The 56,736-nt window shown below is 72.3% G+C and carries 52 protein-coding genes (2 of these 52 running past the window's edge); 16 read left to right on the forward strand and 36 right to left on the reverse strand.

Annotated elements, in window-relative coordinates:
- Positions 1-690, reverse strand: partial view of a glycine--tRNA ligase gene (locus tag ACIPPS_RS22325; protein ID WP_401434805.1) — the 5' end (the start) only. It extends 693 nt beyond the left edge of the window; only the first 690 of its 1,383 coding nucleotides appear in the window; the start codon lies at positions 688-690; the stop codon falls past the left edge of the window.
- Positions 691-855: 165 nt separating this feature from the next.
- Between ACIPPS_RS22325 and ACIPPS_RS22330 the strand changes: the two genes are divergently transcribed.
- From ACIPPS_RS22330 to ACIPPS_RS22345, 4 genes are read left to right on the forward strand one after another with little or no spacing between them, the layout of a single operon-like run.
- On the forward strand, positions 856-1,896 hold the full coding sequence (locus tag ACIPPS_RS22330) for a metal ABC transporter substrate-binding protein (RefSeq protein WP_401434807.1): 1,041 nt from the start codon (positions 856-858) through the stop codon (positions 1,894-1,896).
- 23 nt (positions 1,897-1,919) lie between these two features.
- Positions 1,920-2,690 carry a metal ABC transporter ATP-binding protein gene (locus tag ACIPPS_RS22335; protein WP_401434809.1) on the forward strand — a complete coding sequence of 257 codons (771 nt, stop codon included), beginning with the start codon at positions 1,920-1,922 and terminating at the stop codon, positions 2,688-2,690.
- A gap of 10 nt (positions 2,691-2,700) precedes the next feature.
- Positions 2,701-3,597 (forward strand): metal ABC transporter permease, encoded by an 897-nt coding sequence (locus tag ACIPPS_RS22340; protein WP_401435793.1) that lies wholly within the window; start codon positions 2,701-2,703, stop codon positions 3,595-3,597.
- 48 nt (positions 3,598-3,645) lie between these two features.
- Entirely contained in the window at positions 3,646-4,056 is a 411-nt protein-coding gene (locus ACIPPS_RS22345) for a Fur family transcriptional regulator (RefSeq protein WP_401434811.1), read from the forward strand.
- Positions 4,057-4,146: 90 nt separating this feature from the next.
- On the opposite strand, the gene ACIPPS_RS22350 is transcribed toward ACIPPS_RS22345, so the two are convergent.
- The 9 genes from ACIPPS_RS22350 to ACIPPS_RS22390 form a co-directional block, all read right to left on the reverse strand.
- A complete protein-coding gene (locus tag ACIPPS_RS22350; RefSeq protein WP_401434813.1) occupies positions 4,147-4,695 on the reverse strand; it encodes a YcxB family protein in 549 nt (182 codons plus the stop codon).
- Between the two features lie 82 nt (positions 4,696-4,777).
- On the reverse strand, positions 4,778-5,623 hold the full coding sequence (locus ACIPPS_RS22355) for an isoprenyl transferase (RefSeq protein ID WP_401435796.1): 846 nt from the start codon (positions 5,621-5,623) through the stop codon (positions 4,778-4,780).
- Positions 5,624-5,642: 19 nt separating this feature from the next.
- Positions 5,643-6,392, reverse strand: coding sequence for a DNA repair protein RecO (gene recO, locus ACIPPS_RS22360; protein ID WP_401434815.1), 750 nt, complete (start codon positions 6,390-6,392; stop codon positions 5,643-5,645).
- A gap of 81 nt (positions 6,393-6,473) precedes the next feature.
- Complete coding sequence (locus ACIPPS_RS22365; RefSeq protein WP_401434817.1) at positions 6,474-6,689, reverse strand: hypothetical protein; 216 nt, start codon at positions 6,687-6,689, stop codon at positions 6,474-6,476.
- 223 nt (positions 6,690-6,912) lie between these two features.
- Positions 6,913-7,920: a 2,3-diaminopropionate biosynthesis protein SbnA gene (sbnA, locus tag ACIPPS_RS22370; protein ID WP_401435799.1), complete on the reverse strand. Its 1,008-nt coding sequence runs from the start codon at positions 7,918-7,920 to the stop codon at positions 6,913-6,915.
- A gap of 56 nt (positions 7,921-7,976) precedes the next feature.
- Positions 7,977-9,047, reverse strand: coding sequence for a 2,3-diaminopropionate biosynthesis protein SbnB (gene sbnB / locus ACIPPS_RS22375; protein ID WP_401434820.1), 1,071 nt, complete (start codon positions 9,045-9,047; stop codon positions 7,977-7,979).
- Complete coding sequence (locus ACIPPS_RS22380; RefSeq protein WP_401434822.1) at positions 9,044-10,045, reverse strand: TauD/TfdA family dioxygenase; 1,002 nt, start codon at positions 10,043-10,045, stop codon at positions 9,044-9,046. The genes sbnB and ACIPPS_RS22380 overlap by 4 nt, the downstream gene beginning before the upstream one ends.
- Entirely contained in the window at positions 10,042-13,149 is a 3,108-nt protein-coding gene (locus ACIPPS_RS22385) for an amino acid adenylation domain-containing protein (RefSeq protein WP_401434824.1), read from the reverse strand. Before ACIPPS_RS22385 ends, ACIPPS_RS22380 begins: the two co-directional genes overlap by 4 nt.
- Positions 13,146-15,764, reverse strand: coding sequence for a Pls/PosA family non-ribosomal peptide synthetase (locus tag ACIPPS_RS22390; protein WP_401434827.1), 2,619 nt, complete (start codon positions 15,762-15,764; stop codon positions 13,146-13,148). Before ACIPPS_RS22390 ends, ACIPPS_RS22385 begins: the two co-directional genes overlap by 4 nt.
- A 334-nt stretch (positions 15,765-16,098) precedes the next feature.
- On the opposite strand from ACIPPS_RS22390, the gene ACIPPS_RS22395 reads away from it, so the two are divergent.
- The 5 genes from ACIPPS_RS22395 to ACIPPS_RS22415 all read left to right on the forward strand — a co-directional run bounded on the left by ACIPPS_RS22395 (position 16,099) and on the right by ACIPPS_RS22415 (position 21,337).
- Complete coding sequence (locus ACIPPS_RS22395; RefSeq protein WP_401434829.1) at positions 16,099-17,607, forward strand: glutamate synthase subunit beta; 1,509 nt, start codon at positions 16,099-16,101, stop codon at positions 17,605-17,607.
- Positions 17,608-17,820: 213 nt separating this feature from the next.
- Entirely contained in the window at positions 17,821-18,261 is a 441-nt protein-coding gene (locus ACIPPS_RS22400; RefSeq protein WP_401434831.1) for an ATP-binding protein, read from the forward strand.
- Positions 18,262-18,422: 161 nt separating this feature from the next.
- Positions 18,423-18,989, forward strand: a complete 567-nt coding sequence (sigK, locus tag ACIPPS_RS22405) for an ECF RNA polymerase sigma factor SigK (protein ID WP_401434833.1) — start codon at positions 18,423-18,425, stop codon at positions 18,987-18,989.
- Positions 18,986-19,738, forward strand: coding sequence for an anti-sigma factor domain-containing protein (locus ACIPPS_RS22410; RefSeq protein ID WP_401434836.1), 753 nt, complete (start codon positions 18,986-18,988; stop codon positions 19,736-19,738). The genes sigK and ACIPPS_RS22410 overlap by 4 nt, the downstream gene beginning before the upstream one ends.
- Positions 19,739-19,963: 225 nt before the next feature.
- The gene (locus ACIPPS_RS22415) at positions 19,964-21,337 is read left to right on the forward strand and encodes an FAD-dependent oxidoreductase (RefSeq protein ID WP_401434839.1); all 1,374 of its coding nucleotides are present in this window, start codon (positions 19,964-19,966) and stop codon (positions 21,335-21,337) included.
- 145 nt (positions 21,338-21,482) lie between these two features.
- Here ACIPPS_RS22415 and ACIPPS_RS22420 read toward each other — a convergent pair whose 3' ends face one another.
- Both ACIPPS_RS22420 and leuA read right to left on the reverse strand, forming a co-directional pair.
- Complete coding sequence (locus tag ACIPPS_RS22420; protein WP_401434841.1) at positions 21,483-22,175, reverse strand: TerB family tellurite resistance protein; 693 nt, start codon at positions 22,173-22,175, stop codon at positions 21,483-21,485.
- Positions 22,176-22,446: 271 nt separating this feature from the next.
- Complete coding sequence (gene leuA / locus ACIPPS_RS22425) at positions 22,447-24,204, reverse strand: 2-isopropylmalate synthase (protein WP_401434843.1); 1,758 nt, start codon at positions 24,202-24,204, stop codon at positions 22,447-22,449.
- A 291-nt stretch (positions 24,205-24,495) separates the two neighbouring features.
- Here leuA and ACIPPS_RS22430 point away from each other — a divergent pair, with 291 nt between their 5' ends.
- The 3 genes from ACIPPS_RS22430 to ACIPPS_RS22440 are packed head-to-tail and all read left to right on the forward strand — an operon-like array spanning position 24,496 to position 27,798.
- A complete protein-coding gene (locus ACIPPS_RS22430; RefSeq protein ID WP_401434845.1) occupies positions 24,496-25,563 on the forward strand; it encodes a M4 family metallopeptidase in 1,068 nt (355 codons plus the stop codon).
- Between the two features lie 32 nt (positions 25,564-25,595).
- Positions 25,596-25,859 (forward strand): protealysin inhibitor emfourin, encoded by a 264-nt coding sequence (locus ACIPPS_RS22435; RefSeq protein ID WP_401434848.1) that lies wholly within the window; start codon positions 25,596-25,598, stop codon positions 25,857-25,859.
- 52 nt (positions 25,860-25,911) lie between these two features.
- The gene (locus ACIPPS_RS22440; RefSeq protein WP_401434850.1) at positions 25,912-27,798 is read left to right on the forward strand and encodes an exo-alpha-sialidase; all 1,887 of its coding nucleotides are present in this window, start codon (positions 25,912-25,914) and stop codon (positions 27,796-27,798) included.
- Between the two features lie 71 nt (positions 27,799-27,869).
- On the opposite strand, the gene era is transcribed toward ACIPPS_RS22440, so the two are convergent.
- The 7 genes from era to ACIPPS_RS22475 all read right to left on the reverse strand — a co-directional run bounded on the left by era (position 27,870) and on the right by ACIPPS_RS22475 (position 34,287).
- Entirely contained in the window at positions 27,870-28,820 is a 951-nt protein-coding gene (era, locus tag ACIPPS_RS22445) for a GTPase Era (protein ID WP_401434853.1), read from the reverse strand.
- Positions 28,821-28,883: 63 nt separating this feature from the next.
- Positions 28,884-29,840: a WxL protein peptidoglycan domain-containing protein gene (locus ACIPPS_RS22450; RefSeq protein ID WP_401434856.1), complete on the reverse strand. Its 957-nt coding sequence runs from the start codon at positions 29,838-29,840 to the stop codon at positions 28,884-28,886.
- Positions 29,841-29,935: 95 nt separating this feature from the next.
- Positions 29,936-31,279: a beta-xylosidase gene (locus tag ACIPPS_RS22455; RefSeq protein ID WP_401434858.1), complete on the reverse strand. Its 1,344-nt coding sequence runs from the start codon at positions 31,277-31,279 to the stop codon at positions 29,936-29,938.
- 194 nt (positions 31,280-31,473) lie between these two features.
- Entirely contained in the window at positions 31,474-31,956 is a 483-nt protein-coding gene (locus ACIPPS_RS22460; RefSeq protein ID WP_401434861.1) for a hypothetical protein, read from the reverse strand.
- 198 nt (positions 31,957-32,154) lie between these two features.
- Entirely contained in the window at positions 32,155-32,517 is a 363-nt protein-coding gene (locus tag ACIPPS_RS22465; RefSeq protein ID WP_401434864.1) for a cytidine deaminase, read from the reverse strand.
- A 27-nt stretch (positions 32,518-32,544) separates the two neighbouring features.
- Positions 32,545-33,270 carry a hypothetical protein gene (locus ACIPPS_RS22470; RefSeq protein ID WP_401434866.1) on the reverse strand — a complete coding sequence of 242 codons (726 nt, stop codon included), beginning with the start codon at positions 33,268-33,270 and terminating at the stop codon, positions 32,545-32,547.
- Positions 33,271-33,399: 129 nt separating this feature from the next.
- Entirely contained in the window at positions 33,400-34,287 is an 888-nt protein-coding gene (locus tag ACIPPS_RS22475) for a helix-turn-helix transcriptional regulator (protein ID WP_401434869.1), read from the reverse strand.
- Positions 34,288-34,380: 93 nt separating this feature from the next.
- Here ACIPPS_RS22475 and ACIPPS_RS22480 point away from each other — a divergent pair, with 93 nt between their 5' ends.
- Complete coding sequence (locus ACIPPS_RS22480) at positions 34,381-35,775, forward strand: MFS transporter (RefSeq protein WP_401434872.1); 1,395 nt, start codon at positions 34,381-34,383, stop codon at positions 35,773-35,775.
- 2 nt (positions 35,776-35,777) lie between these two features.
- Here ACIPPS_RS22480 and ACIPPS_RS22485 read toward each other — a convergent pair whose 3' ends face one another.
- The 5 genes from ACIPPS_RS22485 to ACIPPS_RS22505 all read right to left on the reverse strand — a co-directional run bounded on the left by ACIPPS_RS22485 (position 35,778) and on the right by ACIPPS_RS22505 (position 41,278).
- Positions 35,778-36,131 (reverse strand): MmcQ/YjbR family DNA-binding protein, encoded by a 354-nt coding sequence (locus ACIPPS_RS22485; RefSeq protein ID WP_401434875.1) that lies wholly within the window; start codon positions 36,129-36,131, stop codon positions 35,778-35,780.
- Complete coding sequence (locus ACIPPS_RS22490) at positions 36,121-37,428, reverse strand: hemolysin family protein (RefSeq protein ID WP_401434878.1); 1,308 nt, start codon at positions 37,426-37,428, stop codon at positions 36,121-36,123. The genes ACIPPS_RS22485 and ACIPPS_RS22490 overlap by 11 nt, the downstream gene beginning before the upstream one ends.
- Positions 37,429-37,447: 19 nt before the next feature.
- On the reverse strand, positions 37,448-37,951 hold the full coding sequence (ybeY, locus tag ACIPPS_RS22495) for an rRNA maturation RNase YbeY (RefSeq protein ID WP_401434881.1): 504 nt from the start codon (positions 37,949-37,951) through the stop codon (positions 37,448-37,450).
- A 12-nt stretch (positions 37,952-37,963) separates the two neighbouring features.
- Entirely contained in the window at positions 37,964-40,057 is a 2,094-nt protein-coding gene (locus ACIPPS_RS22500) for a PhoH family protein (protein ID WP_401434884.1), read from the reverse strand.
- A gap of 105 nt (positions 40,058-40,162) precedes the next feature.
- Complete coding sequence (locus ACIPPS_RS22505; RefSeq protein ID WP_401434887.1) at positions 40,163-41,278, reverse strand: PfkB family carbohydrate kinase; 1,116 nt, start codon at positions 41,276-41,278, stop codon at positions 40,163-40,165.
- A 262-nt stretch (positions 41,279-41,540) separates the two neighbouring features.
- On the opposite strand from ACIPPS_RS22505, the gene ACIPPS_RS22510 reads away from it, so the two are divergent.
- Positions 41,541-42,893: an MFS transporter gene (locus ACIPPS_RS22510; protein WP_401434890.1), complete on the forward strand. Its 1,353-nt coding sequence runs from the start codon at positions 41,541-41,543 to the stop codon at positions 42,891-42,893.
- 51 nt (positions 42,894-42,944) lie between these two features.
- Here the strand turns inward: ACIPPS_RS22510 and ACIPPS_RS22515 are convergent, their stop codons facing one another.
- From ACIPPS_RS22515 to hrcA, 10 genes are all read right to left on the reverse strand, one after another.
- Complete coding sequence (locus ACIPPS_RS22515) at positions 42,945-43,943, reverse strand: adenosine deaminase (RefSeq protein WP_401434893.1); 999 nt, start codon at positions 43,941-43,943, stop codon at positions 42,945-42,947.
- Between the two features lie 10 nt (positions 43,944-43,953).
- Positions 43,954-44,856 (reverse strand): ribonuclease Z, encoded by a 903-nt coding sequence (locus ACIPPS_RS22520; RefSeq protein ID WP_401434896.1) that lies wholly within the window; start codon positions 44,854-44,856, stop codon positions 43,954-43,956.
- Between the two features lie 64 nt (positions 44,857-44,920).
- Positions 44,921-45,280, reverse strand: a complete 360-nt coding sequence (locus ACIPPS_RS22525) for a histidine triad nucleotide-binding protein (RefSeq protein ID WP_401434899.1) — start codon at positions 45,278-45,280, stop codon at positions 44,921-44,923.
- A gap of 77 nt (positions 45,281-45,357) precedes the next feature.
- Positions 45,358-46,548 (reverse strand): tetratricopeptide repeat protein, encoded by a 1,191-nt coding sequence (locus ACIPPS_RS22530; RefSeq protein WP_401434902.1) that lies wholly within the window; start codon positions 46,546-46,548, stop codon positions 45,358-45,360.
- Positions 46,455-47,522, reverse strand: a complete 1,068-nt coding sequence (locus ACIPPS_RS22535) for a tetratricopeptide repeat protein (RefSeq protein ID WP_401434905.1) — start codon at positions 47,520-47,522, stop codon at positions 46,455-46,457. The genes ACIPPS_RS22530 and ACIPPS_RS22535 overlap by 94 nt, the downstream gene beginning before the upstream one ends.
- Entirely contained in the window at positions 47,519-48,928 is a 1,410-nt protein-coding gene (locus ACIPPS_RS22540) for an AAA family ATPase (RefSeq protein ID WP_401434908.1), read from the reverse strand. The genes ACIPPS_RS22535 and ACIPPS_RS22540 overlap by 4 nt, the downstream gene beginning before the upstream one ends.
- A 93-nt stretch (positions 48,929-49,021) precedes the next feature.
- On the reverse strand, positions 49,022-49,765 hold the full coding sequence (locus tag ACIPPS_RS22545) for a 16S rRNA (uracil(1498)-N(3))-methyltransferase (protein WP_401434911.1): 744 nt from the start codon (positions 49,763-49,765) through the stop codon (positions 49,022-49,024).
- Positions 49,762-50,841, reverse strand: coding sequence for a nitronate monooxygenase (locus ACIPPS_RS22550; protein ID WP_401434914.1), 1,080 nt, complete (start codon positions 50,839-50,841; stop codon positions 49,762-49,764). Before ACIPPS_RS22550 ends, ACIPPS_RS22545 begins: the two co-directional genes overlap by 4 nt.
- Before the next feature lie 191 nt (positions 50,842-51,032).
- Positions 51,033-52,172, reverse strand: a complete 1,140-nt coding sequence (gene dnaJ, locus ACIPPS_RS22555; RefSeq protein ID WP_401434916.1) for a molecular chaperone DnaJ — start codon at positions 52,170-52,172, stop codon at positions 51,033-51,035.
- Positions 52,173-53,192, reverse strand: a complete 1,020-nt coding sequence (hrcA, locus tag ACIPPS_RS22560; protein ID WP_361434985.1) for a heat-inducible transcriptional repressor HrcA — start codon at positions 53,190-53,192, stop codon at positions 52,173-52,175.
- A gap of 184 nt (positions 53,193-53,376) precedes the next feature.
- Here hrcA and ACIPPS_RS22565 point away from each other — a divergent pair, with 184 nt between their 5' ends.
- Positions 53,377-54,099 (forward strand): MBL fold metallo-hydrolase, encoded by a 723-nt coding sequence (locus ACIPPS_RS22565; protein WP_401434918.1) that lies wholly within the window; start codon positions 53,377-53,379, stop codon positions 54,097-54,099.
- Positions 54,100-54,109: 10 nt separating this feature from the next.
- On the forward strand, positions 54,110-54,910 hold the full coding sequence (locus ACIPPS_RS22570) for a DUF3097 domain-containing protein (RefSeq protein WP_401434921.1): 801 nt from the start codon (positions 54,110-54,112) through the stop codon (positions 54,908-54,910).
- 217 nt (positions 54,911-55,127) lie between these two features.
- Here the strand turns inward: ACIPPS_RS22570 and hemW are convergent, their stop codons facing one another.
- Positions 55,128-56,360, reverse strand: a complete 1,233-nt coding sequence (hemW, locus tag ACIPPS_RS22575) for a radical SAM family heme chaperone HemW (protein WP_401434923.1) — start codon at positions 56,358-56,360, stop codon at positions 55,128-55,130.
- An 80-nt stretch (positions 56,361-56,440) separates the two neighbouring features.
- Positions 56,441-56,736, reverse strand: the 3' end of a protein-coding gene (locus tag ACIPPS_RS22580; RefSeq protein WP_401434926.1) for an AMP-dependent synthetase/ligase. 1,579 nt of this gene lie beyond the right edge of the window; the window shows 296 of its 1,875 coding nt (coding positions 1,580-1,875); its start codon lies beyond the right edge, outside the window — the gene reads right to left on this strand; its stop codon occupies positions 56,441-56,443.

Consider the following 56,736-nt stretch of genomic DNA (forward strand, 5'->3'; position numbering starts at 1 on the left):
CCAGTACTCCTGCCACTGCTCGTCCTCGCCCGGCTTGACGAAGAACTCCATCTCCATCTGCTCGAACTCGCGGGTGCGGAAGATGAAGTTGCCCGGAGTGATCTCGTTCCGGAAGGACTTGCCCATCTGCGCGATGCCGAACGGCGGCTTCTTGCGCGAGGTCTGCAGCACCTGGCCGAAGTTGGTGAAGATGCCCTGCGCGGTCTCGGGGCGCAGGTACGCGACCGAGCCGGAGTCCTGCGTCGGGCCGAGGTGGGTGGAGAGCAGACCGGAGAACTGCTTGGGCTCGGTGAAGGTGCCCTTGTTGCCGCAGTTGGGGCAGTTCAGGTCGGTGAGGCCGTTCTCGGGGAGACGGCCGTGCTTCTCCTCGTACGCCTCCTCCAGGTGGTCGGCGCGGTAGCGCTTGTGGCAGGAGGTGCACTCGGTCAGCGGGTCGGTGAAGGTGGCGACGTGACCGGAGGCCTCCCAGACCTCGGTGGCCAGGATCACCGACGAGTCGATGCCGACGACGTCCTCGCGCGCGGTGACCATGTAACGCCACCACTGACGCTTGATGTTCTCCTTGAGTTCGACACCCAGCGGCCCGTAGTCCCAGGCGGCCTTCTGGCCGCCGTAGATCTCACTGCAGGGGTAGACGAAGCCACGGCGCTTGCTCAGGCTGACGATGGTGTCGATCTTGTCGGCGGCCACGGTGCTCTCTTCATTACGACGACGAAGTGCGAATGCTTCAGGTTACCGGCGCCCGCACCCCCCGTATCAAATCGGTCCGGGTACTGCGGCCGCATCCGCGCGCGTGGCCGGGAACACAAGAAGGACAATTGACAATCGTTTCCAACTTTGTTGAAAATGAGTGTCATGAACGTACGCCGACTGATACCCACCACCGCCGTCGCCGGAGCCGTCACCCTCGGTCTCGTGACACTCTCCGCCTGCGGCGGCGCGTCCGACGCGTCCGGCAGGTCCGCCGACGGCAAGCTCGCCGTGGTGGCGTCGTTCTACCCCATGCAGTACCTGGCCGAGCAGATAGGCGGCGACCACGTCTCCGTCGAGACGCTCACCGCGCCGGGCGTCGAGCCGCACGACCTGGAGCTCAAGCCGCGCCAGATCGGCGAGCTCGGCGACGCCGACTACATCCTCTACCTCAAGGGCCTCCAGCCCGCCGTCGACGAGGCGATCCAGCAGGCCGGCGTGGAGCACACCGTCGACGCCGCGACCCTCACGTCGCTGGAGGAGCACGGCACGACGGTCGGCCACGACCACGGCGCAGAGGACCCCGGTCACGGCGAGACGGGCCACGAGCACCAGGCCGACGAGCACGGGGCCGAGGAGGAGCACAAGGCCGAGGATGAGGGCCACGGCCACGCGTCCGAGGCCGGCGGCGACCCGCACATCTGGCTCGACCCGGTGAAGTACGCCGAGGTCGCCAAGGGCGTGGGGGCCTCCCTGGAGAAGGCCGACCCGGACAACGCCGCCGACTACAAGAAGAACACCGACGCCCTGGTCAAGAAGCTCGGCGCCCTGGACACGGCGTACGAGACCGGTCTGAGGAACTCCACCACCCGGACCTTCATCACCACCCACTCCGCCTTCGGCTACCTCGCCGAGCGGTACGGCCTGGACCAGGAGGGCATCACCGGCATCGACCCCGAGTCCGAGCCGAGCCCCGCCCGGATGCAGGAGCTCCAGACCGTCGCGAAGAAGGACAAGGTCTCCACCGTCTTCTTCGAGACCCTCGCCAGCGACAAGACCGCCAAGACCCTCGCGAAGGACACCGGCCTGCGGACCGACGTCCTGGACCCGCTGGAGGGAATCACGGACAGGTCCCAGGGCGATGACTACATCGAGGTCATGCAGTCCAACCTCGCCGCGCTGAAGAAGGCCCTCGGCGCGAAGTGACCCACCCACAGCAGGAGGCAACCGTGAGCGCGCCCGTCACGCCCGTCATATCCGTCGCCGGAGCCACGGCGTCGCTCGGCGCGCGCCCGGTCCTGCGCGGTGTCGACCTCACCGTGAACCCCGGCGAGGTGGTCGCCCTGCTCGGCGCCAACGGATCCGGCAAGTCGACCGCCGTCCGCGCCGTCATCGGCCAGGTACCCCTGACCGGCGGCTCCATCGCGCTCTTCGGCACCGAGCAGAAGCGTTTCCGTACGTGGGCCCGCGTCGGCTACGTCCCGCAGCGCACCACCGCCGCCAGCGGCGTCCCCGCCACGATCCGCGAGGTCGTCTCCTCCGGCCGGCTCTCCCGCCGGACGTTCGGCTGGCTGACCAAGGCCGACAAGGCCGCCGTCGACCGCGCCATCGAGCTGGTCGGTCTCACCGACCGCGCCAAGGACTCGGTGAGCGCCCTCTCCGGCGGCCAGCACCAGCGCGTCCTGATCGCCCGCGCGCTCGCCTCCGAGCCCGAGCTGCTGATCATGGACGAGCCGATGGCCGGCGTCGACCTCGCCAGCCAGGAGATCCTCGCCGGCACCCTGCGCGAGCAGGTCGCGGGCGGTACCAGCGTGCTGCTCGTCCTGCACGAGCTCGGCCCGCTGGAGCCGCTGATCGACCGGGCCGTGGTCCTGCGCGACGGCTGCGTCGTCCATGACGGCCCGCCGCCCAAGGCCGTGGGCCAGCACGCGCTGCCCGGCCACGACCACGTCCATCCGCACGCGGCCGACGAGCCGCTCCGCACGGGTCTGCTGACCTGAGGAAGCTGACCTGATCATGGAATTCCTCGAACCCGCGTTCATGCAGCGGGCGCTCCTCGCGGCCGTTCTCGTCGGCATCACCGCGCCCGCCGTCGGCATCTTCCTCGTCCAGCGCCGCCAGGCCCTGATGGGCGACGGGATCGGCCATGTCGCCATGACCGGCGTCGGCCTCGGCTTCCTGCTCAACAGCAGCCCCGTCTGGATGGCCACCCTCGTCGCCGTCGCCGGCGCGGTCCTGATGGAGCTGATCCGGACGTACGGCCGCACCCGCGGCGACCTCGCGCTCGCGCTGCTCTTCTACGGAGGCATGGCCGGCGGCGTCATGCTGATCCAGGTCGGCGGCGGCTCCAACGCCAACCTGCTCTCGTACCTCTTCGGCTCGCTGTCCACGGTCTCCGACGAGGACGTCACGGCGATCGCCGTCCTGGCCGCCTTCGTGGTCCTCGTCACCGTCGGCCTGCGCCGCCAGCTCTTCGCGGTGAGCCAGGACGAGGAGTTCGCCCGCGTCACCGGCCTCCCGGTCCGGGCCGTGAACCTGCTCGTCGCGGTGACCGCCGCCGTGACGGTCACCGTCGCGATGCGCGTCGTCGGCCTGCTCCTGGTCAGCGCGCTGATGGTGGTCCCGGTCGCGGCGGCGCAGCAGCTGACCCGGTCCTTCCGCGCGACGTTCGTCCTCTCGGTGGTCATCGGCACCGCCGTCACCCTGACCGGCACGATCACCACCTACTACCAGGACCTGCCGCCCGGCTCCCTCATCGTGCTGCTCGCGATCGGCGTCTTCATCGTCCTGACCGCGCTCTCGGCGCCCCTGGCCCGGCGCCGCGCACGGGCGGCGGAGGCGGCCTCGGCGGCCTGCGACGCGCAGGTCCCGCTCACGCGCCGTCCCGCGGACGACGTCACGGTCTGAACTGCCTGGCAGAATGGCGGGGGCAACGGAACGAACTAGGAGGCCCCTGTGGCGACGGCAGGACCCCCCGTACGCGGCCGCTCGACCAAACAGCGGGCCGCTGTCGCGGCGGCACTGAACGAAGTGGACGAGTTCCGCAGCGCCCAGGAGCTGCACGACATGCTCAAGCACCGCGGCGACTCCGTGGGCCTCACGACGGTCTACCGCACGCTCCAGTCCCTCGCGGACGCGGGCGAGGTGGACGCGCTGCGCACCAGCGACGGCGAGACCGTCTACCGCCGCTGCTCCTCCGGCGACCACCACCACCATCTCGTCTGCCGCGTCTGCGGCAAGGCGGTGGAGGTGGAGGGCCCGGCGGTGGAGCAGTGGGCCGAGACGATCGCGAGCCAGCACGGCTACGTGAACGTGGCGCACACGGTCGAGATCTTCGGCACGTGCGAGGAGTGCGCGGCGAAGTGACCGAGGTGTCGTCCCCGACATCGAGACCGACACGACCGAGGGCCCGCACCGGAGCGATCCGGTGCGGGCCCTCGTCGCGTACGAGGTGGTTCAGAGCCGGGTGATGTGCCGGTCCAGGATCGCGCGGAGCCGGTCGGCCTCCCCGGCGCCGGCCAGTCCCCGCTTGGGCAGCGTGCCGACCCCGACGCCGTTCTTGTCGCCGGAGAACAGGACGAACAGCTCGGCCGTCTCGGCGTACCGCGGGAACATCTCCCACCCGGACCTCACCTCGGTGTCCCGCGAGGTCCAGCGCACCCCGTGCTCGCCCACGACGGCCCGGAACTCGCCCTGCGAGGCGACCATCCGGTGGACCTGCCTCGCGGTGAGCGCCGGATAGAGCACGAGCAGGCCGAAGGAGAACACGACGAGGAAGAGGGCGCCGGCCGACGACGAGACGGGATCGTCCGTCGCCGGTCGCACGATGGACAGCACCAGCAGGCCGATGCCCGCGATCCCCAGGGTCAGCAGCAGGAGCCGCAGGCGGCGTCCGCCGGGCGTCCTGCGCATCCGTACCCGCAGCGCGTCGGCCACGTCGACATCGGTGGGCAGGTAGACCAGCTCCACGGTCTCCTGCGTCGGCGGACGCGCTTCCTCGGCCATGGCCCCTCCCCGGTGCCTCGACGACAGGCCGTGATCGTAACGGCCCGGTCGGGCGGCCGGACGGCTGGGGCGGCCGCTGCCCTCAGACGGCCGGGCCCTGCTGCGGGACCGTGCCCATGGCCTCCCGGTCCGCCGCCGGGATGGCGCCGAAGCGGCGGTCGCGCGAGGCGTACTCGACACAGGCCCGCCACAGGTCGCGCCGGTCGAAGTCCGGCCACAGCACGTCCTGGAAGACCATCTCGGCGTAGCTGCTCTGCCAGATCAGGTAGTTGGAGGTGCGCTGCTCGCCGCTGGGGCGGAGGAAGAGGTCGACGTCCGGCATGTCCGGGTAGTACAGGTACTTCTGGAAGGTCTTCTCGTTCACCTTCGCCGGGTCGAGCTTGCCGGCGGCCACGTCACGGGCGATGGCCTGGGCCGCGTCGGCGACCTCGGCCCGGCCGCCGTAGTTGACGCAGAAGTACAGGGTCATCGCGTCGTTGTCGACGGTCTGCTCCTGGGCGACCTGGAGCTCCTGGACGACCGACTTCCACATCTTCGGCATGCGGCCGACCCAGCGGATCCGGATCCCCAGCTCGTTCATCTCGTCGCGGCGGCGCCGGATCACGTCCCGGTTGAAGTTCATCAGGAAGCGGACCTCCTCGGGCGACCGCTTCCAGTTCTCGGTGGAGAAGGCGTAGAGCGAGAGGTTCTTGACCCCGACCTCCAGGCAGCCCTTCAGGACGTCCAGGACGACGCCCTCGCCGACCTTGTGCCCCTCGGTGCGCGGCAGCCCGCGCTCCTGGGCCCAGCGGCCGTTGCCGTCCATCACGCAGGCGACGTGGTTGGGCACCAGCTCGGCGGGAAGCTTCGGCGGGCGGGCGCCGGAGGGGTGCGGCTCCGGGGTCTTGTACTCCCGGATCTTCCGACCGAGGATTCCGCGTCGTGCGATGGCCATGCGATGGGTCTCCCTAGCTCTTCTCTACGTACCGCAGCGAGCGCAGGCCGCGCTCCAGGTGCCAGTGCAGATAGGCGGACACCAGCCCGCTGCCCTCCCTGACGTGACGCGGCTCACTCGCGTCCGCCGTCGCCCAGTCGCCGGTGAGCAGCGCGCTGAGCAGGCCGATGGCCTCCGGAGAGGGTACGACGCTGCCGGGCACCCGACAGTCGCCGCATATGACACCGCCCGCCGCGACCGAGAAGAACCTGTTCGGTCCGTGCAGGCCGCACTTCGCGCAGTCGTCGAAGCTCGGCGCGTAGCCGTTGACGGCGAGCGAGCGGAGGAGGAAGGCGTCGAGGATGAGGTGCGGCGCGTGCTCGCCCCGGGCGAGCGTGCGCAATCCGCCGACGAGGAGCAGGTACTGCTGCACGGCCGGCTCGCCCTCGTGGTCGGTGAACCGCTCCGCCGTCTCCAGCATCGCCGTGCCCGCGGTGTAGCGGGCGTAGTCGGTGACGATCCCGCCGCCGTACGGGGCGATCGTCTCGCTCTGCGTACAGAGCGGCAGCCCGCGCCCGACCAGCTCGCTCCCCCGGGCGAAGAACTGCACGTCGACATGCGAGAACGGTTCGAGCCTGGCCCCGAACTTCGACTTGGTCCGCCGCACCCCGCGCGCCACGGCGCGTACGCGCCCGTGACCGCGCGTGAGCAGCGTGATGATCCGGTCCGCCTCACCCAGCTTCTGGGTGCGCAGCACGATGCCGTCGTCGCGGAACAGACTCATGGGCCCATTCTCCCGTACCGGAGGGCGGGCCAGGGACTGACCCGGGCCGGGAGCACCTCACCGACGCCCTGCCGCGCGCCGTCATGGCACCTCGCCGCGGCTTCGCGCGTTGGCGTGCGCGGTCGCGGCGCTGAGCCGCTCCGCCGAGGTCGCCTCGCGGACCCCCTCCGGCTCGACGTCCCACTCCCGCCCGCCGCCGAGCGGCCGAAGCTGGATGTACGGGCCCACGTGCCCCATGACCGTGCCCACCCGCCCGGTGCGGATCTCGACGACGTACGACCCGATGGGCAGTTTCATGACCGGCCCCCTGCCTCGCGCAAATTCCGTCACCGTCTCGCTCGCTCATTCGACGGTCCCCGTGATCGAACCGCGTGCCTTGTTCCTTCACCCACGCATCCCTTTCCGAATCCATTTCTGGCTTACCGCACCCCGGGTGGGTGCGGATCTCTAGAATCGATAGATGCGCGGGTACTCCAACTGCGGGACAACGCTGCGGAGTTAATTCCTGGCCAAAGCCCCGTCACCTCGGCGGTCGACGGCGGACGGCGCTCCGCGCGGGTTCGGGCACGCGCGCGTCGCTGTGCAGAGCCTCGGCGCCGTAGAGGTCCTGCACCCAGTTCGACTGGTAGATCGTGTCGAGGTAGCGCTCGCCGAGGTCGGGCGAGATGGCCACGCACGTGAGGCCGTCCCCGCGGTGCGCGTCGAGCCAGCCCGTCGCACCGCTGACCACCGTCCCCGTGGACCCGCCGAAGACGAACCCCCGTGCGGCCATGGCGCGGCAGGTCCGGATCGTGTCGGATTCCGCGACCCGCACCACGTCGTCCACGTAGGCCCGGTCGAGCAGGGGTGGACGCATGCTCATGCCGAGGCCGGGGATCATCCGGCGCCCCGGCGGGTCGCCGAAGATCGCGGACCCGACGGTGTCCACGGCGACGATGCGCACGGGCCGGCTCCAGGTGTGGAAGTAGCGCGCGCAGCCCATCAGGGTGCCGGTGGTGCCGACGCCGACGAACAGGACGTCGATCTGGGGGAAGGCCTGGGCGATCGCGGGCGCGGTCCGGAAGTAGTGCGCCTTCCAGTTGTCGGGGTTGGAGTACTGGCTCAGCCATACGCAGCGGGGGTCGGAGGCACACAGGCCCCGTACGGCCGCGAGCCGGCCTGCCAGCAGGCTGCCCTCACTGACGTCTGACACGAGGTGCACGTGGGCTCCCAGCGCTTCCATCATCAGCCGGGTCGTGAGATTGCATCGCGAATCGGTGACGCAGACGAACTCGTAACCCTTGCTCGCCGCGATGATGCTGAGGGCCACGCCGAGGTTGCCGGACGACGATTCCACCAGGATCGAATCCGGGGTGAGAATGCCTCTGCGCTCGGCGGATTCGACCATCTCCGTCGCCGCCTTGAGCTTGATGGAACCGGCGAAATTGAAGCCCTCGCACTTGAGAAAGAGCGGCTGGCCGAGCGTCGGCATCAGGTCGACGTAGAGATCGTCTTCGTTGTAGGCGTGGGGGGCGGTGATGACGGGCACGGTGCTCTCCTCCTCGGGGGCTGCGGCCGGTCGGCGCGGGACGACGGGTTCGTCGCTCATCCGTACCGGCGCAGCTCGTCGAAGAAGTCTTCGACGATGGTCAGGTCACCGGCGCTCGCCAGCTGGTCGTAGACGTACTTGCCGACCGCCAGGTCGAGGACGCCGAGGCCGAACGGCGAGAAGATCGCGGTCCGTTCCGTCGGTACGGAGACCCGGCCGGACATGACGTCGGCGAGAGTGCCGTGGACGAAGTCCCTGTTCCCGGTCAGCTGCTCGGTGAGGTGGGGTGACGTCTGCGCCCGCAGGCAGTGGTCCGGGTCGTCGACGATGTTGGTGGCGGACAGCAGGGTCTGCGGACCGAGGTCGCGCAGGGAGACGTGGAGGACCACCGGATGGTGGTCGAACCACGCGGGTTCGGTGATGTGCGGGGTGCTGGCCACGGTGGCGAAGACCAGCAGGTCGCTGTTACGGATGAGTTGTTCGGGATCGGTGTGCACGGTGACGCGCCCGTCCGTGCCGGACTGCTCCAGGTAGAGCCGGAAGCCCGCGGCGCTCTCGGCGGAGCGGTCGTGGACGCCGATCTCGTCGAAGGACCAGCCGGTCCCGCGGAGGTACGTGTGGATGTGGCGCGCGATCAGGCCGGTCCCGACGAATCCGACCCGGGAGGCCCGCGGGCGGCCCCGACTGAGCCACTTCGCGGCGGAGGCGGCGGACGCCGCCGTCCTGACGGCGCTGATGACGGAGGCCTCCATACAGGCGAAGGGGTAGCCGGTCACCGGGTCGTTGAGGATGAGGACCGCCGAGGCCCGCGGAATCCCCGAGGTGACGTTCGCCGGGAAGCTGGAGATCCACTTGAGCCCGTCGACGTGCGCGTCGCCGGACAGGGAGGCGGGCAGGGCGATGATGCGCGAGGTGGGCCGGTCGGGGAAGCGCAGGAAGGTCGAGGCGGGGTTGACCGTTCGCCCTGCCGCGTGCAGGTGGTAGGCGGACTCCACCACGTCCGTCACGGTCGCCTCGCGGCCGTCGAGGACCTGCTTGATCTGGCGCCCCGGGACGACCGCGAACGGCGGGACCGTGATCTCCTCCGGGGACCGGGCGGGGCCGAACAGGGGCTGGGTGACGGTCATATCGCTGCGCTCCTCGTCTGCGCGACGGGCGAGGCCTGCCGCTTCGGGTCCGCCATCGCCACGACCACGTGCCGGGCTCCCTCGTAGGGCTCCCTGCTGTGGGCGGTGCGGATGTTGTCGACGAGCATCAGGTCGCCGGCCTGCCACGGCCTGCGGACGGTGTGGCTCTCGTAGGCCTTGTTGATCTGCTCCACCGTCCCGGCGGCGACGCTGTCGCCGTTGCCGTAGGACGTGTTGAACGGCAGCCCGCCGAGGCCGTACTCCTCGATCAGGAACGCACGCACCTCCGGGTCCATCGTCCACTGGTTCAGGAAGGCGATCTGGTTGAACCAGCAGCGCCTGCCGGTCCCCGGATGCCGGACGACCGCGCTGCGGTGCTGCCGGGTGCGCAGTGACCCGTCCGGCTGCCAGTCGGTGACGATGTCGTGGTCCCGGCAGTAGGCGTCGATGGCACGGCGGTCGGTGGTGCCGAAGGCCTGCGCGAGGCTGGTGCCGATCTCCTCGTGGTAGGCGCGGCTGAGCAGCCAGCCCTCCCGCTCGAACCGGTCCACGACCTCGGAGGGAAGGGCTTCCCGTACGGCGGCGGCGTCGGCCAGCGCGGTCGCTCCTCCCGCGGCGGGCGCCTCCAGGCAGGCGAACAGCAGGAGACCGGGGAACCGCCCCGCGTAACTCAGCTCGTGGTGCATGCACATCGGCTGCTGGGCGGGCCAGGCCACCGAGGAGTAGACGCCGTCGGCGTGCGGCGTGCGGGCGGCGAACCCCTCGGTCTCCCGAGCCGGACGGACTCCCAGCTGTCCGAAGACCGTCTCGACGTCGGACACCGTACGCAGGCCGAGACCGGTCACGACGGCCGCGCCGTGCTCGGCGACGACGGCGAGCACGCGGTCGCGGTGCTCGGCGGCCCAGGCCGCCGCTCCCGCGCTTCCCGTCGACGTCTCGATCTCCGGCAGGGCCGGCGGTGCCGACGGTTCCTGACGGCGGAACAGTGCGGTCCTCATGACGTTTCCCTCTTCTCTCCTGTCGTGTTCTGCGGTGTGGTCTGTCGCGTCGTGTTCTGCGGTGCGGTCGGGCGGGTCGGGGTACCGGTCGGACCGGTCGGACCGGTCGGACCGGTCGGACCGGTCGTTCCGGTGCGGGCGTCGACCAGCACGGCCAGCTCCGCCAGGACCGGACACGTCGTCAGGTCACGCGGCGTCACCACGCGGTCCAGGGCGACGGCGAGCCGTACGGCGGACAGGGACGTTCCCCCGAGGTCGAAGAAGCCGTCCCCCCGCCCGATCACGGAGGCCGGTACGTCGAGCACCGCGGCCCACGCCTCGGCCAGTCGCTTCTCGGTGGCGGTGCGCGGGGCGTGCCCATGGGCGTCGCCGCGGGCGAGTGCGTCGGCGAGCGCGCCGAGTGCTGTGCGGTCGATCTTCCCGTTGGGCGTCAGCGGGAGAGTGTCCTGCCAGTGGCAGGAGGACGGCACCATATAGGCGGGGAGCAGGGTGCCGAGCTGTGCGCGCAGGCGGTCGGAGCCGAGGCCCGGGTCACCGCTGTGGAAGGCGACCAGCTGGCTGGCGTGTCCTTCCGCCCCGGTGACCACGACCGCACCGTCGCTCACCCCCTCCACGCGGAGCAGCGCGCTCTCGACGTCGCCGATCTCGACGCGGAACCCCCGGATCTTGACCTGCGCGTCCCGGCGGCCCAGGAACTCCAGCTTCCCGTCGGGCAGCAGACGGCCGACGTCCCCGCCCTTGTAGAGGCGCTCACCGGCGCGGAGCGGATCGGCGCGGTAGCACTCGGCCGTGCGGTCCGCGTCGTTGACGTAACCGCGGCCCACGCAGACCCCGGAGAAGACGATGGAGCCGGGAGCTCCCAGCGGGACGGGCATCAGGTTGTCGTCCACCACGTAGGCGCGCACGTTGCGGATCGGCCGCCCCAGCGAGATCCGGTCGTCCGGGGGCGTGCCCCGAAGCACCTCGTGATGGGTGTCGTCGGACGTCTCGGTCAGTCCGTACGCGTTGACCAGGCGGCTCTCTGGACGGACGCGGAACCACCGCCGCACCAGCTCGGCGCGGAGGGCCTCGCCGGTCACCGAGACGCACCGCAGGTCCGGCAACCCACGGGGGGTGCGTTCCAGGGCCGAGACCAGGACGTCGAGGTAGGAGGGCACGACCTGGAGCACGCTCACCCGCTGCTCGGCGATCAGGTCGAGGAACCGGTGGACGTCCAGGACCGCCTCCTGCTCCACCAGCAGTGTCCGGCCGCCCACCAGGGGCCCGGCGAGCAGCTGCCACAGCGAGATGTCGAAGCACTGCGACGCCGTCTGGGCGACGATGGATCCGGCACCGATCCGCAGGTCTTCCGTCTTCGCCAGAAGGTGGTTGAGCAGGCCCGCGTGCTCGACCATCGCTCCCTTGGGCTCGCCGGTCGATCCCGACGTGAAGAAGACGTAGGCGAGGGCGTCGGCCGGTACGCGCAGGCCGAGGTCACGGCTGTCGCTCGCGCACTCCGCGACGGACGGGGCGTCGACCACGCACGGCGACGGCGCTCCGGTCGTCCGGTCGAGGTGCCCGGTGCTGCCCGGCTCGGTGAGGACGAAGCGGCAGGCGGCGCGCCCCAGCATCGTGCTGATGCGTTCGGACGGGTAGTCCGGGTCGACGGGCAGGTAGGCACCGCCCGCCTTGAGGACGGCCAGGACGCAGGCCATCCAGTACAGGTCCCGAGGGAGCACCACGCCGACGGTGTCCTCGCGGCGCAGCCCCTGGGCGCGCAGGGTCCGTGCGATGCGGTTGGCCCGGAGGTTCAGCTCCCGGTAGGTCCAGCGTCGGCCGCGATGCACCGCGACGACGGTGTCCGGATGCCGGCGCGCCCGCTCCTCGAACAGCTCGTGGAACCTCTGGTCGGGCAGCGGCCTGCGCGGTCCGGCGAGCCGGTCGACCTGGAAGCGGATCTCCGAGGCCGACAGCAGGCACTGGCGGTCGTGCCGGGAGTCCGGGTCGGCCAGGAGGGCGCGGAGCGCCGCGAGGTGGTAGCCGGCTGTCCGCGCGGCGGCGTCGTCGTCGAGCGTGTCCGCGCGGAAGCGGAGCCTCAGGACGTGCCGGCCGGCCTCTTCGCCCACCGTGACGCACAGGACCGCGTCGCCGGGGAGCACCGGCCCGTGCCCGTCCGGATCGAAGACGACCTCGGGGAGGGGGGCTTCGGGTGCGGGGGACCCGGGGGCGGGGGACCCGGGGGCGGAGGACCCGGGGGCGGGGGACCCGGGGGCGGGGGATCCGGGGGCGGGGGATCCGGGGGCGGAGGACCCGGGGGCGGAGGACCCGGGGGCGGGGGACCCGGGGGCGGAGGACCCGGGGGCGGAGGACCCGGGGGCGGAGGACCCGGGGGCGGAGGACCCGGGGGTGGGGGATCCGGGGGTGGGGGATCCGGAGGTGGGGGATCCGGGGGCGGAGGCCCCGGTGGTGGGGGCGTCGGGGGCGCAGGCCTCGGTGGCGGGGGCCTCGGGCTCGGCAGTGGCACGCTCCTCCGCCCGCGCGGCCTCACTGACGAGGTCGCGCCACGTTCCCGGACCGACGTGCATCCGGCAGGGCACCTGCCGCCCCGGTGACAGGACGCGGCCGGTGAGCACCGCCGGATCCCCGGAGAGCGCCGCGAGGACCTTGGCATGTGCGGCCAGGTGTACGGCCGACACGCGCACGCCCAGCTCCCGGGCGCGCTCGCGCAGCGCGCTCGTCATGCCGTCCGGGACGGCGACCGTGTGCTCGGCCGAGCCGGGCACGGCGGCCCTGGTCCAGCGGGGCACGGCGGTCTGCCCTGCGGCCTGGCCCGCGCGCTGCCCCGCGGCCTGCCCCGCGGCCTGCCCCGCGGCCTGCCCCGCGGCCTGCCCCGCGGCCTGCCCCGCGCGCTGCCCCGCGGCCTGCCCCGCGCGCTGCCCCGCGGCCTGCCCCGCGGCCTGCCCCGCGGCCTGCCCCGCGCGCTGCCCTGCGGCCTGCCCTGCGCGCTGCCCTGCGGCCTGCCCCGCGGCCTGCCCCGCGGCCTGTCCCGCGCGCTGCCCTGCGGCCTGGCCCACGGTGGCGGCCGGGCTGCCCCCGGTCGAGGGCGTCTCGTGTGCGACCGTCATCGGAATCCGCCTCCGTCGTCGTCGTCGTGGAGCTCTGCCGGCCGGGCGGGGTTCCCCACCCACCGGCCGTCGTCGGGGACCGTCTCGCCCTTCATCAGGAAGCAGTCGGCCGCCAGGAAGGCGCGCGCGCCGACCGCCACGCCGTAGTGGACGAAGGCGCCCACGCCGAGCGTGGCGCCCGCGCCCAGCCGGCTCGGCTCCGACTTGAACGCGCCGTCCTCCTGCGAGTGGCACTGGACGACGCTCCCCGCGTTGAGCGTGCAGCCGTCGCCGATCGTCACCATGGCCCGCTCGGGCAGGGAACAGCCGTCGTCGAAGACGCGCTTGCCGATCCGGACCCCCAGCAGCCGCCAGACCCCGTTCTTGAACGGCGTGCCGTTCAGCACCTGCAGATACGTCTCCGAGGGGACCTTCCAGTACCGCTCACGCCGCCAGAACCGTTCGTCGTAGATCGAGCAGAACAACGGCCCGAGCGGCGCGAACACGGTGACGACCCGCTCCACCAACACGTAGTAGAGGACCGTGAGCGGCAGCAGAACGGCGTTGGCCAGCGCGAACGCCCACAGCCCCGTCTGGGCGTACAGGTCAGTGGCTCCGGCGAAGAGCACGGTGACGAGGAAGAGGTAGAACCACGCGGTGGCCAGATGCCAGGCCATGGTCAGGGCGTTGTGCCGGTTCTTCGCCGCGAGGCGGTGCCGCAACTCCGCGCCGGTGCGGACGTCGTCGAAGGTGCTGTCACGGAAGACCGAGCGCGGAATCTCGAAGCTGGGCGACCCGAGCAGACCCACGTTCTCCCGGATCGGGCCGTCCACCGGAACCATGACCTTGGTGGCCAGGAGGCAGTTGTCCCCGGTCCTGCCACGCGCCGGATAGGCGATCTTGTTGCCGAGGAAGTTGCGGGCGCCGATCCGGGTGGGGGTGAGACGGAACGAGGTGCTGGAGTAGTCCGCGTTCATGAGGGAGAGGCCGTCGGCGACCATCGTCCCCCGGCCCACGGAGCTCATTCGGGGGCTCTCGTGCTTCACGACCGTGCCGAAGTTCGAGCCGGTCTGCTCCACGCGGGACAGGTCGTATCCGATCCAGCGCAGGTAGTGCACGACGGCCGTGCTGTCGCCGAAGAGCCGCATCAGGCTCCTGCGGTTGGTCAGCACCGTCGACAGACGGTGGAGCGTGTGGTGGAAGCCGTAGAGCGGATACACGCGGCCCGGCATCACGAACCGGCCCACCAGGCGGGACACCGTCGCCACGAGCAGCAGGGCGACCGGAATCCCGCCGAAGAACACCAGGGCGGTCCCCGCGAGCAGGTCCGTGTAGAAGCCCCAGCCCGTGAGGGCCGCCGGCCCGGGTTCCAGCACCTCCGCCAGCTGCGGGGCCTTGGAGAGCAGGACGTCCAGGCCTCCGGCGGCGAGCGGCGCGACGATCATCGCGGCGAACAGGACCTGCCCGACGCCGTGGAAGGCTCGCCTTGCGCTGCCGCAGCGCGCGGCCTCGACGCCTCGGAAGTCGCTGTCGGCGGGCTGCGCGGGCGAGCCGTGCCAGCGCTCCCCGGCGGGGACCGCCTGGCCGCTGTGGAGCGACGACGCGTGGCCGAGCTGGGCGCCGTCGCCCATCGACGTGCCGATGTCCACGACCGTCGACTCGCTGACGACGGCGCCGCGGCCGAGGGTGACGGGACCGGTCTCGATCACGGAGTCGCGGGCGCGGTAGCAGCTGATCAGTGCGTCCTTGCGGACGACCGTACGGTCGCCGACGGACAGCAGGTCGGTGCATACGGGCACGCTGCGGGAGAGGATGGTGACCCCCCGGCCCACGTGCGCACCGAGCGCGCGCAGATAGAGCGAGTAGAGCGGCGATCCCACCGTCAGCACCAGCGGGTTCGCCCGCACCAAGGTCTTGACCAGCCAGAACCGCACGTAGCCGAAACTCCAGACGCGGATCCGTCCTGGCTGCCAGCGTCCGATGAGCAGCCACTTCGCCGCGATGGGCAGGGTGCACAGGATCAGGAGCACGGCCGCGCCGAACGCCACGGACCTCAGGTAGTCGTCGAGCAGTCCGCTGCCCGCGGAGATCCACTCGTATCCCCGCGTGACGATGACGGCGACGAGGAGGACGTAGCCGAGGTAGCTCAGCAGTTGCAGCAGACCGCAGAGCACCGGATGCGGTCGGCCGAGGCCGGCGGGGGGCGCGACGGGCCGGTCGGGCGCGACGGCGGACGTCACGGGCGTCGCGGGCGTCGCCGCCCGGCCGCCGTCGGGCGGGCGCGTCGCGGTGGATTCCGCCAGGACGACGCTGAGGCCGCGGATCGTCGGATGCTGGTACACGTCCTTCATGGACAGCGACGGCAGCGCGGGCTGCTTCCGCACGCGCGCGCAGAAGTGCGCCATGAGCAGCGAGTCCGCCCCCAGGTCATGGAAGAAGTCGCTGTCCGGGGGGACGGACTCCCACCGCGCGACCTCGGAGAGCAGGCGGGTGAGAAGCTCCTCCACGGCTGCGGTGTCCATCGGACCGGTGTCCAGCGGATCGGTATCCATCGGACCGGTGTCCATCGGCTCGCTGCACGCCGGGGCGACGGAGACGGGGGTGGTCGCCGTCATGTCGAGCGGCTTGGCTCTCATCAGGTCTCCCTGGAAGGTGTGCGGTGTCGGTCGTCCCGCCTGCTGGGCGTGGGCCCTTCCTCTGTCGGCGGGGCCGACGGCAGGACGTCCATACAGGGGATTCGTTGCCGATGCCGGGTCGTATGTGGCGATATACCGACTTATCGATTTCCGGCCGCCCGATCCGGCCGCCCGATCCAGCCGCCCGATCCAGCCGCCCGATCCAGCCGCCTGATCCGTCCGCCCGATCCGTCCGCCGGTTTCCGGTCGGCGACGAGGGGCGGGTCGGCGCACCCCCGGACGTACGATGAGGGGCAGGAACACCGGTCTCCCGAACAGCCGTGCTGAGGGCACCATGACCGACCCCTTCGGCTTCCTCCACATCCCCCGGCGACCGCCACCCTCCCGACCCCCCGACGAACGCGTCGGCGACTGGGACGAGGTGCACGCGGGTCAGCCGCTGTTGCCGGTCGTCTCCGCACAGGCGCGGCGCTGCATGGACTGCGGTGTGCCCTTCTGCCACGGTGGCTGCCCGCTCGGGAACCTCATTCCGGAATGGAACGTGTACGCCGCCCACGGCGACTGGGCCATGGCCTCCGAGCGGCTCCACGCCACCAACAACTTCCCCGAGTTCACCGGCCGGCTCTGCCCCGCCCCCTGCGAGGACGCGTGTGTGCTCGCGCTCACCGGCGAGCCCGTGACGATCAAGAACGTCGAGCAGGCCATCGCCGACCAGGCGTGGGCGCGCGGCCATGTGCGCCCCTTGCGGCCGACACGGGCCTCGGGCCGCTCGGTCGCCGTCCTGGGATCCGGGCCGGCGGGGCTCGCGGCGGCCCAACAACTCACCCGCGCCGGGCACGCGGTCACGGTCTACGAACGGGCCGACCGGGTCGGCGGGCTCCTCCGCTACGGCATACCGGACTTCAAGATGTCCAAGGAGCGACTGGACGACAGGATCGGGCAGATGGAGGACGAAGGGACGCGGTTCCGCCCCGGCGTCGATGTCGGCCGTGACCTGGACGCGGCCGACGTGAAGGCCGCGCACGATGCCGTGATCGTCGCCACCGGAGCGACGGAACCACGCGACATGGACTGCCCAGGACGGGAGTTGGGCGGCATCCATCACGCCATGGAGTACCTCACGGCCGCCAACCGCGCCATCGGCCCCCGCCCCGTGCCCGCGGCCCTCTCCGCGCGGGGCAAGGACGTCGTGATCGTCGGCGGGGGCGACACGGGCTCCGACTGCCTCGGCACCGCCCTGCGCCAGGAGGCGGCCTCCGTCGTCCAGATGGACGTCAACCCCCTGCCGGGCCACGACCGTACGGTCGACGAACCATGGCCGCTCGTCCATCCGAAGCTCTACCGGTCGTCCCACGCCCACGAGGAGGCGTGCGCCCGCGACGGCGCCGACCCCAGGGCCTTCTCCTCCGTCACCGTTCGCTTCGACGGTGACGTGTCGGGACAGGTCCTGGCAGTGGTGCTGAGCGAGGTCGAACCCACGGCCCGGCGCCCGCTCCCCGACACGGCCCGCGTCCTTCCGGCCCAACTGGTGCTGCTCGCGCTCGGTTTCCGCGGCCCCTGCCACGATCCCGGCCTGGTCGGCCCCCTGGGCCTCGCGCCCGACGGTCGGGGCGCCTTCGCCCGTACCCCGGACTTCGCGGCCCTGTCGTCCCCCGCGGCGGCGGGTGGGGAGTCCGAGGCGGCGGCCGGGGTGTTCGTCGCGGGCGACGCCGGGCGTGGTCCGTCTCTCGTCGTGTGGGCCATCGCCGAGGGCCGAGCGGCCGCCGCGGCGGCGGACCGGTACCTGCGCGGGGCCACCGAGCTTCCGGCCCCCATCAGGGCCACGGACCGCCCGCTCGCGTGACGGCCGCCGAGGCCCTCGCGGCGCTCGAGGCCCTCGCGGCGCTCGCGGCAGTCGCGGCAGGCGGCCACGACGGTCGGGACTGATGTGGGCGCGGGGGCGCGCCGGCGGCCCCGGACACGCCGGGCCCGGCACCACCGCCGCCCGGTCCGGTCATCCGAGCCCGCCACGGCTCCGAATCCCTCACACAGGATGTTTCGTCTCCGAGGAGCGGTCATGATCGTCACCGCACCACCCCTGTCGCCTCCCCCACCCACCGTGACCCGCCATGCCGTGGCCCTGCCCTGCTGCCTGCGCAGCCCGGCCGTCGCCCGCCGCATCGCGGCACGATGGCTGGATGCGGCCGGATGCGCCCACCCGGCCGACGCGGTCCTGATCGTCTCCGAGCTCGTCACCAACGCCGTACGCCACACCCGCGGCCCCTGCGAGCTGACCCTGACGGTCCAGGGCACCACCCTGGACGTCGCCGTCACCGACCACAGCGAGGAGCTCCCCGACCTCCACCGCCGTACGGGCGACCAGCGCGGCGGATTCGGCCTGGAGATCGTGCGCCGCCTGGGCGGCGCCATCACGGTGGTCCCCCGCCTCGGCGGCAAGACCGTGCACGTCGCCCTGCGGCTCAGCGCCCCGGCGCTCGACCGACGGGGGCCACCGTGAGGGGCGCCGCCCGCCCACGCCGGAGTCACCCGGCCGGCGCGGCCGTGCGGCGTGACCGCCCCATCGGCGGCAGAGTCGGATGCGGCGGCCGACACGTGGCCGGGCCGCCCGCCCGCACCGACCCTGCGTCCGACGACAAGAGGCCCGATGGGGAGCCACCATTGCCGCACGCATCCGAACCGGACGCCCACGTCGACACGCTCCTGCTCCGCGCGGCCGACGGTGACCGGGACGCGTTCGCCGGCGTCTACGACGCACTGGTCCGGCCGGTGATGGGGCTGGTGTGCCGGATCCTGCGGGACGTCGCACAGGCCGAGGAGGTGACGCAGGACGTCATGCTCGAGGTCTGGCGGACGGCGGACCGGTTCCGCCCCGACCGGGGCACGGCCAAGGCGTGGGTGCTCACCCTCGCCCACCGGCGGGCCGTGGACCGGGTGCGGACCGTCCGGGCGAGTACGGACCGCGAACGGCGCGCCGGGATGCTCTCGGCGGACCGGGACTTCGACCAGGTCGCCGAGACGGTCGCGGGCCACGACGAGCAGCGCCGCGTCCACCGCTGCCTGGCGGCCCTGGCCCGCCTCCAACGGGTGCCGCTGGTACTCGCCTACTACCAGGGCATGACCTACCTGGAGGTGGCCCGCTCCCTCTCCACCCCCGAGGGCACGGTGAAGTCCCGCATGCGCAACGGCCTCAAGCAGCTGCGCCACTGCCTGGAGGCCGGCTCATGACCACGCCGGAAGACGATCCCCACCTCGACGCCGCCGCGTACGTGCTGCACGCCCTCCCGGCCGCCGAGGAAGCCGCCTTCGAGAACCATCTCGCCGGCTGCCCGGCCTGCCGCCGTGAGGTCGCGGAGTTCGAGAGGACCGCCGCCCTGCTCGCCTCGGCCGAGGACGTCCCGCCACCCGAGGAGCTGCGCGCCCGCGTCATGGAAGAGGTCGCCCTCACCCCTCAGGACCGGAGCCACCACAGGCACGCGCCCCGCGGCCGGCGCGTCTGGCGTCTCGCGCTCGCCGCGAGCGTCGCGGCGGCGGCCGCGCTGGGCGCGGTCGCGGTCTGGCAGCACTCGGAGGCCGAGGACGCGCGCGCCCGGGCCACCCAGGCCGAGGCGCAGGCCAGCTCCGCGGGCCGCGCCTTCACCGACGTCCTCACCGCCCCCGACGCGACCGTGCACACCGGAAAGCTGGCCGACGGAGCCGACGTGGCGATCGTCGTCTCCCGCGACCAGGCCCGGGCCGCGTTCACCGCCCGCGACCTGCCGGACCTGCCGAGTGACAAGGTGTACGAACTCTGGTACGCCGCCGAGGCGGGCGACCTGCGCCCCGCGGGCCTGCTGGACAGCGCGGGCGACCGAGCGGCGCGGGTCCTCGAAGGCCCCCTGGGCAACGCGGTCGCCGTCGGCATCACCGTCGAACCGGCGGGTGGCTCGAACCAGCCCACCACCGAGCCCCTCGGCATCATCCCCATCGAGGCCTGAACCCGCTCACCCCACCCGGGACGGCACGGCGCCCCACGCCCCAGGCCCCCGACCGCCCGGCCCCCGGCCCCCGACCCCCAGCCAAGGCTCGCCTATGGAACCCATAAGCCCGCCTTATGAGGTCATAGACCGGGGGCGGGTACCGCCGCGCTTCCGGCGTTAATTAGGGTGACCTAAGTGACGACACCCATCGGTCGTCACGTCGCTTGCGAAGGGAACCCTGACATGCCCCGCCCCCTCCGGGTCGCGATCGTCGGCGCCGGCCCCGCCGGAATCTACGCCGCTGACGCGCTGCTGAAGTCCGAGGCCGCCGCCGAGCCGGGCGTGTCGATCGACATCTTCGAGCGGATGCCGGCCCCCTTCGGCCTGATCCGGTACGGCGTCGCGCCGGACCACCCGCGCATCAAGGGCATCATCACCGCCCTGCACCAGGTGCTCGACAAGCCGCAGGTCCGCCTCTTCGGCAACGTCGACTACGGCACCGACCTGCACCTGGACGACCTGCGGTCGTTCTACGACGCCGTCGTCTTCTCCACCGGCGCCATGGCCGACCGTGAGCTGAAGATCCCCGGCGTGGAGCTCGACGGCTCCTTCGGCGCCGCCGACTTCGCCTCCTGGTACGACGGCCACCCGGACGTGCCGCGCACCTGGGAGCTCTCGGCCGAGAAGGTCGCCGTGCTCGGCGTCGGCAACGTGGCGCTCGACATCGCGCGCATCCTCGCCAAGACGGCGGAGGAGCTGCTGCCGACCGAGATCCCGCCCAACGTCCACGAGGGGCTCAAGGCCAACAAGGCCGTCGAGATCCACGTCTTCGGCCGCCGCGGCCCGGCGCAGGCGAAGTTCAGCCCCATGGAGCTGCGCGAGCTGGACCACTCGCCGAACATCGAGGTCATCGTCAACCCCGAGGACATCGACTACGACGAGGGCTCGATCGCCGAGCGTCGCAAGAACAAGCAGACCGACATGGTCGCCAAGACCCTGGAGAACTGGGCGATCCGCGACGTCGGCGACCGCCCGCACAAGCTCTTCCTGCACTTCTTCGAGTCCCCCGTCGAGATCCTCGGCGAGGACGGCCGGGTCGTCGGGCTGCGCACCGAGCGCACCGCGCTCGACGGCACCGGCAACGTCACCTCCACCGGCGCGACCACCGACTGGGACGTCCAGGCCGTCTACCGCGCCGTCGGCTACCTCTCCGACGAGCTGCCCAAGCTGCCCTGGGACACCGCCAGCGGCACCGTCCCGGACGAGGGCGGCCGGGTCGTCGAGGAGGGCGGCGCGCACCTGGCGTCGACGTACGTCACCGGCTGGATCCGGCGCGGTCCGGTCGGCCTCATCGGCCACACCAAGGGCGACGCCAACGAGACGGTCGCCAACCTGCTGGACGACTTCGCCCACGGCCGGCTGCTCACGCCGGAGAACCCGGAGACCGACGCGGTCGTCGCCTTCCTGGAGGGCAAGGGCGTCACGTACACGACGTGGGAGGGCTGGTACGCCCTCGACGCCGCCGAGAAGGCGCTGGGCGAGCCCCAGGGCCGCGAGCGCGTGAAGATCGTCGAGCGTGCGGACATGCTGCGCGCGAGCGGCGTCGAACTCGCCTGACCCGTACGGCCCTCCACATGGGGCCCGACCGTACGAACGTCCCCGTACGGCCCTCCCCGTACGACCCCGCACACGACCGGGCCCGACGCGTCCTCGACGCGTCGGGCCCGTCCCGTTCCGTTCCCCGGCCGAAGCGGCACGCTCCCTACAGCAGCGTCCGTGCCGTGGCGAGCAGGCGGGCCGTGTCGTCGGCGCAGAGCGCGAGGGCGTTGCCCACGGTGTTCAGGACATCGCGCTCCGCGGGGCTGTACGCCCCGTCCGCGAGCGCGATCCGCGCGCCCTGGAGCAGGATCGACTCCCGCCCGGAGGCGGCCAGGTGGGGGGCGAGCGGCTCCAGGGCCTCGTGCAGCTCGATGGCGAGGGCGGCGCCCCCGCAGTCCGCGTCCGGCAGGAACCGGCCGGTGTCGGCGGCGAGCGCCTCGACCAGGTCGGTGAGCTGGACGCCGGTGCACTCGTCGTACCCGGCGGCCCGGACCGCCGCGACGGCGGTGTCCACGGCCGTACAGGACGAGGTTCCGCCCGCCGCGAGGACCGCGAGGGCGACGGTGTGCACGGCGTCCCGCAGCATCGCGCCGAAGCGGCTCGTCGTGGGGTGGTCGAGGGCGTCGGTGCCGAAGTGCGTGTGGCAGGCGGCGCATTCGACGACCGGGCCCGCCTGGCCCCGGGGCAGCAGCGGCACTCCGAGCACGGCGAACCGCCGACGTCCCGTCCGGCGGCGGTAGTTGCGGTCTCCCCCGCACTCCTCGCAGAAGAACTCGCCGTCCCCGACGGTGTTCCAGGAGGTACGAATGCCGCACAGGGTTACTTTTCGTCCGCGTGACTCCCGGGCAGACAGCACGCCGCACCTCCCTTGACCAACCGGCGACTTTGCCGACGTGGGGAGTGATGTTAGCCACATCCTTGATGTGGCGTCAGCACCCCGTCAGCAGATCGCCTCCGACTTGGCCGAGACGCGACACCGGAAGGCGGGCCCGCCCCGGTGGGCGGACCCGCCTTCCGGAGCGGATCGCTCAGTTTGACCTGAACGGGTGACGGGCGGTGCGAGGCCGCTCGTCGCCCGGTCAGCGCGCCGCGCGGTCAGAACGCCACGCGGTCAGAACGCCACGCGGTCAGCGCGCCGCGCGGTTGACCGCCGAGATGACGGCCTTCAGGGAGGCGCGGGTGGTGTTGGCGTCGATGCCGATGCCCCACAGGACCTGACCGTCGATGGCGCACTCGATGTACGAGGCGGCCTGCGCGGAGGCGCCCTCGCTCATCGTGTGCTCCTGGTAGTCCAGCAGTCGGGCGTCCACGCCGATCGCCTGCAGCGCGGCGAAGAAGGCGGAGATCGGACCGTTGCCGCTGCCGGTCAGGACGGTCTCGGCGCCGTCCACGACCGCCTCGACGGTCAGGGTGTCGGTGCCGTCGGTGTCCGAGGTGGTCTGGCCGGAGCGCAGCTGGATACGGCCCCAGGCGTTCTCCGGGTTCGGCAGGTACTCGTCCTGGAAGACCGACCAGATCGCGGCCGGGGTGACCTCGCCGCCCTCGGTGTCCGTCTTCTGCTGGATGATCTTCGAGAACTCGATCTGCATCCGGCGCGGCAGGTCCAGCTTGTGGTCGTTCTTCAGGACGTACGCGATACCGCCCTTGCCGGACTGCGAGTTGACCCGGATGACGGCCTCGTAGGAGCGGCCGACGTCCTTCGGGTCGATGGGCAGGTACGGCACCGCCCACTCGATCTCGTCCACGGTCTTGCCGGCGGCGGCCGCGTCGGCCTCCATGGCGTCGAAGCCCTTCTTGATGGCGTCCTGGTGGGAGCCGGAGAAGGCGGTGTAGACCAGGTCGCCCGCGTAGGGGTGGCGCGGGTGGACCTCCATCTGGTTGCAGTACTCGCTGGTGCGACGGATCTCGTCGATCTGCGAGAAGTCGATCTGCGGGTCGACGCCCTGCGAGAACAGGTTCATGCCCAGCGTCACCAGGTCGACGTTGCCGGTCCGCTCGCCCTGCCCGAACAGACAGCCCTCGATCCGGTCGGCACCGGCCATGATGGCCAGCTCGGCCGCCGCCACCGCCGTACCGCGGTCGTTGTGCGGGTGGACCGACAGGCAGATGTACGGGCGGCGGGTCAGGTTCCGGGACATCCACTCGAACCGGTCCGCGTGAGTGGACGGCGTCGAACGCTCCACGGTGGCGGGCAGGTTGAGGATGATCTCGCGGCCCTCCTCGGGCTGCCAGACGTCACAGACCGCCTCGCAGACCTCCAGGGCGAAGTCCAGCTCGGTGTCGGTGAAGATCTCCGGGCTGTACTGGTAGCCGAAGACCGTCTCGTCGCCCAGCAGCTTGTCCGCGTACTCCATGACCAGCCGGGTGCCGTCGACGGCGATCTGCTTGATGTCCTCCTTCGAGCCGCGGAAGACGACCCGGCGGAAGGTGGGCGCGGTGGCGTTGTACAGGTGGACGGTGGCGCGCTTGGCGCCGACCAGGGACTCCACGGTCCGCTCGATCAGGTCCTCGCGGGCCTGGGTCAGTACGGAGATGGTGACGTCGTCCGGGATCGCGCCCTCTTCGATGATGGAGCGCACGAAGTTGAAGTCGGTGTCACCGGAGGACGGGAAGCCGACCTCGATCTCCTTGTAGCCCATGCGCACCAGCAGGTCGAACATCTCGCGCTTGCGGGCGGGGCTCATCGGGTCGATCAGCGCCTGGTTGCCGTCGCGCAGATCGGTCGACAGCCAGCGGGGGGCCTGGGTGATGCGCTGCTCGGGCCAGCTGCGGTCGGGGATGTGCACGGCCTCGTAGCGGCCGTACTTGTGGACCGGCATCCCGGACGGCTTCTGCATCTGGGTGGCGTTGGTGATGGGCGTCGGGCGGCCAACGGGCTGGGACATTGCGTAGGGCTCCTCGGGTCCAACAAGGGGACGGCCGACTGTCGAACGCAACACCAGGTCCCGCGGGGAGGGGGTCGGCCTACGACTACAGGCCCTCGCCGCGGCAGCTAAGGAGAAGCAGCCCGAAACGCATGATGGCCGCAGCCTAGCTCAGGTCCGCGCAGCGCGGACATCTCGTTCCAGTATGCGGGACGGGCAGGGCGATCATAGGAAAGGGTGACGAATCACTCCATTTCGCGGATCCCGGTCGCCGCTAGTGACAGCTCGATGACGCAGTGCCACATTGCCGTCATGACCTCCCCTGCGTACGAACCCGCCCACCCGGTCTTCTGCACGATCGTGCCGCCGTACCTGCTGGAGCACCTGGCCCAGTCCGACAACCCGGCCGTCGCGGCCGCGGCCCGCCGCACCCTGGTCGCCGACGCCGCCAACCGGACCGGCCGCGCGCTGTCCCGGTCGGCCACGCCGTCGGCCGCGCGGCCGGCCGGGCCCGCCCGCCCCCGGCGCACGATCCACGACGCCCAGGGCGCCACGGCGCTGCCCGGCGTCACGGTCCGCGAGGAGGGCCAGGAGGCGACCGGGGACGCCACCGTCAACCGCGCGTACGCGGGGCTCGGCGCCACCTTCGACCTCCTCCTCAAGGCCTTCGGCCGGGACTCGATCGACGGCGCGGGGCTGCCCCTGATCGCGACCGTCCACTACGACCGGAACTACGGCAACGCCTTCTGGAACGGCGAGCAGATGGTGTTCGGCGACGGGGACGACGAGATCTTCCTCGACTTCACCCTGCCGGTGGACGTGATCGGCCACGAGCTGACGCACGGCTTCACGCAGTACACGGCGAACCTGGAGTACTTCAGCCAGTCCGGCGCGCTCAACGAGTCCGTCTCGGACGTCTTCGGCTCGCTGGTGAAGCAGTACACGCGCGGCCAGAGCGCCGACCAGGCCGACTGGCTGATCGGCGAGGGCCTGTTCCATCCGAACGTGGAGGGGACGGCGCTGCGCTCGATGAAGGCGCCGGGCACGGCCTACGACGACGACGTCCTCGGCAAGGACCCGCAGCCGGGCCACATGGACGACTACGTCCGCACGAGCCGGGACAACGGCGGGGTCCACATCAACTCCGGCATCCCGAACCACGCCTTCTACCTCGCGGCGACGGAGCTGGGCGGCCGGGCGTGGGAGCGGCCCGGGCAGATCTGGTACGACGTGATGACCGGTGGCGCGCTCACCCCCGAGACCCGGTTCTCCGAGTTCGCGGCGGCCACGGTGGCGGCGGCGAAGGCGCGGTACGGGGACGGGCCGGAGATCCAGGCCGTCCTGAAGGCGTGGGCGGCCGTCGGCGTACCGACCGACTGACCGGCGGACGGCGCGGCTGGTAGACCTGGGCCATGCGTATTCGAGTGCGGCGCACCGGCGGCTTCGCGGGCATCGAGCGGACGGCCGAGGTCGACACCTCGGCCGTCCCGGACGCCGGGGAGTGGCACACCCTGGCCGGCATGGTCCTGGAGGAGGGGGAGAGCGGCGGCCGGGGCGTGCCGGACGGCTTCTCGTACGAGATCACGATCGGCGACGCGACCGTCCGGTGTGCCGACCCGCGCCTGACGGACGCGCAACGCGCGCTGATCACGAGGGTGTTGAAGGAAGGGGCGTAGCGACCCGCCGATCTCCCTCGGCGGTCCGGGTGTCCGTGCGAGCATCCGAACCGTGAACCTTGATCATTCCTCTCTGCGGGGCTCGCGCTGGGGGTGGCTGGGGGCGTGCCTGCTCGCCGTCCTGGCCGCCTTCGCGCTCGTGCCCACCGCCTCCACCGCCGAGGCCGCGCCCATCGATCCCGAACTGTCCACCCCGTTCGCCGTCCGCACCGAGGGCTACACCTGCTTCCGGATCCCCGCGCTGGTGACGACCCGGTCGGGCGACCTCCTCGCCTTCGCCGAGGGCCGGGTCTCCGACTGCCAGGACGCCACGCACATCGACATCGTCATGAAGCGGTCCCGGGACGGCGGCGCGCACTGGGAGCCGCTGACCGTGATCGCCGGAGCGTCGGACACGCTCGCCAACGGCAACCCCGTACCGGTCGTGGACGCCGTCACCGGCCGCGTCTCGGTCATGTACGCCGCCAGCACCTGGACGCCCGCCACGCCGAAGAACAAGCGCGGCAAGCGCACTCTGCACGTCCTGAACAGCGTGGACGGCGGCGCCACCTGGACCGGCGGCGCGGCCCTCCCCCACCTGGTGGACCCGGACTGGACATGGACCTCGATCGGCCCCGGGCACGGCATCCAGCTCGGCCGGGGCCAGCGGCACGGCCGGCTCGTCATCCCGGGGGAGCACGAGAACGCCGAGCGCGCCGGCGCCCAGCTGTACGTGAGCGACGACGGCGGACTGACCTGGAGCACCGGCGCCTTCCACGACGCGACGACCGCCGTCCCGTTCCCGAGGGAGCTGTCGGTCGTCGAGCGGACCGACGGGACGCTGTACGTGAACGCGCGGAGCAGTGCCGAGTGCGGCTTCAACGAGCGGCGGCTCTCGGCGGTGGTCACGGACGGCGGCGCGAGCTTCACGGCCGCGGGCTTCACGCCGGTCGCCGGACTCGACTCACCGCCGGTCTACGGTTCGCTGCTGCGGCTGAGCGCCACGGACACGGGCGGCGCCGACGACCGGATCCTCTTCTCCGCTCCCCTCCGCTCCGGCGGCTCGACCGTCGAGGACCGTCGGGACCTCACCCTCCGCTCGGTGGACGAGAAGGGCGCCTGGTCGGCCAACGGCACGGTCGTCGTACCCGGGCTCGCGGGCTACTCCGACCTGACGCTGACGGCGCCGAAGACGGTCGGCATGCTCTACGAGACGGCCCAGTCGACCCCGCACGGGTCCATCCGCTTCACCGCCTTCACGGCGGACGACCTGGACGAGAACCAGACCCCGGTCCGCAGGCAGCGCACCCCTGACAGCGCGGGCGACCACACCGACTCGCCCACCGTCGTCGGCGCCCCCGTCCTCACCCCGCGCTCCACCGGCACGGCGCTCGCGTTCGACGGCACGGCCGACGCGCTGCGGACCACGAGCTGCTCCCCCGACCTCGCGGTCGGCTCCGGCGACTTCACCGTCACGGCGTGGTTCCGGTACACCGCGACCGGCGGCAACCACCCGATCCTGTGGGCGTACGGCATGGGCGACGACGCCCCGCAGTTCTGGCTGCGCGCGGAGCCTGGCGCCGACAAGATCCACGCGGTCGTGGACACCGGGACCGCGGCGGCCGCCGGGGTCTCCGTGGCCGGCGCCCACAACGACGGCCGGTGGCACTCGGTCGTCCTCACCCGGAAGGGGGCCCAGCTGAGGCTGTCGGTGGACGACGGCCCCGCGGCGACGAACGGGACGGCGGGCGGCGCGATCACCCCGCTGGGCGGCGCGCCGGCCACCACCCTCCACATCGGGGCGCGGCCGGACGGCCTCCAGCACTTCCAGGGCGCCCTCGGCGACCTCCGGCTCTTCGCGACCGCCCTGGACGCCGACCAGGCCGCCCAGGCCCGGGAGGGCGCCACGGTCACCGGCGCGGCGGAACGCGTCAGGCTCCGGATGGAGACCCTCGGCTAGGAAGTGTCCGCGTCGCGAGCCAGGCCGGACGTTCCGGACACGACCTAGGGGTGTCTTCTGGATCAGGCCGGTCAGAAGCCGAGCTTGCGGAGCTGCTTGGGGTCCCGCTGCCAGTCCTTCGCGACCTTCACGTGGAGGTCGAGGAAGACCGGGGTCCCGAGCAGCGCCTCGATGTGCTTGCGGGACTTCATCCCGACCTCCTTCAGGCGGCTGCCCTTGGGGCCGATGATGATCCCCTTCTGGCTGGGGCGCTCGATGTAGACGTTGGCGTGGATGTCGAGCAGCGGCTTGTCCGCCGGACGGTCCTCGCGCGGGATCATCTCCTCGACCACCACGGCGATCGAGTGCGGCAGCTCGTCCCGGACGCCTTCCAGCGCGGCCTCGCGGATCAGCTCCGCGACCATGACCATCTCCGGCTCGTCCGTGAGGTCGCCCTCCGGGTAGAGCGGCGGGGACTCCGGCAGCAGCGGGATCAACAGGTCCGCCACCAGCTGCACCTGCTTGTCGCCGACGGCCGAGACCGGCACGATCTCCTGCCACTCGAAGCCCAGCTCCTTGCCGAGCTGGTCGACGGCGATGAGCTGCTCGGCGAGCGTCTTGGAGTCGACCAGGTCGGTCTTGGTGATGATCGCGACCTTCGGGGTCTTCTTGATCCCGGCCAGCTCCTTGGCGATGAAGCGGTCGCCGGGGCCGAGCTTCTGGTCGGCGGGCAGACAGAAGCCGATCACGTCGACCTCGGCCCACGTCGTGCGCACGATGTCGTTCAGCCGCTCGCCGAGGAGCGTGCGCGGCTTGTGGAGGCCTGGCGTGTCCACCAGGATCAGCTGCGCGTCCGGCCGGTGCACGATGCCGCGCACGGTGTGCCGGGTGGTCTGGGGCCGGTTGGAGGTGATCGCCACCTTCTGGCCGACCAGAGCGTTCGTGAGGGTGGACTTGCCCGCGTTGGGGCGGCCGACGAAGCAGGCGAAGCCGGCCCGGTGGACGGCTTCGGATTCTTGGTTACGAGCGCTCATGGGGGCCATTCTCCCCGATGCGCGCCCCCCTCACGTACTCAGTGCCCCGCGAAGCCCGCGCGGCCCGTCCGGTCAGTCCCCCGCGAAGCCCGCGCGGCCCGCCCGTACCCGCCTCACCTGCAGCCCGATCAGCCCCGACGCCGCCCCTGCGAGCACCACCCCGGCGGCCAGCCAGGGCAGGGCGAGGAAAGAGGCGCGCCCGGACTCCCGTACGTCCTTGGCGGTGGCCGTGAGCGTCACCTCGCCCCAGTCGAACTGCGGGGCGCCGGTCCACCGCTCCGTCAGCCGGATCTTCTGCCGGGGCAGCAGCTCGGAGGGGATCCTCGCCAGGTCGCGGGCGAGCAGGGTGCGGCCGAAGACACCCTCGGCGCGCAGGGCGACCTTGGGATTGAGGGTGACGTTCCCCCGGTTGTGGAGGGTGTACGAGACGACGGCGGTGGACGGGCCCGCGCCGGGGACGAGCGGCCGGTCCTGGTCGAGGGTGACGTCCTCGACGGCCAGGGCGGGGACGGTGGGGCCGTTGACCCGGAGGTAGACCCGGGCGCCGACGGCACGCTGGACGCCGACGGCGACCGAGCCGCCGCCGGCCTCGATCCGCTCGTCGAGGGCGACGACGGCGCCGGGGTGGTCGCCCGGCTCGGCGCCCTCGGGGACGGTGAGGGTGTACGGCACGGTGACGGCGGAGCGGGGCGGGACGGTCACACGGGTGCGCTCGGGTGTGATCCACGCTCCGGCGCCGGTCTGCTTCTCCTGGCTGGTGCGGACGGCGAAGCCGCCGTCGCGCTCGGTGTTGTAGGCGTCGGCGCCGTAGAGCCGGAAGGTCAGCGGGGCCCCGGTCTTGTTGGCGACGGTGACCTGGTCCTTCACGGTCGTGCCGGGGTCGGCGGAGAGGTAGAAGTACGGGCGGCTGCCGAGCTCGGACGCGGCCGGGTAGACGGCCCACTCGCCGTTCTCGGCGGCCTGCGCGCCGGGCGCTCCGATCAGCACGAGCGCGGCCGCGAGGAGGGTGGCGTACAGCTTGCTGCGCACGGTGCGGGGCCTCCGGGGTTCGGAGCGGGCCGACCGGGTGCGCGCCCGGCCCGCTGGGGTGCTTGCTGCTGCTCAGCCGGCGTCGCCCGACGCGGTCAGCTGAGGGTGAGCGTCAGGACGCCCGCGTACGCACCGGGCGCGGTGAACGCCGGGACGTCGAGCGAGACCGCGGCGTCGACGGTGAACTCACCGCCGGTGAGCGTGCCGTTCGGGGTCGAGGCGAGGGTCGCCCCGGCCCCGCCGACCGGGCCCGCCGAGCCGGGTGCGCAGGTGCTGGGGCTACCGGCCTTGGTGGTGCAGGCCGGGGTCCAGCTGAGCGCGCCGGCGCCGATGGAGCCGCCGGGGCCGGTGAAGTCGGTGACCTTGCCGGTCAGGGACCAGCCCGCGGGGCCGCCGCGGAAGTCCTTGACCGTTACCGTCCGCAGATCGCCGGTCGCCGCGCCGCCCTGACCGAAGTCGACGGACGACAGCTGGACGGCGTCACCGGCCTGGGTCATCGACAGTTCGCCCGCCGTGACCGAGACGTTGAGCTTCTGGCTGTTCGGCGGCTGCGGGGTGTCGTCGACGACGGTGTACGCGGCCGGTCCGGCGCCCTTCTCCGGGTCCCAGGCCGCCCCCTCGTACGCCACGATCCCGGTGGTCGCCTTGTCGTTGACCTTCAGGCGGGCGGCGAACCCGCCCTCGCTGTCGGTCGTGACGGTCATCCTGTCGGCGGTCTCCGCCGCGCCGGCCCGGCCGACGACGGTGACCTCGGCGAGCGGGGTGAACCTGGCGCCGGTCACGGTGACCCGGACGCCGGGTGCGCCGGAGGCCGCGTCGAGCGAGACGCTCCGCTCGTTGGCGCCGGGCTGCGCGCTCGCGACGACCGTCTGGGAGACGGGGGCGGGCGGGTTGAGGACCGTGCAGGGGGTGTCCAGCTCCATGATGTAGCTGGTGTGGATGTTGTAGTCACCGGGCGAGAGGCTGATCGAGCCGGGCGCGGTGACCGTGAAGGTGCCGGTCATCGAGAACGACGGGAAGGCGCCCTTGCCCGGCACGGGCGGGTTCTTCTTCTGCCCGGTGACGGTGACCGCGCCGGTCTGGGCGCCGCCGAGGGTGACCTTGCCGGTCGGGGTCATGATGTCGGCGGGCAGGGCCAGGTCGACGGGGTTCGAGGCGGCCGGCTTGGTGACGGTGTACGTCACCGCCACGGTGTCGCCGACCTTGGGCGTGGGGTTGTCGACCGTGATCCGGGCCTTCGTGGTGCCCTCGATGGGCGGGATGCCGGCGATCGGCGGCGGGACGCAGCGGGTGGGGAACTCCACCTCCTGCGACGCGGTCCCCAACGCGCCGGCCGGGGCCGCCAGTGCGCCGCCCGCGGCGAGCACGAGGGCGGTGGCGCCGAGGGCGGCGGTCCAGCGCCGTCTTCGGGTCCGGGTCCGGGTGGGCGAAAGTGCCATGTGTGCCCCCTCCTGAGGGATGAGAGGGCGCCATTGACGGCCGCGCGCCAGGAGAAGTCAATGGAATCGAAATGCGCCGACTGATGTACCGTCAGGTACTGTCAAGATCGGCGTTCTTGCTGGTCAGGCGCGTGCGCAGCACAGGTACCGGCGCCGCCTGAGGCGACGCCGGCGAAGGTGCGTACGAGATCGAGCTAGAAGACGAACGGGCCGGGCGACTGCGAGGTGACCGCGTCACAGTTCACGGTCACACCGAAGATCGTCATCTTGAGCGCGACGCCCGCGAAGTACGAGTTGAGACTGTCGCCGGCGGCCACCGTCCCGTTCATCGGGCCGATGGTGACGGACTGGTTCGCCGCCAGGGCCGGGTTCTTCTGGCCGCTGAACAGGCGGGTCCCGCCGCCGCCCTTGGCCATCGTCAGCTGGGCGTTGATGGTGTCGGCCCCGACCGCGACCGGCGTCTTGACGGCCGAGGTGAGGGTGATCGTCGCGGCGGTGCCGCTCTGCGTGGCCTGGAGGGTGGCGAGCCCGCCGCCCCAGATCCCGCAGTCGTACGTGGCGGTGGCGGTGCCCGGCGTCACGGCGCCGACCGCCGGAGCGAAGGCGAGTCCGGTCACGGCGAGCGCGCCCGCGAGGACCGCACCGACTCCTAATCTTCCCCTGTTGCTGCCTCTCATGAGGTCGTACCCCTTCCCGATGAAGCACGCAGGGGTGCGGACGCTGCGTGAAGGCGTGGATCTGACGGTCCGTCGGACCGGCCGCTGTCATTGACGCGCAACGAGCCGGGGAAGACAAGAGACGTTCCGTTGATTCTTCACAAGCGCGCAAAGGGGGCCCGGCGCGCTGCCGGGCCCCCTTCATGCGTGCGTCGGGCCTCAGCCCGCCGTGACCGCCGCGCGCAGCTGCCCGTCCGGTCCGGCGAGCAGCACCGGGGTCTCGGGGCCGCCGAGGTCGCGCACCGCCGCGCGGTCCGCGTCCGAGGCGGCCTCCGCGTTCGAGACGACGGCCGCCGCCTCCAGGGACCGGGCCCCGCTGGCCACGGCCATCGCGACCGCGGTCTGGAGCGCGCTCAGCTTGAGCGACTCCAGGGCCACGGTCCCGGCCACATAGGTGCGGCCGGTCTCGTCCCGTACCGCGGCCCCCTCGGGCACACCGTTACGGGCGCGGGCGCTGCGCGCCAGCGTGATGATCTTGAGGTCCTCGGCGCCGAGGTCGCCGTGGTCGGGCTGCATCGTCATGGACCGAGGATAGGTCGGGGCCGGGCGTCAGCTCTGGGCGCCCTTGACGAACTTGTCGGTGGCGGTCTTGGCGAGCGCGTCGAAGTCCTTCTTCCCGGCGGCGTCGGCGAGGTGCAGGAAGCGCATGACGCCGGTGCCCTGGCGGACCACGATGAGGTTCGGCTCGATCTTCATGCCGGGCCCGATCTCGATCGAGAGCCGGAAGGCGAGCGCCTCCTCGGCCCCCTGCGGGGCGGTGATCTTCTTCACCTCGGTCTTCATCTTGTTGCCTTCGGCATCGGCGGTGAAGGTCGGGCAGGCGTCCAGTGCGGCGCCGAGCTTCTTGACGTAGTCCGCCGCTCCGGTGCCGTCGAAGGTGACGACCTCTTCGGTGATCTCGGAGTCGTTGTTGCCCACCGCGAAGTCGGCGGTCGCGCCCTTGGTCGCGCCGGCGATGTCGCCGCCCAGCATGGGGGCGAGCACGTCGCACTCAGCCTTGTCGATCTTGTAGACGGCCGAGGAGTCCTCGTGCTTGGTGGTCTTCCAACCCGACGGCAGGTCCTTCAGCTCCAGGACGCCGGCCTTCATCTGCGCGGCCGTCAGCGGCGTGGCGGGCGCCGGGGCGGCCGACGTGGTCTGCGCGGCGGACGGCTTGTCGGCGGCCTTGTCCTTGCCGGAGTCCTTCGCGCCGTCCGAGCCGCCGCACGCGGCGACGAGGGAGAGCGTGGAGACGGTGAGAGCGGCCGCCAGGCCGTGGCGGAAGCGAGTGCGCATGGTGCGAAATCCCCTTGTGGGTGCGAGCGTCGTGTGGCGACCTCAACCGGTGGGGGGAGAGCGGACGGGTCCTCAGGAGGATACGGCAGCGGTCGGACGCCCGTCCGCAGGGACCACCATCCGGGCCGCTCAGCCCGCGATCGGGTACATCGCCCCGCGCCGCCCCTCCGGGGAGACCAGCCAGGTCAGCTTCGCCTCGGTGTCCGCGACCGGCAGCGGGGCGTGCAGGACGATGGTCAGGTCGGGCCGGGCGGGCACCCTCAACTGCGTCGCCTCCAGATGGAGTTCGCCGACGACCGGATGCCCGATCTCCTTGCGGACCTGACCGCCCGGGGCGATGTCCCGGCGCGCCCACAGCGCCGCGAACTCCTCGCTCGCCGCCTTCGCCTCCTCCACCACCGCACGGAAGCCGTCGTCGTCCGGGCAGTCCGAGCAGGCGGCCCGGAACTGGGCGACGACCTGCGGGGCGAGGCGCTCCCAGTCGGCGATGCGGGAGCGGTAGAGCGGGTCGGTGAAGAAGGAGATGAGGCAGTTCTGCGAGGTCTCGGGCCGCATGCCGAGGACGAGCGACGCCGACTCGTTGTACATGACCGCGTTCCAGTACACGTCCATGATGTGCGCCGGGAAGGGCATCCACGCGTCGATCAGCCGACGCAGCCCCGCACACATGTCACGCGCCGCCGGATCGACCTCGGGCGCGGGCGGGTTGAGGGCGGCCAGGACGTACAGATGGCGCCGTTCGGCCGGGCTGAGCCGCAGCACGCGGGCGACCGCGTCGAGGACCTGCGGGGAGACCGTGATGTCCCGGCCCTGCTCCAGCCACTGGTACCAGGAGACGCCGACGCCCGCGAGGACGGCGACCTCCTCACGGCGCAGGCCGGGCGTACGCCGGCGGGCCCCGCCGTCCGGGAGCCCCGCCTCGACCGGGGTGACCCGGGCCCGACGGCTCATCAGGAACGCGCGCAGTTCGCCCAGCCGATGCGACTTGGCGGCATCGCTCTCGACCGCTGTGGCCACGGTGTGCGTCCTCCCCCTGGATGCCTGGTGGTACGACCAACAGGATAAGTTCCCGCTCCCCACGGATGTTCCCGCCCGCCGAGGGTGGTGGCCATGGCAACGACCCTCACTCCCCCGGCCACCGCCCCGGCCCCGCCGGCCCTGACCGGCCGCTCCCGGCTCGTCCTCTTCGTGCTGTGCGCCGCCCAGTTCATGGTGGCGCTCGACTTCTCCGTCCTGAACGTGGCGCTGCCCGTGCTCGGCGCCGACCTCGGGCTGAGCCGGTCCGCGCTCCAGTGGGCGGTGACCGCCTTCGCGCTGCCGTCCGGCGGATTCCTGCTGCTCTTCGGCCGGATCGGCGACCTGTACGGGCGCAAGAAGCTGTTCCTCGCCGGCCTGGCCCTCTTCGGCGCGGCGTCGCTGCTCGCCACGTTCGCCTGGGACCCGGCCTCGTTCCTGACCGCGCGGGCCCTGCAGGGCCTCGGCGCGGCGGCGATCGTGCCGACCGGCATGTCCCTGCTGACCACGACCTTCCCCGAGGGCCCGCAGCGGGCCCGGGCCCTGGGCATCTCCGGGACGCTGATGTCCCTGGGCTTCACCGTCGGCATGGTGCTCGGCGGGGTCATGACCGACACCCTCGGCTGGCGCTCGACGATGGGGCTGCTCGCCCTGTTCTCCCTGATCGTGCTGCCGCTCGCGCCCGGTGTGCTGCGCGAGTCGCGGACCGCCGACCGGCCGCGCCTGGACGTGCCGGGCGCGGTGACGGTGACCGGCGGGCTGCTCGCCGTGATCTACGCCCTGACGACGGCGGCCGAGCGCGGCTTCGGCGGCGCGGACGTCCTGGTCGCCCTGGTGGGCGGGGTGGTGCTGCTCGCGGCCTTCGTGGCGGTGGAGTCCCGGCACGAGTCGCCGCTGGTCTCGCTGCCGATGCTGCGCCGGCGGACGGTGGCCTTCGGCAACCTGGGCGGGCTCGTCACCTTCTCGATGATGTCCACGGTCGTCTTCGTGCTGACTCTGTACCTCCAGGAGACCCTGGGCCTGTCGGCCTTCGGCACCGGCCTGGTCTTCGGCGTGCAGGGCGTCCTGTCGGTGCTCGCCGGGTCGATGGCGTCGAAGCTCATCGGCCGGTTCGGCGCCCAGCGCACGCTGGCGGTCTCCCTGCTCGGCCAGGGCCTGTTCGTGGCGACGCTGCTGGGCCTCGGCACGGAGTCGGGCGCGGTGTTCGCGACGGTCGGCGTCTCACTGGCGAGCATGTGCCACCTGGCCGCGATCATCTCGTACGGCGTGACCGTCACCTCCGGCGTCCCCGACGAGGAGCAGGGCCTGGCGACCGGCCTGGTGACGACGACCCAGCAGGTCGGCCTCACCGTCGGCATCCCGCTCCTCGGCGTCCTCGCGACGACCGGCCCGAGCCTGTACGACGGGGTGCGCACGGTCCTCGCCGTGGACGCGGCGATCGTGGTGGCGGCCGCCCTGGTGGTCGGGCTCGGGCTGCGGCGGAGGGCCTGAGGCTACGGCCGGTCGAGGCGGAGCCGTACCGCCTTCGGCAGGCCCGCGACCACCAGGTCGTACGAGTCCTCGACGAGCTCCCGGACCATGCGCTCCGGGAGCTCACCGACCGTCACGGTGTTCCAGTGGCGCTTGTTCATGTGGTAGCCGGGGACGATCGCCGGGTGCTCCTCGCGGAGCCGGACGGCGTCGTCCGGGTCGCACTTGAGGTTGACCCGCAGCGGCCGGCCGTCGAGCGAGGACAACGCGAACAGCTTCCCCGCGACCTTGAAGACGGAGGTGTCAGGACCGAAGGGGAACTCCTCCGTCGCGTCGTTGAACTCCAGACAGAAGGCCCGCAGCTGCTCAGGCGTCATCGGCCGTCCTCTCCGCGTCGACCCGTACCGGCTCCACGAGCACCGTGACGATCTTGTTCCGGCGGCCTGCCGGGGACTCGGCGGTCAGCCGCAGCGAGCGCCCGTCGGGCAGCTCCACGGCCGCCTTCGCGCCCGCGATCGGCACCCGGCCGAGCGCCTTGGCGAGGAGACCGCCGACGGTCTCCACGTCCTCGTCGTCGTACTCGTCGGGGCCGAAGCCGTAGAGCTCGCCGAGGTCGCCGATGTCGAGGCGGGCGGTGACCCGGTAGCTGTCGTCGCCCAGCTCCTGGACCGGCGGCAGCTCGCGATCGTACTCGTCGGTGATCTCCCCGACGATCTCCTCCAGGATGTCCTCGATGGTGACGATCCCGGCCGTGCCGCCGTACTCGTCGATGACGACGGCCACGTGGTTGCGCTCCTGCTGCATCTCCCGCAGCAGGTCGCCGGCGTTCTTGGTGTCCGGCACGAAGGCGGCCGGCCGCATCGCCGTCGACACCAGGTCTGACTCGGCGTCGCGGTTGATGTGCGTCTTGCGGACCAGGTCCTTCAGATACACGATGCCGACGATGTCGTCCTCGTTCTCGCCCGTCACCGGGATCCGGGAGAAGCCGGAGCGCAGCGCGAGAGTGAGGGCCTGGCGGACCGTCTTGTACCGCTCGATGGCGACGAGGTCGGTGCGCGGCACCATGACCTCCCGTACGAGCGTGTCACCGAGCTCGAAGACGGAGTGCACCATCCGGCGCTCGTCGTCCTCGATCAGCGACTCCTGCTCGGCGAGGTCGACCATCGCCCGCAGCTCGGCCTCGGAGGCGAAGGGGCCCTTGCGGAAGCCCTTGCCGGGGGTGAGCGCGTTGCCGATCAGGATGAGCAGCTGCGGGATCGGGCCCATGATCCGGGCCAGCGGCAGCAGGACGTACGCGGCGGCGGTCGCGGTGTTCAGCGGGTGCTGCCGGCCGATGGTGCGCGGCGAGACGCCGACGGCGACATAGCTGACGAGCACCATCACGGCCATGGCGACGAGGAGCGCCTCCCAGGTCTCGGGGAACTCCTCCAGGCACGCGTACGTGACGAGGACGCCGGCCGCCATCTCGCAGGCGACGCGGACGAGCAGCGCCACGTTGAGGTAGCGGGTGGGGTCGGAGGCGACCTGGGCGAGCTTCTCGGCACCGCGCCGCCCGGACCGTACGGCCTCGGCGGCGCGGAAGCTGGAGACGCGGGCGATACCGGCCTCGGCGCAGGCGGCGAGCCAGGCGACGATCACCAGCGCGACCGCTCCGAGGATGAGCGATGCGTTCATCGGGGGCCCGATCCCCGGGTCAGGAGACGGTGGGCGCCGGGGACGGGCCGGTGAGGCCCTTCTCCGCGCGCCAGCCGTCGACGATGGCCGCCTGGAGCCCGAACATCTCCGCCTTCTCGTCCGGCTCCTCGTGGTCGTAGCCGAGCAGATGCAGCACTCCGTGGACGGTGAGGAGCTGGAGCTCCTCGTCCATGGAGTGCTGCGTCGGCGCGTCCTTGCCCTGCTGGGTGGCGACCTCGGGGCAGAGCACGATGTCGCCGAGGAGCCCCTGCGGGGGCTCCGCGTTGTCGTCGTCCTTCGACGGCGGACGCAGCTCGTCCATCGGGAAGGACATGACGTCCGTCGGGCCCGGGAGGTCCATCCACTGGATGTGGAGCTGCTCCATCGCCTCCGCGTCGATGACGATGATCGAGAGCTCGGAGAGCGGGTGGATGCGCATCCGCGCGAGCGCGTAGCGGGCGACGTCGAGGATCGCCTGCTCGTCGACCTCGGTTCCGGACTCGTTGTTGACGTCGATCGACATGGTGCTTCTCTGCTACTTCCCGTTGCGGCTGTCGTACTGCTCGTACGCGTCGACGATACGGCCGACGAGCTTGTGCCGGACGACATCCTGGGAGGTGAGCATCGAGAAATGGACGTCCGGGACGCCGTCCAGGATGTCCCTGACCTCGCGGAGACCGCTCTTGGTGCCGCCGGGCAGGTCGACCTGGGTGACGTCACCGGTGATGACGATCTTGGATTCGAAGCCGAGACGGGTGAGGAACATCTTCATCTGCTCGGGATTCGTGTTCTGCGCCTCGTCGAGGATGATGAACGCGTCGTTGAGCGTGTTGTGCGTCAGCAGATAGTCCTGCGTGACGTACAGAGAGTCCTCGGCCGCGACCTGGATGCAGACTGCCTCCTCGCGCCCTGCGGGCTCGATGGAATCGATGAATCGCATCGGTCGGCCACCGCCGCCGGCGGCGTCGTAGGCGTTCCGCTTACGGTCGAGACGGAAGGGCTCGATGCCCTCGGGAAGCCGGATGTCGACGACATGGGCGTCGTATCGGTGCTTGCCCCCGGCGGTGCCCCGAGGGCGCCCCTCGGCCGGACGGCGTCGGGTGGAGGCGACACCGCCGAGCGACTGGACCAGTGCGATCACGTCGTCGCGAAGCACGGTCGAGGCGGTCGAGTACTGGATCCGGCAGGTGCGGTCGGCTTGCGTCACCGGACCACCGTCGGAGTCCAGAAGCCCCTGGAGGACCGCCAGGCGGACCTCCGCCGAGTTGAACAGGTAGTCGTCGGGGACGAACGTGGAGTGCGACCGCGTTCCCAGCAGGTCGAGCTGCCGGAGCATCCCCGTGACGGGATTCTCCAGCGTGACGACGTCTCCGGGGGACGCGACCCGGTTCAGGACGTGGTCGGGGCCGCCCTTCGCGCGCACGGCGACTCCCGGCAGCGCCGCCGCGAGAGCATCGACCAGCTCGAGGTCCTCGCTGGAGAACGACGGCGTGGTCGAGCCCGTCAGGCAGCCGTCCCCAAGGAGCAGCCCCAGAGCGTACGGGTCCATGGGGACCTCACGAGCGGGCAGGGCCACGGGCGCGGTCAGCAGCGGCAGCTCGTACCGGCGGGCGTGCGCGGCCCGCAGGTTGCCGATCATCTCCTGGGTCTCCAGGACCCGCCACGGCTTGTCGCGGCGCTTGTCCGAGGCCGTACGGACCGTCCACAGGTGCTCGCCGCAGCACAACGTCCAGGAACCGTCCTGGGCGGAGACCCGGTACATGTCCTTCTCGCCCTGTGGATACACACCCAGGACCGGCGTCGGCTCACCGCTCGAGCCGATGACCAGGTCCCCGACCTGGAGGTCGCCGATGGGACGCCAGCCGTCCGGGGTCAGAACGTTCGTGAAGACGGGTTGGGCTCGGCCCCTCATGTACGCCAGTGGGGCGACCTCGATCGTGCCGGCCGCCATCAGCTTCGGGATCGAGTCGGGGTCGAGCATGTCGTGCAGCGCGTCGTACAGCGGCCGCAGGTAGGGGTCGATCTTCTCGTAGAGCGTGCCGGGCAGGAAGCCCAGCCGCTCGCCCGCCTCGACGGCGGGCCGGGTCAGGATGATCCGGGTGACCTGCTTGGACTGCAGGGCCTGGACCGCCTTGGCCATGGCCAGATACGTCTTGCCGGTGCCCGCGGGGCCGATGCCGAAGACGATCGTGTGCTTGTCGATCGCGTCGACGTACCGCTTCTGGTTGAGGGTCTTGGGGCGGATGGTGCGGCCGCGGCTGGAGAGGATGTTCTGCGTGAGCACCTCGGCCGGGGTCTCCTGGCCTGCCTCCGCGCTGCCGTTCTCGCTCGCCCTGAGCATGGCGATCGAGCGTTCCACTGCGTCCTCCGTCATCGGCTGTCCGGTGCGGAGCACCAGCATCATCTCGTCGAAAAGGCGCTGGATGAGAGCGACTTCGCTCGCCTCTCCGGCAGCGCTGACCTGGTTGCCCCGGACATGGATGTCGGCCTTCGGGAACGCCTTCTCGATCACGCGCAGCAGCGCGTCACCGGAACCGAGAACGGTCACCATCGGATGCTTGGCGGGGACGGTGAAGTGGGCGCGGGCCTCGCCCGGCGCGCCGTTGGGGGCTGTGGGTGTCTGAGTCATGGGCCGGCACTGTGGCCTGCACATACCTCCCGTTGCAGGGTTCTCGCTGCTCGACAACCTCTGGATACCCAGCCTACGACTTGCCACCGACAGGACCGAGGGCTTTTACGAGGGGGCGGCACGGAACCCGATGGTCGGGACGGCGCGGCGCAGCGGCCAGGGGCGGGTGGCGGCCGGCAGGAGCCGCTCCAGGAAGGCGTAGCGGGCCCGCAGGGCCGCCGGGTCCTGGCAGACGTGCTCCTGGACGTGCTCCCACCAGGCGGCGACCTCGCCCCAGCCGGGGGCGGAGAGCGAACCGCCGAACTCCTGGACCGAGAGCGCGGCGATCAGTCCGGCGAAGGCGAGGCGGTCGGCGAGCGGCCAGTCCGCGAGCGTCCCGGTGACGAACCCGGCCACGAAGACGTCCCCGGCGCCGGTCGGGTCGAGGGCGGAGACCGCGATGGCCGGCACCTCGGCGGTCTCCCCGGTGGCGCCGTCGACCGCGTACGCGCCCTCGGCGCCCAGGGTGACCACCGCGTACCGGACCTTGTCGGCGAGCGCCCTTGCGGCGGCCCTGGGGCAGTCGGTGCGGGTGTAGCGCATGGCCTCCTGGGCGTTCGGCAGGAACGCCTCGCAGTGGGCCAGGTCGGTCAGCCCGTTCAGGTCCCAGCGGCCGGTGTCGTCCCAGCCCACGTCGGCGAAGACCTTCGCGCCGGCCCGCGCGGCCTGGGCGACCCACTCCTCGGCCCGGCCTGGCACCAGCGAGGCCACGGCGGCCCGGGCGTGGGGCGGGTAGGCGGGCAGGGCGTCGTCCAGGGGCGGGGCCTCGTGGCCGTGGGAGACCATCGTGCGCTCGCCCTCGTACGCCATGGAGACGGTGACCGGGGAGTGCCAGCCGGGCACGGTCCGGGAGAGCGAGAGGTCGATACCCTCGCCCTGCTCCAGGGCGTCCCAGCAGTACTCCCCGTAGTGGTCGTCGCCGAAGGCGGCGGCGAGCGAGGTGCGCAGGCCGAGGCGGGCGAGGGCGGTGGCCATGTTGGCGACGCCGCCGGGGCTGGACCCCATGCCGCGGGCCCAGGACTCGGTGCCGCGCACGGGGGCGCTGTCGAGGCCGGTGAAGATGATGTCGAGGAAGACCGTGCCGGTGAGGAAGACGTCACAGGCCGGGTCGGTGGGCTCCCGCAGGCGCACCAACGGATCGACGCCCGCGTCGTGTTGCTGGTCTCCTCGTGCTGTGGTCACGGCTTGCTCCCGTCCGTGGTGTTGATCAGGCCAGTGTGCCTGATGGGGCGGGGGCGAAAGGGGTGACGCCGAGCGGAAAAACGGCCACGTCTACCCGGCCCTTCAGCCCCCAAACCCCATAGTGACCCAGATCACAAATGGAATGGGGGCTTTCCTGCCTCTTCGGGCTTCTCCGGGCCCTCGATCGCTTGATACAACATGTCCCGCGATCCCGTGCAACACCGGGCGCTCCTCCCCCCTTTCCTCCGTTCCTGGAACGCCCATGTCGTCGCGCCCGCGCGCCCTGGGGCCCCTCGTGGCCCTGTTCACGGCCGGTTACCTCGCCCCGTACCTCCTCCCCACCGTCGTCGGGAGACTCTCCGCCGGGCTCGGCCTCTCCCCGGCCCAGGCGGGTCTGGTCGGCTCGGTCCTGCTGCTCGCCTCCGCCTCGGCCGGCTTCACGCTGGCGGCCCGGGTGGAACGGATCGGCCCGCGCCGGGCGGCCCGGCTCGGGCTCGGCGCGATGTGCCTGGGTTACGGCTCGGCTGCCCTGACCACGAGCGTTCCGCTGGTGGTCGGCGGCGCGGTCGTGGGCGGCTTCGGCTCCGGTACGGCGCTGGCGGTGGCCGCCGCCGGGATCGCGGCCCAGCGGGACCCGCACCGGGCCTCGACGCTCGGCCTGCTCACGGTCTCCGCGACGGCCGGCGCGCTCTACCTCACGCTCCCGCACCTCGGCGGCGGCCACGAGCTGCCGTTCGCGTCGATCGCCCTGGCGGCCGCGCTGGTCTGGCCCCTGACGGGCGGGCTCGCGCACGGCGGCGGGCGCGGCGGCGGGCGGACGGGCTCGGGCGCGGCGGTCAGGACCGAGGGGACGCCCGCAGGCTCCCCGCTCCCCCACCGGCGCTCGGGCCTCGTGCTCGCCGCCGCGATCCTGTGCTGGTCCCTGGCCCAGAACGCCCTCTGGGGCGTGAGCGGCCGGATCGGACTGACTCAGGCCGGGCTGAGCGAGGTCACCGTCGGCGCGGTCTTCGCGGTGGCGCTGGGCGCCGGGCTCGCGGGCGTCTCGGCGGCCGGGGCGCTCGGCTCACGGCTCGGCCGGGCCGCGCCGATCGGTGCGGGCACCGCGATCATCGCCGTCTGCGTGCTGGTGAGCTCCGGCGCGCAGAGCCTGCCGGCGTTCGCGGTCGGCGAGGTCCTCTGGAACGTCTTCTACCCGGTCGTCCTGTCGTACCTGCTGGGTCTGGCCGCCTCCCTCGACCCGCGCGGGCGGTGGGCGGTGCTCGTGGGCTCGGCGTCCTCGCTGGGCGTGGCGTGTGGCCCGGTCACCGGCAGCCTGCTGTCCGAACAGGCGGGCTACCCCGGCATGGGCCTGATCCTCTGCGCCCTGCTCCTGCTGGTCGCCGCCCCCATGACGGCGGTCGCCCTCCACACCTCCGGCCGCCCCCTGGTCCCCGGCTCCATCCGCCGCCGCGGCGGCGCCCCGGCAGCGATCCTGGCGGGCACGACGGGCGCGCCCCGGGGCCTGGTCCCGCAGATGGGAGCCCCGGAGCAGGAGGTCACGGAGGTCACGGTCCCCACGACCCCCCTCACCGCCCAACGCGCCTACGACCTGGCCCGTCCGAGCAACCAGAACTAGGGGGTGTCTGCCCGCACCGGGCCGGATCCCCGGTGCGGGCCGACCCGCCCCCTACTCCCCCTCGAACGCGTACGCCTCGACCTCCGCCAGGTACCGCGCCCTGCGCTCCTCCTCGTCGTCGAGGAAGGCCGCCTCGAACGAGTTCCGGGCCAGCGTCCGCAGCTGCTCCCGCTCCAGCCCCAACGCCCCCCGCACCGCCCCGAAGACGTCCCCCACGTACCCCCCGAAGTACGCCGGGTCGTCCGAGTTGACCGTCGCGACCAGCCCGGCCGCCAGCATCGCCGGCAGCGGATGGTCCTCCAGGACGTCGATCGCCCTCAGCCGTACGTTCGACAGCGGGCAGAGCGTCAGCGGCACCCGCTCCCGTACCAGGCGGGACACCAGCTCGGGGTCCTCCATGCAGCGCAGCCCGTGGTCGACCCGCTCCACGCCCAGGACGTCCAGCGCCTCGCGGATGTACTCCGGCGGGCCCTCCTCGCCCGCGTGGGCGACCTTGCGCAGGCCGAGCGCCTCGGCCGCCGCGTACACCTCGCGGAACTTCGACGGCGGATGGCCGACCTCCGCCGAGTCCAGGCCGACCCCCGTGATCCGGTGCAGATACGGCTTCGCGGCGTCCAGCGTCGCCATCGCCGACTCGGCCGACTCGTCCCGCAGGAAGCACATGATCAGCCGCGTCGAGACGCCGTGCCGCTCCTCCGCACGGTCCAGCGCGGCGGCCAGCCCCTCCACCACCGTCCCGATCGGCACCCCGCGGGCCGTGTGCGCCTGCGGGTCGAAGAAGATCTCGGCGTGCCGCACGCCCTGCGCCGCCGCCCGCGCCAGATACGCGTCGGCCAGCTCGGTGAAGTCCCGCTCGGTGTGCAGGACGGCCATCAGCTCGTAGTACAGGTCCAGGAAGGACTGCAGGTCGCTGAAGCGGTACGCCTCGCGGAGCTCCTCGGTGTCCGCGTACGGCAGCGTGACGCCGTTGCGCGCGGCGAGCGCGAACGCCAGCTCGGGTTCGAGGGTGCCTTCGATGTGGAGGTGGAGTTCGGCCTTGGGGAGGGGCATGGTGGTTCGTCTATCTCTTGGGGAGGGGGACCCTCATCAGGTCCTGGGCAATGCTCAGCTCGCCGTCGAACCCGGCCGCCCGCGCCTGCCGTTCGAACACGGCGGGATCGTCGTACCGCTGCGAGAAGTGGGTCAGGACCAGATGCCGTACGCCCGCGTCCCGTGCGACGGTGGCGGCCTGGCCGGCCGTCAGATGGCCGTGGTCGGTGGCGAGCCTGACGTCCTCGTCGAGGAAGGTCGATTCGATGACGAGCATGTCGGCTCCTTCGGCGAGCGCGTCCACGCCCTCGCAGAGCCGGGTGTCCATGACGAACGCGAACCGCTGCCCCCGCCGGACCTCGCTGACCGATTCCAGCGTCACGCCGTTCAGGACGCCTTCCCGCTGGATCCGCCCGACGTCCGGTCCCTTGATGCCGTGCGCGGCGAGCCGCTCGGGCAGGATGCGGCGCCCGTCGGGTTCGACGATCCGGTAGCCGTACGACTCGACGGGGTGCGACAGCCTGTACGCGTCCAGGGTGTACGCCTCGGTGACGGCGAGGGGGCCGTCGGCGTCCACCGGGGCCTCCGTCAGCTTCACCGTCTCGCGGTAGGCCGTCGCGTACCGCAGCCGCTCGAAGAAGCGCTGTCCGCTCGCCGGGTAGTGCGCGGTGACCGGGTGCGGGACCTGGTCGAGGTTGATCCGCTGGATCACCCCGGCCAGGCCCAGCGAGTGGTCGCCGTGGAAGTGCGTCACACAGATCCGGTCGAGGTCGTGCGCGGCGACCCCGGCCCGGAGCATCTGGCGCTGGGTGCCCTCGCCGGGGTCGAAGAGGATGCCGTGCCCGTCCCAGCGCAGCAGGTAGCCGTTGTGGTTGCGGTGCCGGGTCGGGACCTGGCTCGCGGTCCCGAGCACGACGAGTTCACGTACCGACACGATCGATCCGGTCTCTGTCCAAAGGGGTTGTCCGGGACTGTCTGTGTTGTCTGGACTGCCGGGTCTACCCGGGCGGCCAGTTGAGGCCACGGCCGCCGAGGACGTGCGCGTGGGCGTGGAAGACGGTCTGGCCCGCACCCGCCCCGGTGTTGAAGACGATCCGGAAGCCGGTGCCGTCGATCTTCTCCTGCGCGGCGATCTCGCCGGCCTCGCGCAGCATGTCCGCGGCGACTGTCGGCGCGGCGGCGGCCAGGCTGGCGGCGTCCGGGTAGTGGAGACGCGGGATGACGAGCACGTGCGTGGGTGCCTGCGGGTTGATGTCCCGGAAGGCGAGGGTCGTCTCCGACTCGCGCACGATGGTCGCCGGAACCTCCCCGTCCGCGATCTTGCAGAACAGGCAGTCGCTCTGCGGCTCTCCGGCCATGGCCCGGGCCCTCCTCGCCCTCGATGATCAGTACCCCGGCATCGTATCGGCCGCGTGACCGCCCGTGGCGGACGGCTTCACCGTCCGCGTTCGGGCGTCGGCGCGCGGCGCTGCAGGGCCGACCGGCTGGCCCAGTAGGTGACGATCACCGCCAGGAAGAGCGGATGGCCGAGCGCCGGGACGGCCGACGTGCCCAGCGGTGCCAGCGCCAACGACACCACCGAGTGGAGACCGAGCAGTCCGACCGCGAGCGCCATCGCCATCACGGGACGGCAGTTGCGTGCCACCAGGAGCAGCGGGCGGCGCAGCCTCGGCGGGACGCGCCGGGCGGTCCAGACCGCCCAGCCGCCCCAGCCGGCGACGAGGACGGCCGCCGCGACGGCGTACGCGACCGGGTCCGCACCGCCGGACCCGGCTCGGGCCGCGCGGTCGTACAGCGCCGCCGCACCGGTCAGCGCGGCCAGGTGACCGAGCCACGCCACCCACCGAGCGCCCGCCGCGGCGCCCCAGGCCATGGTCTCCAGGTTGTAGCGGGCCTGCCGGTCGTCGATGTCGAGCGCCGCCGACTCGACGAACCCCTCCGCCGCCTTCGTCCACGCCCCGCGCCGCAACCAGCGGCGGCGCAGGTGCAGCAGCGAGAGGTTGTTGTGCGCCTCGCTGCTCTCCGGGTTCAGGCGCAGCGCCGTCTCGTACGCCTGCTGGGCGACCTGGTGGTTACCGGTGCGCTGGGCGGTGAGGCCGACGAGGAAGTGCGCGTCGCTCTCCTCCGGCGCCAGCGCCACGGCGGTGCGCGCCGCTTCGTACGCCTCGCGACGGCGTTCCGTGCGGACGGAACGGTCGAGGACGGTGCCGAGGGCGTAGTGGCTGCCCCAGTACTGGGGGGCGAGTTCGACGGCGTGCCGGGCGGCCTGCTCGGCCTCCTCGTACCGCTTGAGGGCCAACAGCACGTGTGTGCGCATCAACCAGCCCGGCAGGGCGTCCGGTTCGGCGCGCAGGGCCCGCTCGACGGTGTCGAGGGCCTCCTTCTCCCGGCCCAGGCGGTGCTGGCAGCGGGCCAGGAGGACGAGCGCGGCGGGGTCCTCCGGGTCGGTCGCCAGGTGCTGGGCGACGAGGCCGGCGGCCTGTTCGTACCGTCCGACGTCGAAGAGGGCGTCCGCCCGGTCCACGGTGGGGTTCATCTCACCTTGTCCCGGTCGTGGGTGATGCTGAGCAGGTTCGGTACGAGCCCGAGCCAGAACAGGACCTGGGGGATCGTCCGGTCGGTCCACGGCACGAGGACGATCAGCACGGCGCAGAGGGTGGCGAGGGCGGCCTGGCCGAGGACCACCCGGGGCCAGAACAACCGCCGTACGAGGTCACGTACGGCCATCCGCGCACCGGCCCGCATCCTCAGATGACGGCGCCAGGCGCCGAAGCCCCACACCGCCGCCATCAGCGCGAGCGCCCAGAGCCGGGTGCCGAGGTGGACCGGGAGGTCCTTCGGCTCCTCGCCGCCGACCGGAAGGACGTCGAGGGTGACCGCTGCCATGACCAGGCAGAGCAGCGCGAGCCAGCGGGTGCCGCGCAGCATGCGGTAGACGGCCCGGTCGAGGTCGCCGCGGAGGGACGCGGAGTCGGGGACGGCGGCGAGTGCGCCCGCGTAGAGGTCGGCGGCCCGCTCGGCTGTCGTGCCGGGCTTGTTGGCCTCGTGCCAGGTGACGTCGCCGACGGCGAGGCTGTCGGTCGGGTCGATGCGCAGGAGTTGCCGGACGGACTCCTGGACCAGGTCGTTCCGGCCGTTGAACGCGGCGACCTTGTACATGGTGTGCCAGGTGGCGACCTCGTCCGGACCGCGCCGCACCGCCTCATGGGCCTCCTGGAGCGCCTCCTCCTTCGTCCCGATGAAGATCAGCATCTCGGCACGCTGGACGCGCGGGCCCCAGCGGTACGGCGCGAGGCGGATCGCCTCGCGCTGCGCCAGATCGGCCTCGGGCAGGCGGCGCAGGGAGCGCAGGGCGCATCCGCGCATGAAGTGCCCGTCTGCGAGCTCGGGTTCGAGCTTCAGCGCCTCCTCGGCGGCCGCGAGCGACTCCTCGAACCGGTCGAGTGTGCGCAGGCAGCGGGCGCGGGTGGTCCACGCCTCGTGGTCGTCGGGCGCCTCGGCCAGGCGCCGGTCGACCAGGGCCAGGCCCTCCTCGTACCGCTCCATGCCGTAGAGCGCTTCGGCCCGCTCGACGTGCGGATGCGTGGTCGTCCCGCTCACAGCTTGCGCTTCTTCTTCAGGTAGGCGACCAGGTCGTCGTACATCCCGCCGTCGTTGGCGAACATGGCCACGTTCCGGGCGGAGGCGAACCAGGAGTCGCTGGACGGCCTGATCTGCTTCGCCGCCGCCAGCAGGTCCTTCATGCCGATCATGCGTACGGTGCCGGTTCGGGCGGAGTCGAGGAGCGCGAACTCGGCGGCACTGTCGCAGACATGGGCGAGGTCCGCGCCCGAGAAGTCCTCGGTGGCCTTGACGAGCTTGCCGAGGTCGACCGACTCGATGGGCCGCTCGCGCAGGTGGTAGCGGAGGATCGCCTCGCGCGCCGGGGCGTCGGGCGGCAGCACGAGGAGCGTGCGGTCGAGGCGGCCGGGCCGGCGCAGGGCGAGGTCCACGTCCCAGGGGACGTTGGTCGCGGCGAGCACGAAGACGCCCTCGTTCTCGGCCCCGTCGATGCCGTCGAGCTCGGTGAGGAGCTGGTTGACGACGTTGCGCAGCCCGCTGTGGTGGGTGCGCGAACGCTTGGCGCCGAGCGCGTCCAGCTCGTCGAGGAAGACGACGCAGGGGGCCAGGGCGCGGGCCGTCTCGAAGATGTCGTGGACGTTCTTCTCGGACGTGCCGATGTACATGTCGAGGATGTCGGAGAGCGAGACCGACAGGAAGTTCGCGCCGAGTTCACCGGCGACGGCGCGGGCGATGAACGTCTTGCCGCAGCCGGGCGGCCCGTAGAGGAGCAGGCCGCCGCGGAGCGACTTGCCGTACAGCTTGCGGAGTTCGGGGTTGCGCATGGGCGCGAGGAAGGCGGCCTCCAGACGGTCCTTGACCTCCCGCATGCCGCCGACGTCGGCGAGGCGTACGGCGCCGGGCAGGTCGACGTCCCAGGCGGAGGCGTCGCCGGGGTCGCCACTGCCGTCGGCGGTGAGCGGCTCCTCGACCTCACCGGCCACGAAGCGGGGCCCGACGACGTCACCGACCTCCTGCTCGGCGGCGGCCCAGTCGAAGACGGGCGGCTCGGTGGGGGTCTCGGTGGAGGTCTCGGTGGGGGTCTCGGCGCGGCCCTCGTCGGGGGCGGCGTGAGCTTCGGTGGGGGCGGCGGCCGCGGTGGGCTCCGCGGGCGCTTCCCCGGGAACGGGGGGCGCGGCGGGCGCTGTCCCGAGAACGGCGGGCTCGGCGGGCGCTGTCCCGGAAACGGCGGGCGCGGCGGGCACACCCATCGCGCGGGCCATCAGGGCGCGGGCGGCGGGGTCGCCCGGGGCGCGCTGGAGCGCGACGGCCGCCTCCGTGACGGCCTCGTCGCCCCGCCCCTCGGCGAGGAGCAGTTCGGCGAAGTGGAGCCGCAGGGGCACGTCTTCCGGTGCGGCGGCGACGGCGGCGCGCAGACTACGGATCAGGGGAGGCTCGTCGGACATGCCGCCCAGCCTAGGGATCCGCCAGGCGCCCCCGCCCACCGGGTTGGGGCAAGCCGAGCAGCCCGCGCACACCGGCGCCGGGCGGCGCGGTGACTAGCTCCAGCGCCCCGTACGGCCGAGGAGCAGGGCCGTCGCCGCGGTCCCCGCGGTCGAGGTGCGCAGCACGCTGCGGCCCAGCCGGTACGGTTTCGCGCCCGCCTCCTCGAAGGCGGCCAACTCCTCGGGAGAGACGCCTCCTTCGGGCCCGACGACGAGCACGATCTCGCCCTCGGCGGGGAGTTCGGCGTCGGCGAGCGCGCCGCTCGGGTGGTCCCGGTCCTCGTGCAGGACGGCCGCGAAGTCGGCGCGTGCGAGGAGTGCGGCGACCTGCTTGGTGGTCATCGCGTCGGCGACCTCGGGGAACCGGGTGCGGCGCGACTGCTTGCCGGCCTCGCGCGCGGTGGCCCGCCACTTGGCGAGGGCCTTGAGCCCGCGATCGCCCTTCCACTGGGTGATGCAACGGGACGCGGCCCACGGCACGATCGCGTCGACACCGGTCTCCGTCATGATCTCGACGGCCAGTTCGCCCCGGTCGCCCTTGGGCAGCGCCTGGACGACGGTGATACGGGGCGCGGGCTCGGCCTCCTCGTACGTGCAGGAGACCTGGACGGTCAGCTGGTCCTTGCCCTCGGTGCCGAGCACCACGCAGTCGGCCCAGGCGCCCCGGCCGTCCGTGAGGACGAGCTCCTCCCCCGCGCGCAGCCGCTTCACGGCGACGGCGTGGCGGCCCTCGGGGCCGTCGAGGAGGAAGGTGCCGGTGCCGGGGACGGCCTCGACGACGAAGACGGGTGCGGTCATGAGGCGGTGCTCCTGTGGGCCTGCGCGGTCAGTGCGGTGTCGAGTTCGGCGGCCAGCACCTCGACGAGCTGGCCGGCCGGGAGGTCGCGGGCCAGCCGGTGCCCCTGGCCGGCCCACAGGGCCATGCCCTGCGCGTCGCCCGCGGTCGCGGCGGCCTTGCGGATCGGGGCGGTGAGGTGATGGACCTCGGGATAGGCGGCGGGGGCGTACGGTCCGTGCTCGCGCATGAAGCGGTTGACGAGCCCGCGCGCGGGGCGGCCGGAGAAGGCGCGGGTGAGTTCGGTGCGGACGAAGAGCGGGTTGGTGAGGGCCTGCTTGTGCAGCGGGTTCGCGCCCGATTCGGGGCACACCAGGAAGGCGGTGCCGAGCTGGGCGGCGTCGGCCCCGGCGGCGAGGGCGGCGGCGATCTGCGCGCCGCGCATGATGCCGCCGGCGGCCACGATCGGCAGCTGCACGGTCTCCCTGACCTGGGTGACGAGGGTGAGGAGCCCGGTCCCGGCGAGGGCGGCGTCCGGGTCGTCCCGGTGTGTGCCCTGGTGCCCGCCGGCCTCGACGCCCTGCACGCAGAGGGCGTCCGCGCCGGCCCTCTGGGCGGCCTGGGCCTCTTCGGCGGAGGTGACGGTGACGACGGTGAACGTACCGGCGCGGGCGAAGGCGTCGAAGGTGTCCCGGTCCGGACAGCCGAAGGTGAACGAGACCACGGGGACCGGGTCCTCGAGGAGGATCGCGAGCTTGGCGTCGTACGCGTCGTCGCGCCCGTTGTCGGGGTCGCCGAGGGCCGTCTCGTACCAGGTGGCCTCCCCGGCGAGCTGGTGGCGGTACACCTCCACGGCGGCGGGGTCGGCGGGCTGGCCGCCGGGCGGCATGAAGAGGTTCACGCCGAAGGGCTGGCCGGTCAGCCCGCGCACCTGCTTGATCTCCTGGTACAGCCCGCCGGCCGTCTTGTACCCCCCGGCCAGGAACCCGAGCCCGCCGGCCTCGCACACGGCCCCGACGAGCTGCGGGCTGGAGGCGCCACCCGCCATGGGGGCCTGCACGATCGGGTAGCGGGAGAGATCGGTCAGCGCGGGGGACATGCAGGCATGGTGCCACACGGAAGGGCGGCATCCGCGCTGCGGATACCGCCCTCACCAGCCCCTCGCGGGTGCGCTCCCGCTGGCGGGCCTACCGCCCGTTGAACGCGTCCTTCAAACGCGAGAACAACCCCTGCTGCCCCGACTGACCGTGCCGACCCGGGGGACAACCCCCGGACCCCCGGCAGCGGCGCCTACCGCCCGTTGAACGCGTCCTTCAAACGCGAGAACAACCCCTGCTGCCCCGGCTGGAACTGGCCCGTCGGGCGCTCCTCGCCGCGCAGCTTCGCCAGTTCGCGCAGCAGTCGCTCCTGCTCCACGTCGAGCTTCGACGGCGTCGTCACCTCGACGTGGACGATCAGGTCACCGCGTCCGCCGCCGCGCAGGTGCGTGATGCCGCGCCCGTGCAGCGGGATCGACTGGCCGGACTGGGTGCCCGGGCGGATGTCGACCTCCTCGAGCCCGTCGAGCGTCTGCAACGGCACCTTCGTGCCGAGCGCGCCCGCCGTCATCGGGATGGTGACCGTGCAGTGCAGGTCGTCGCCGCGCCGCTGGAAGGTCTCGTGCGGGACCTCGTGGATCTCCACGTACAGGTCGCCCGCCGGGCCGCCGCCCGGGCCGACCTCGCCCTCGCCGGCGAGCTGGATGCGCGTGCCGTTGTCGACACCGGCGGGGATCTTCACGGTCAGCGTGCGCCGCGAACGGACCCGGCCGTCGCCCGCGCACTCCGGGCACGGGGTCGGGACGACGGTGCCGAAGCCCTGGCACTGGGGGCAGGGGCGGGAGGTCATGACCTGGCCCAGGAAGGACCGGGTGACCTGCGAGACCTCACCACGACCGCGACACATGTCACAGGTCTGCGCGGAGGTGCCGGGCGCGGCACCCTCACCGGAACACGTCGTACAGACGACGGCCGTGTCGACCTGGATGTCCTTGGTCGTGCCGAAGGCGGCCTCGTTGAGGTCGATCTCCAGCCGGATCATCGCGTCCTGGCCGCGCCGGGTGCGCGAGCGCGGCCCGCGCTGCGACGCCGTACCGAAGAACGCGTCCATGATGTCCGAGAAGTTCCCGAAGCCACCCTGGCCGAAGCCGCCGGCCCCGGCGCCACCGCCCGATGCGGACAGCGGGTCACCACCGAGGTCGTAGACCTGCTTCTTCTGCGGGTCCGACAACACCTCGTACGCGGCGTTGATCTCCTTGAACCGCTCCTGCGTCTTCGGATCGGGATTCACATCCGGGTGCAGCTCGCGTGCGAGCCGCCGGAATGCCTTCTTGATCTCGTCCTGGGACGCGTCGCGGCGCACGCCGAGTACGGCGTAGTAGTCCGTGGCCACTTACGACTCCGCCAGGATCTGTCCGACGTAACGTGCCACTGCGCGTACCGCTCCCATCGTTCCGGGGTAGTCCATGCGGGTCGGTCCGACCACGCCGAGTTTGGCGACTGCCTCGTCGCCCGAACCGTAGCCGACCGCGACGACGGACGTGGACGTGAGTCCCTCATGGGCGTTCTCGTGCCCGATCCGTACGGTCATGCCCGAGTCCTTCGCCTCGCCGAGCAGCTTGAGGAGCACGACCTGCTCCTCCAGAGCTTCGAGCACAGGCCTGATCGTGAGGGGGAAGTCATGGCCGAAGCGGGTGAGATTGGCGGTACCGCCGATCATCAGCCGCTCCTCGTGCTCTTCCACCAGCGTTTCGAGCAGGGTCGCGAGCACCGTCGAGACCGTGCCGCGGTCCTCCGTCTCCTCGAAGGACTCCGGAAGATCCTGCACCAGCTGCGGCACGTCCGCGAAACGGCGACCGACGACCCGGCTGTTGAGCCGGGCCCGCAGATCGGCGAGCGAGGTCTCGCCGAACGGCGCCGGGCAGTCGATGACGCGCTGCTCGACCCGGCCGGTGTCCGTGATGAGCACGAGCATCAGCCGGGCGGGCGCCAGCGAGAGCAGTTCCACGTGCCGGACCGTCGAGCGGGTCAGCGACGGGTACTGCACGACGGCGACCTGCCGGGTCAGCTGCGCGAGCAGCCGGACCGTGCGCCCGACGACGTCGTCGAGGTCGACGGCTCCGTCGAGGAAGTTGTGGATCGCGCGCCGCTCGGGCGTCGACAGCGGCTTGACGCCGGCGAGCCGGTCGACGAAGAGCCGGTAGCCCTTGTCGGTCGGGATGCGTCCGGCGCTGGTGTGGGGCTGGGCGATGTAGCCCTCGTCCTCCAGGACGGCCATGTCGTTGCGCACGGTGGCGGGCGAGACGCCGAGCTTGTGGCGCTCCGTGAGCGCCTTGGAGCCGACGGGCTCCTCCGTCCCGACATAGTCCTGGACGATGGCGCGCAGCACCTCGAGTCTGCGTTCGCTGAGCATCGCGCACACCTCCAGCTGTCGTATCGGTTTGCTCCGCATTTGGCACTCGCCCTGCCCGAGTGCCAGGAAACCCCCGGCCAGTGTACGGCGGCGGGCATCGCTCCTGGCAAGGAGGCCGCCTCGGGGTGGCGCCCGTCACGGGCATCGGGGGCTTCGCGGACGTCGCTGCGGATAGCGTCCACGTATGGACGTCGATTGGAAAGAGCTCGGCTGGGAGCGGCTCGCGGACGGGGTGGGCAGGCGCCGCCTGCCCGGCTGGGACGCCACGGTGGGTCTGGTCGTCGGGGAGGAGGCGGTGCTGCTGTACGACACGGGCTCCACGCTCCGGGAGGGGACGGAGCTGCGGGGTCAGGTGGAGGCGCTGACGGGCGGGCGAAGAGTGACGCACATCGCACTGAGCCACCCGCACTTCGATCATGTACTGGGCACGGCGGCGTTCGCGGGGGCGGAGGTGTACGGCGCGGTGGGTCTGCCGGAACTGCTGAGGCGGGACGGGGACGCGCTGCGGGCGGACGCGGTACGGCAGGGGGTGGACGCCACGGAGGCGGCCGAGGCGGCGGACATGCTGGTGGCGCCGCACCACGTCGTCTCCGGCGAGTGGACGCTGGACCTGGGGGGCCGGCAGGTGCTGCTCGCCAACGTGGGTCCCGGTCACACCGCGCACGACCTGGCGCTGCTGGTGCCGGGCGGGCGGGAGATCGTCTTCTGCGGGGACCTCGTCGAGGAGTCGGGGGAGCCGCAGGCGGGCCCGGACGCGATCCCGTCGCGCTGGCCGGACGCGCTGGACCGGCTGCTGGCCCTGGGCGGGGAGGACGCGCTGTACGTACCGGGCCACGGGGCGGTGGTGGACGCGGCGTTCGTACGGCACCAACGCGAGGAGCTGGCACGCCGCTTCGCGGTCGCATAACGTCTCGCGAATGCGCAGCTACAACCCCGACCTGACGCCCCCTTGGAAGCGGTCCGCCCCGGTGCCGGAGGTGCCGGCGGAGGTGGACCTCGTGGTGGAGGAGGTCTCGACCGGCTTCTGCGGGGCGGTGATCCGCTGCGAGGCGGGCACGGTGACGCTGGAGGACCGCTTCGGCAAGCACCGGGTGTTCCCGCTGGAACCCAGGGCGTTCATGCTGGAGGGCAAGGTGGTGACGCTGGTGCGCCCCTCGGCCGGCCCGACGCGGCCGACCCGGACGGCCTCGGGCTCGATCGCGGTCCCGGGCGCGCGGGCGCGGGTGGCGCGGGCGGGCCGGATCTACGTGGAGGGCCGGCACGACGCGGAGCTGGTGGAGCGGGTCTGGGGCGACGACCTGCGCATCGAGGGCGTGGTGGTGGAGTACCTGGAGGGCATCGACGACCTTCCGGCGATCGTGGCGGAGTTCGCCCCGGCGTCGGACGCCCGGCTGGGCATCCTGGTCGACCACCTGGTGCCGGGCTCCAAGGAGTCCCGTATCGCGGCCCAGGTCTCGTCCCCGGACGTCCTGATCGTCGGCCACCCGTACATCGACGTCTGGGAGGCGGTGAAGCCGTCCTCGGTGGGCATCCCGGGGTGGCCTCGCGTCCCGCACGGCCAGGACTGGAAGACGGGCGTCTGCCGAGCCCTGGGCTGGCCGGAGAACACGGGCGCGGCCTGGCAGCACATCCTGTCCCACGTCCACACCTACAAGGACCTGGAGCCGGAACTCCTGGGCCGGGTGGAAGAACTCATCGACTTCGTCACAGCCCCCTGACCCGCCCCCCGGTCGTGGGCAATCGTTCCGCGGGCGGAACGGGTGGGCACAACCCACAGGGGCGACGCCTTCTCGGGCCCCTCCCACAAGGCCGACGCCTCCCAGGCCCCTCGCACAGGGCGCCGCACCCCCCGGCCCCCGCACAGGGCGCCGGACCCCCGGGCCCCCGCACGGGCGCGAGGCCCCCCGGACGGGGCCCGTGCCGTACGGAGTCCGCCTAGTCCACCAGGTCCCGAACCACCGCGTCGGCCAGCAGCCGCCCCCGTAGCGTCAGCACCGCCCGCCCCTCGCCGTACGGCTCCGCCGCGAGAAGCCCGTCCGCCAGCGCCCTCTCCGCCGCCGCGAGCCCCGCGGGCTTCAGGAGCTCCAGCGGGCAGCCCTCCCGGAGCCGTAGCTCCAGAAGCACGCGCTCCACGCGCCGGTCCTCCGCCGAGAGGACCTCCCGCCCCGCCCCCGGCGACCGACCGGAGGACAGCGCCGCCGCGTACGCCCCCGGATGCTTCACGTTCCACCACCGCACACCCCCCACGTGCGAGTGCGCCCCCGGCCCGGCCCCCCACCAGTCCGCGCCGCGCCAGTACAGCTCGTTGTGCAGGCAGCGCCCGGCCTGCGAGGTGGCCCAGTTCGACACCTCGTACCACTCGAAGCCCGCCTCCGCGAAGACGGAGTCCGCGATCAGATACCGGTCCGCGTGCACGTCGTCGTCGGTCATCGGGACCTCGCCCCGCCGGATCCGCCGCGCCAGCTGCGTCCCCTCCTCCACGATCAGCGCGTACGCGCTGACATGGTCGGGGCCCGCCCCGATCGCCGCCTCCAGGGACGCCCGCCAGTCGTCGTCGGACTCCCCCGGCGTGCCGTAGATCAGGTCCAGGTTCACGTGCTCGAAGCCCGCCGCCCGCGCCTCCGCGACGCACGCCTCGGGCCGCCCCGGGGTGTGCGTACGGTCGAGGACCTTCAGGACGTGCTGTCGGGCGCTCTGCATGCCGAAGGAGATCCGGTTGAAACCACCGGCCCGCAGCTCCGCCAGGTACGCCGGGTCCACCGACTCCGGGTTCGCCTCCGTCGTCACCTCGGCGTCGTCCGCGAGCCCGAACTCGTCCCGGATCGCCCCCAGCATCCGTACGAGATCGCCGGCGGCGAGCAGCGTCGGCGTACCGCCGCCGACGAAGACCGTCCGCACCGGGCGCGGGTCGTCGCCGAGCACCTTCCGGGCGAGGCGTATCTCCTCGACGACCTGCCCGGCGTAGTTGTCCCGGGAGGCGAGCACGCCGCCGGCACCGCGCAGCTCGCTCGCGGTGTACGTGTTGAAGTCGCAGTAGCCGCACCGCGTGGCGCAGTACGGCACGTGCAGATAGAACCCGAGCGGCCGCTTCCCGGCCCCTTCCAGGGCGTGCGCGGGCAGCACCCCGTCCTCGGGCATGGGCTCACCATCGGGCAGTACGGAAGGCATGAGCCCATTGTCCCGTACTGCCCGACCCAAGCCGTCGGCCTGTGGAAAACCCGGCGGCGACGACTGCTCCGGAGCGGCGGTTACGCCTCCCGAGCCCCCGCGTACATCTCCTCGATCAGGTCCTTGTACGTCCGCTCCACCACCGGCCGCTTCATCTTCAGCGACGGCGTCAGCTCCCCGTGCTCGATGTCCAGGTCCCGCGGCAGCAGCCGGAACTTCTTGATCGTCTGCCAGCGCTGAAGGCCCTCGTTGAGCCGGTCCACGTAGCCCTGGACCATCTCCTGGGTCTGCGGGGCGGCGACGACCTCCGCGTACGCCTTGCCCGCGAGGCCGTGCTCGGCGGCCCAGCCGAGGATGGCGGGCTCGTCGAGGGCGA

The sequence above is a fragment of the Streptomyces sp. NPDC090127 genome, assembly GCF_044746945.1.
In the GTDB taxonomy this organism is placed as follows: Bacteria; Actinomycetota; Actinomycetes; order Streptomycetales; family Streptomycetaceae; genus Streptomyces.

Excerpts from the sequence above, each read along its gene's own strand:
- ACIPPS_RS22330 (WP_401434807.1), top strand. The coding sequence starts at position 856 with ATGAACGTACGCCGACTGATACCCACCACCGCCGTCGCCGGAGCCGTC.
- ACIPPS_RS22350 (WP_401434813.1), bottom strand. The coding sequence starts at position 4,695 with ATGGCCGAGGAAGCGCGTCCGCCGACGCAGGAGACCGTGGAGCTGGTC.
- recO (WP_401434815.1), bottom strand. The coding sequence starts at position 6,392 with ATGAGTCTGTTCCGCGACGACGGCATCGTGCTGCGCACCCAGAAGCTG.
- ACIPPS_RS22365 (WP_401434817.1), bottom strand. The coding sequence starts at position 6,689 with ATGAAACTGCCCATCGGGTCGTACGTCGTCGAGATCCGCACCGGGCGG.
- sbnB (WP_401434820.1), bottom strand. The coding sequence starts at position 9,047 with ATGACCGTCACCCAGCCCCTGTTCGGCCCCGCCCGGTCCCCGGAGGAG.
- ACIPPS_RS22380 (WP_401434822.1), bottom strand. The coding sequence starts at position 10,045 with ATGAGGACCGCACTGTTCCGCCGTCAGGAACCGTCGGCACCGCCGGCC.
- ACIPPS_RS22385 (WP_401434824.1), bottom strand. The coding sequence starts at position 13,149 with ATGACGGTCGCACACGAGACGCCCTCGACCGGGGGCAGCCCGGCCGCC.
- ACIPPS_RS22390 (WP_401434827.1), bottom strand. The coding sequence starts at position 15,764 with ATGAGAGCCAAGCCGCTCGACATGACGGCGACCACCCCCGTCTCCGTC.
- ACIPPS_RS22395 (WP_401434829.1), top strand. The coding sequence starts at position 16,099 with ATGACCGACCCCTTCGGCTTCCTCCACATCCCCCGGCGACCGCCACCC.
- ACIPPS_RS22400 (WP_401434831.1), top strand. The coding sequence starts at position 17,821 with ATGATCGTCACCGCACCACCCCTGTCGCCTCCCCCACCCACCGTGACC.
- ACIPPS_RS22410 (WP_401434836.1), top strand. The coding sequence starts at position 18,986 with ATGACCACGCCGGAAGACGATCCCCACCTCGACGCCGCCGCGTACGTG.
- ACIPPS_RS22415 (WP_401434839.1), top strand. The coding sequence starts at position 19,964 with ATGCCCCGCCCCCTCCGGGTCGCGATCGTCGGCGCCGGCCCCGCCGGA.
- leuA (WP_401434843.1), bottom strand. The coding sequence starts at position 24,204 with ATGTCCCAGCCCGTTGGCCGCCCGACGCCCATCACCAACGCCACCCAG.
- ACIPPS_RS22430 (WP_401434845.1), top strand. The coding sequence starts at position 24,496 with ATGACCTCCCCTGCGTACGAACCCGCCCACCCGGTCTTCTGCACGATC.
- ACIPPS_RS22435 (WP_401434848.1), top strand. The coding sequence starts at position 25,596 with ATGCGTATTCGAGTGCGGCGCACCGGCGGCTTCGCGGGCATCGAGCGG.
- era (WP_401434853.1), bottom strand. The coding sequence starts at position 28,820 with ATGGCCCCCATGAGCGCTCGTAACCAAGAATCCGAAGCCGTCCACCGG.
- ACIPPS_RS22455 (WP_401434858.1), bottom strand. The coding sequence starts at position 31,279 with ATGGCACTTTCGCCCACCCGGACCCGGACCCGAAGACGGCGCTGGACC.
- ACIPPS_RS22460 (WP_401434861.1), bottom strand. The coding sequence starts at position 31,956 with ATGAGAGGCAGCAACAGGGGAAGATTAGGAGTCGGTGCGGTCCTCGCG.
- ACIPPS_RS22465 (WP_401434864.1), bottom strand. The coding sequence starts at position 32,517 with ATGACGATGCAGCCCGACCACGGCGACCTCGGCGCCGAGGACCTCAAG.
- ACIPPS_RS22470 (WP_401434866.1), bottom strand. The coding sequence starts at position 33,270 with ATGCGCACTCGCTTCCGCCACGGCCTGGCGGCCGCTCTCACCGTCTCC.
- ACIPPS_RS22480 (WP_401434872.1), top strand. The coding sequence starts at position 34,381 with ATGGCAACGACCCTCACTCCCCCGGCCACCGCCCCGGCCCCGCCGGCC.
- ACIPPS_RS22485 (WP_401434875.1), bottom strand. The coding sequence starts at position 36,131 with ATGACGCCTGAGCAGCTGCGGGCCTTCTGTCTGGAGTTCAACGACGCG.
- ACIPPS_RS22490 (WP_401434878.1), bottom strand. The coding sequence starts at position 37,428 with ATGAACGCATCGCTCATCCTCGGAGCGGTCGCGCTGGTGATCGTCGCC.
- ybeY (WP_401434881.1), bottom strand. The coding sequence starts at position 37,951 with ATGTCGATCGACGTCAACAACGAGTCCGGAACCGAGGTCGACGAGCAG.
- ACIPPS_RS22500 (WP_401434884.1), bottom strand. The coding sequence starts at position 40,057 with ATGACTCAGACACCCACAGCCCCCAACGGCGCGCCGGGCGAGGCCCGC.
- ACIPPS_RS22510 (WP_401434890.1), top strand. The coding sequence starts at position 41,541 with ATGTCGTCGCGCCCGCGCGCCCTGGGGCCCCTCGTGGCCCTGTTCACG.
- ACIPPS_RS22515 (WP_401434893.1), bottom strand. The coding sequence starts at position 43,943 with ATGCCCCTCCCCAAGGCCGAACTCCACCTCCACATCGAAGGCACCCTC.
- ACIPPS_RS22525 (WP_401434899.1), bottom strand. The coding sequence starts at position 45,280 with ATGGCCGGAGAGCCGCAGAGCGACTGCCTGTTCTGCAAGATCGCGGAC.
- ACIPPS_RS22540 (WP_401434908.1), bottom strand. The coding sequence starts at position 48,928 with ATGTCCGACGAGCCTCCCCTGATCCGTAGTCTGCGCGCCGCCGTCGCC.
- ACIPPS_RS22545 (WP_401434911.1), bottom strand. The coding sequence starts at position 49,765 with ATGACCGCACCCGTCTTCGTCGTCGAGGCCGTCCCCGGCACCGGCACC.
- ACIPPS_RS22550 (WP_401434914.1), bottom strand. The coding sequence starts at position 50,841 with ATGTCCCCCGCGCTGACCGATCTCTCCCGCTACCCGATCGTGCAGGCC.
- hrcA (WP_361434985.1), bottom strand. The coding sequence starts at position 53,192 with ATGCTCAGCGAACGCAGACTCGAGGTGCTGCGCGCCATCGTCCAGGAC.
- ACIPPS_RS22565 (WP_401434918.1), top strand. The coding sequence starts at position 53,377 with ATGGACGTCGATTGGAAAGAGCTCGGCTGGGAGCGGCTCGCGGACGGG.
- ACIPPS_RS22570 (WP_401434921.1), top strand. The coding sequence starts at position 54,110 with ATGCGCAGCTACAACCCCGACCTGACGCCCCCTTGGAAGCGGTCCGCC.
- hemW (WP_401434923.1), bottom strand. The coding sequence starts at position 56,360 with ATGCCTTCCGTACTGCCCGATGGTGAGCCCATGCCCGAGGACGGGGTG.